At 58.0% G+C, this 54547-nt stretch carries 62 protein-coding genes (1 of these 62 cut by a window edge); 37 read left to right on the plus strand and 25 right to left on the minus strand.

From position 1 onward, the window contains the following. Positions 1 to 87: 87 nt before the first annotated feature. Positions 88 to 1287 (minus strand): cytochrome-c peroxidase, encoded by a 1200-nt coding sequence (locus AC2FH6_RS14190; protein WP_282022004.1) that lies wholly within the window; start codon positions 1285 to 1287, stop codon positions 88 to 90. Positions 1288 to 1371: 84 nt separating this feature from the next. On the opposite strand from AC2FH6_RS14190, the gene AC2FH6_RS14195 reads away from it, so the two are divergent. Further along, a complete protein-coding gene (locus AC2FH6_RS14195; RefSeq protein WP_496703238.1) occupies positions 1372 to 1842 on the plus strand; it encodes a tetratricopeptide repeat protein in 471 nt (156 codons plus the stop codon). A 31-nt stretch (positions 1843 to 1873) separates the two neighbouring features. On the opposite strand, the gene AC2FH6_RS14200 is transcribed toward AC2FH6_RS14195, so the two are convergent. Genes AC2FH6_RS14200 through AC2FH6_RS14225 form a run of 6 tightly spaced genes read right to left on the minus strand, consistent with a single transcriptional unit; the run spans position 1874 to position 7450 of the window. Beyond that, positions 1874 to 2935 carry a TRAP transporter substrate-binding protein gene (locus AC2FH6_RS14200; RefSeq protein WP_496703240.1) on the minus strand — a complete coding sequence of 354 codons (1062 nt, stop codon included), beginning with the start codon at positions 2933 to 2935 and terminating at the stop codon, positions 1874 to 1876. A gap of 24 nt (positions 2936 to 2959) precedes the next feature. After that, a complete protein-coding gene (locus tag AC2FH6_RS14205) occupies positions 2960 to 4249 on the minus strand; it encodes a TRAP transporter large permease (RefSeq protein WP_142637247.1) in 1290 nt (429 codons plus the stop codon). Continuing rightward, positions 4250 to 4837 carry a TRAP transporter small permease gene (locus AC2FH6_RS14210; protein ID WP_496689969.1) on the minus strand — a complete coding sequence of 196 codons (588 nt, stop codon included), beginning with the start codon at positions 4835 to 4837 and terminating at the stop codon, positions 4250 to 4252. 53 nt (positions 4838 to 4890) lie between these two features. Continuing rightward, positions 4891 to 5406 carry a flavin reductase family protein gene (locus tag AC2FH6_RS14215; protein ID WP_496703386.1) on the minus strand — a complete coding sequence of 172 codons (516 nt, stop codon included), beginning with the start codon at positions 5404 to 5406 and terminating at the stop codon, positions 4891 to 4893. Then, positions 5406 to 6296 (minus strand): aldo/keto reductase, encoded by an 891-nt coding sequence (locus AC2FH6_RS14220; RefSeq protein WP_496703242.1) that lies wholly within the window; start codon positions 6294 to 6296, stop codon positions 5406 to 5408. The genes AC2FH6_RS14215 and AC2FH6_RS14220 overlap by 1 nt, the downstream gene beginning before the upstream one ends. Then, positions 6296 to 7450 (minus strand): LLM class flavin-dependent oxidoreductase, encoded by a 1155-nt coding sequence (locus tag AC2FH6_RS14225; RefSeq protein WP_496703244.1) that lies wholly within the window; start codon positions 7448 to 7450, stop codon positions 6296 to 6298. Before AC2FH6_RS14225 ends, AC2FH6_RS14220 begins: the two co-directional genes overlap by 1 nt. A 107-nt stretch (positions 7451 to 7557) precedes the next feature. Here AC2FH6_RS14225 and AC2FH6_RS14230 point away from each other — a divergent pair, with 107 nt between their 5' ends. From AC2FH6_RS14230 to AC2FH6_RS14250, 5 genes are all read left to right on the plus strand, one after another. Next, entirely contained in the window at positions 7558 to 8268 is a 711-nt protein-coding gene (locus tag AC2FH6_RS14230; RefSeq protein WP_496703246.1) for a GntR family transcriptional regulator, read from the plus strand. 12 nt (positions 8269 to 8280) lie between these two features. Then, complete coding sequence (locus tag AC2FH6_RS14235) at positions 8281 to 9375, plus strand: Gfo/Idh/MocA family protein (protein WP_496692569.1); 1095 nt, start codon at positions 8281 to 8283, stop codon at positions 9373 to 9375. 199 nt (positions 9376 to 9574) lie between these two features. Continuing rightward, on the plus strand, positions 9575 to 10756 hold the full coding sequence (locus tag AC2FH6_RS14240) for a phosphoserine transaminase (RefSeq protein ID WP_496703248.1): 1182 nt from the start codon (positions 9575 to 9577) through the stop codon (positions 10754 to 10756). Between the two features lie 65 nt (positions 10757 to 10821). After that, the gene (serA, locus tag AC2FH6_RS14245; RefSeq protein ID WP_282021999.1) at positions 10822 to 12417 is read left to right on the plus strand and encodes a phosphoglycerate dehydrogenase; all 1596 of its coding nucleotides are present in this window, start codon (positions 10822 to 10824) and stop codon (positions 12415 to 12417) included. 118 nt (positions 12418 to 12535) lie between these two features. Beyond that, positions 12536 to 13273 (plus strand): metallophosphoesterase family protein, encoded by a 738-nt coding sequence (locus AC2FH6_RS14250; RefSeq protein ID WP_496703250.1) that lies wholly within the window; start codon positions 12536 to 12538, stop codon positions 13271 to 13273. Here the strand turns inward: AC2FH6_RS14250 and AC2FH6_RS14255 are convergent. Next, positions 13260 to 14777, minus strand: coding sequence for a malonate--CoA ligase (locus AC2FH6_RS14255; RefSeq protein ID WP_496703251.1), 1518 nt, complete (start codon positions 14775 to 14777; stop codon positions 13260 to 13262). The two genes, AC2FH6_RS14250 and AC2FH6_RS14255, sit on opposite strands and share 14 nt — an antisense overlap. Before the next feature lie 187 nt (positions 14778 to 14964). On the opposite strand from AC2FH6_RS14255, the gene serB reads away from it, so the two are divergent. The 4 genes from serB to AC2FH6_RS14275 are packed head-to-tail and all read left to right on the plus strand — an operon-like array spanning position 14965 to position 16977. Next, positions 14965 to 15843, plus strand: coding sequence for a phosphoserine phosphatase SerB (serB, locus tag AC2FH6_RS14260; RefSeq protein WP_282021996.1), 879 nt, complete (start codon positions 14965 to 14967; stop codon positions 15841 to 15843). A gap of 45 nt (positions 15844 to 15888) precedes the next feature. Further along, positions 15889 to 16218, plus strand: coding sequence for an ArsR/SmtB family transcription factor (locus AC2FH6_RS14265; RefSeq protein ID WP_282021995.1), 330 nt, complete (start codon positions 15889 to 15891; stop codon positions 16216 to 16218). Further along, positions 16206 to 16634 carry an SRPBCC family protein gene (locus tag AC2FH6_RS14270; RefSeq protein WP_496703253.1) on the plus strand — a complete coding sequence of 143 codons (429 nt, stop codon included), beginning with the start codon at positions 16206 to 16208 and terminating at the stop codon, positions 16632 to 16634. Before AC2FH6_RS14265 ends, AC2FH6_RS14270 begins: the two co-directional genes overlap by 13 nt. Positions 16635 to 16656: 22 nt before the next feature. Beyond that, positions 16657 to 16977 carry a YciI family protein gene (locus AC2FH6_RS14275; protein WP_496677859.1) on the plus strand — a complete coding sequence of 107 codons (321 nt, stop codon included), beginning with the start codon at positions 16657 to 16659 and terminating at the stop codon, positions 16975 to 16977. A 5-nt stretch (positions 16978 to 16982) separates the two neighbouring features. On the opposite strand, the gene AC2FH6_RS14280 is transcribed toward AC2FH6_RS14275, so the two are convergent. After that, complete coding sequence (locus AC2FH6_RS14280) at positions 16983 to 17981, minus strand: asparaginase (RefSeq protein ID WP_496703255.1); 999 nt, start codon at positions 17979 to 17981, stop codon at positions 16983 to 16985. A 178-nt stretch (positions 17982 to 18159) separates the two neighbouring features. Between AC2FH6_RS14280 and AC2FH6_RS14285 the strand changes: the two genes are divergently transcribed. The 5 genes from AC2FH6_RS14285 to AC2FH6_RS14305 all read left to right on the plus strand — a co-directional run bounded on the left by AC2FH6_RS14285 (position 18160) and on the right by AC2FH6_RS14305 (position 21677). After that, complete coding sequence (locus AC2FH6_RS14285; protein WP_142637215.1) at positions 18160 to 18693, plus strand: invasion associated locus B family protein; 534 nt, start codon at positions 18160 to 18162, stop codon at positions 18691 to 18693. Positions 18694 to 18868: 175 nt separating this feature from the next. Next, positions 18869 to 19036 carry a hypothetical protein gene (locus tag AC2FH6_RS14290; protein WP_185956689.1) on the plus strand — a complete coding sequence of 56 codons (168 nt, stop codon included), beginning with the start codon at positions 18869 to 18871 and terminating at the stop codon, positions 19034 to 19036. A 143-nt stretch (positions 19037 to 19179) separates the two neighbouring features. Further along, the gene (locus tag AC2FH6_RS14295) at positions 19180 to 19557 is read left to right on the plus strand and encodes a lysozyme inhibitor LprI family protein (protein WP_246097235.1); all 378 of its coding nucleotides are present in this window, start codon (positions 19180 to 19182) and stop codon (positions 19555 to 19557) included. 78 nt (positions 19558 to 19635) lie between these two features. Next, positions 19636 to 20826, plus strand: a complete 1191-nt coding sequence (rlmN, locus tag AC2FH6_RS14300; protein WP_142637213.1) for a dual-specificity RNA methyltransferase RlmN — start codon at positions 19636 to 19638, stop codon at positions 20824 to 20826. A gap of 227 nt (positions 20827 to 21053) precedes the next feature. After that, positions 21054 to 21677, plus strand: coding sequence for a cytochrome P460 family protein (locus tag AC2FH6_RS14305; protein ID WP_496703258.1), 624 nt, complete (start codon positions 21054 to 21056; stop codon positions 21675 to 21677). 7 nt (positions 21678 to 21684) lie between these two features. Here the strand turns inward: AC2FH6_RS14305 and AC2FH6_RS14310 are convergent, their stop codons facing one another. Continuing rightward, entirely contained in the window at positions 21685 to 22023 is a 339-nt protein-coding gene (locus tag AC2FH6_RS14310; RefSeq protein ID WP_281973035.1) for a hypothetical protein, read from the minus strand. Beyond that, positions 22020 to 22940 (minus strand): DnaJ C-terminal domain-containing protein, encoded by a 921-nt coding sequence (locus tag AC2FH6_RS14315; RefSeq protein WP_271949567.1) that lies wholly within the window; start codon positions 22938 to 22940, stop codon positions 22020 to 22022. Before AC2FH6_RS14315 ends, AC2FH6_RS14310 begins: the two co-directional genes overlap by 4 nt. A gap of 160 nt (positions 22941 to 23100) precedes the next feature. Between AC2FH6_RS14315 and AC2FH6_RS14320 the strand changes: the two genes are divergently transcribed. Further along, positions 23101 to 23484, plus strand: a complete 384-nt coding sequence (locus AC2FH6_RS14320) for a hypothetical protein (RefSeq protein WP_142637207.1) — start codon at positions 23101 to 23103, stop codon at positions 23482 to 23484. Here the strand turns inward: AC2FH6_RS14320 and AC2FH6_RS14325 are convergent, their stop codons facing one another. Together AC2FH6_RS14325 and AC2FH6_RS14330 are read right to left on the minus strand one after the other, a co-directional pair. After that, positions 23485 to 24582, minus strand: a complete 1098-nt coding sequence (locus AC2FH6_RS14325) for a cystathionine gamma-lyase (RefSeq protein WP_496703260.1) — start codon at positions 24580 to 24582, stop codon at positions 23485 to 23487. A gap of 3 nt (positions 24583 to 24585) precedes the next feature. After that, positions 24586 to 25428 (minus strand): LOG family protein, encoded by an 843-nt coding sequence (locus AC2FH6_RS14330; RefSeq protein WP_142637203.1) that lies wholly within the window; start codon positions 25426 to 25428, stop codon positions 24586 to 24588. Between the two features lie 79 nt (positions 25429 to 25507). On the opposite strand from AC2FH6_RS14330, the gene AC2FH6_RS14335 reads away from it, so the two are divergent. Together AC2FH6_RS14335 and dapD are read left to right on the plus strand one after the other, a co-directional pair. Further along, complete coding sequence (locus AC2FH6_RS14335; RefSeq protein WP_496703262.1) at positions 25508 to 26425, plus strand: serine/threonine dehydratase; 918 nt, start codon at positions 25508 to 25510, stop codon at positions 26423 to 26425. Between the two features lie 108 nt (positions 26426 to 26533). Then, positions 26534 to 27361: a 2,3,4,5-tetrahydropyridine-2,6-dicarboxylate N-succinyltransferase gene (gene dapD / locus AC2FH6_RS14340; protein WP_271949578.1), complete on the plus strand. Its 828-nt coding sequence runs from the start codon at positions 26534 to 26536 to the stop codon at positions 27359 to 27361. Between the two features lie 65 nt (positions 27362 to 27426). Here the strand turns inward: dapD and AC2FH6_RS14345 are convergent, their stop codons facing one another. Continuing rightward, positions 27427 to 27762: a cupin domain-containing protein gene (locus tag AC2FH6_RS14345; protein ID WP_142637196.1), complete on the minus strand. Its 336-nt coding sequence runs from the start codon at positions 27760 to 27762 to the stop codon at positions 27427 to 27429. A gap of 117 nt (positions 27763 to 27879) precedes the next feature. Here AC2FH6_RS14345 and AC2FH6_RS14350 point away from each other — a divergent pair, with 117 nt between their 5' ends. Then, entirely contained in the window at positions 27880 to 28224 is a 345-nt protein-coding gene (locus AC2FH6_RS14350) for a DUF8846 family protein (protein ID WP_039539567.1), read from the plus strand. Here the strand turns inward: AC2FH6_RS14350 and AC2FH6_RS14355 are convergent. Continuing rightward, the gene (locus tag AC2FH6_RS14355) at positions 28221 to 29279 is read right to left on the minus strand and encodes a transporter substrate-binding domain-containing protein (protein WP_496702764.1); all 1059 of its coding nucleotides are present in this window, start codon (positions 29277 to 29279) and stop codon (positions 28221 to 28223) included. The genes AC2FH6_RS14350 and AC2FH6_RS14355 overlap by 4 nt on opposite strands. 208 nt (positions 29280 to 29487) lie before the next feature. Between AC2FH6_RS14355 and dapE the strand changes: the two genes are divergently transcribed. Genes dapE through rnr form a run of 3 tightly spaced genes read left to right on the plus strand, consistent with a single transcriptional unit; the run spans position 29488 to position 33515 of the window. Continuing rightward, entirely contained in the window at positions 29488 to 30627 is a 1140-nt protein-coding gene (gene dapE / locus AC2FH6_RS14360; protein ID WP_496703264.1) for a succinyl-diaminopimelate desuccinylase, read from the plus strand. 3 nt (positions 30628 to 30630) lie between these two features. Further along, positions 30631 to 31206, plus strand: coding sequence for a TIGR04282 family arsenosugar biosynthesis glycosyltransferase (locus AC2FH6_RS14365; protein WP_496703265.1), 576 nt, complete (start codon positions 30631 to 30633; stop codon positions 31204 to 31206). Positions 31207 to 31253: 47 nt separating this feature from the next. Then, positions 31254 to 33515 (plus strand): ribonuclease R, encoded by a 2262-nt coding sequence (rnr, locus tag AC2FH6_RS14370; RefSeq protein ID WP_496703267.1) that lies wholly within the window; start codon positions 31254 to 31256, stop codon positions 33513 to 33515. Positions 33516 to 33546: 31 nt separating this feature from the next. Here the strand turns inward: rnr and AC2FH6_RS14375 are convergent, their stop codons facing one another. Further along, positions 33547 to 33945 (minus strand): DUF1801 domain-containing protein, encoded by a 399-nt coding sequence (locus tag AC2FH6_RS14375; protein WP_496702757.1) that lies wholly within the window; start codon positions 33943 to 33945, stop codon positions 33547 to 33549. Further along, on the minus strand, positions 33942 to 34640 hold the full coding sequence (locus AC2FH6_RS14380; RefSeq protein ID WP_496703269.1) for a glutathione S-transferase family protein: 699 nt from the start codon (positions 34638 to 34640) through the stop codon (positions 33942 to 33944). The genes AC2FH6_RS14375 and AC2FH6_RS14380 overlap by 4 nt, the downstream gene beginning before the upstream one ends. Before the next feature lie 82 nt (positions 34641 to 34722). Between AC2FH6_RS14380 and AC2FH6_RS14385 the strand changes: the two genes are divergently transcribed. After that, positions 34723 to 35436 (plus strand): helix-turn-helix transcriptional regulator, encoded by a 714-nt coding sequence (locus AC2FH6_RS14385; RefSeq protein ID WP_496703271.1) that lies wholly within the window; start codon positions 34723 to 34725, stop codon positions 35434 to 35436. A 62-nt stretch (positions 35437 to 35498) separates the two neighbouring features. After that, on the plus strand, positions 35499 to 36797 hold the full coding sequence (locus AC2FH6_RS14390) for a lytic murein transglycosylase (protein ID WP_496703272.1): 1299 nt from the start codon (positions 35499 to 35501) through the stop codon (positions 36795 to 36797). 73 nt (positions 36798 to 36870) lie between these two features. On the opposite strand, the gene AC2FH6_RS14395 is transcribed toward AC2FH6_RS14390, so the two are convergent. Beyond that, the gene (locus AC2FH6_RS14395; protein ID WP_496703273.1) at positions 36871 to 38268 is read right to left on the minus strand and encodes an aspartate aminotransferase family protein; all 1398 of its coding nucleotides are present in this window, start codon (positions 38266 to 38268) and stop codon (positions 36871 to 36873) included. A 75-nt stretch (positions 38269 to 38343) separates the two neighbouring features. Continuing rightward, complete coding sequence (locus tag AC2FH6_RS14400; protein WP_271949594.1) at positions 38344 to 39027, minus strand: GntR family transcriptional regulator; 684 nt, start codon at positions 39025 to 39027, stop codon at positions 38344 to 38346. Positions 39028 to 39168: 141 nt separating this feature from the next. Between AC2FH6_RS14400 and AC2FH6_RS14405 the strand changes: the two genes are divergently transcribed. The 5 genes from AC2FH6_RS14405 (at position 39169) to AC2FH6_RS14425 (ending at position 44454) form a co-directional block, all read left to right on the plus strand. Further along, positions 39169 to 40254, plus strand: a complete 1086-nt coding sequence (locus tag AC2FH6_RS14405; protein WP_281995445.1) for a polyamine ABC transporter substrate-binding protein — start codon at positions 39169 to 39171, stop codon at positions 40252 to 40254. Positions 40255 to 40323: 69 nt separating this feature from the next. After that, positions 40324 to 41451 (plus strand): ABC transporter ATP-binding protein, encoded by a 1128-nt coding sequence (locus AC2FH6_RS14410; RefSeq protein ID WP_281995444.1) that lies wholly within the window; start codon positions 40324 to 40326, stop codon positions 41449 to 41451. Then, positions 41451 to 42341, plus strand: coding sequence for an ABC transporter permease subunit (locus tag AC2FH6_RS14415; RefSeq protein WP_142637171.1), 891 nt, complete (start codon positions 41451 to 41453; stop codon positions 42339 to 42341). The genes AC2FH6_RS14410 and AC2FH6_RS14415 overlap by 1 nt, the downstream gene beginning before the upstream one ends. Beyond that, on the plus strand, positions 42338 to 43156 hold the full coding sequence (locus AC2FH6_RS14420) for an ABC transporter permease (RefSeq protein ID WP_142637169.1): 819 nt from the start codon (positions 42338 to 42340) through the stop codon (positions 43154 to 43156). Before AC2FH6_RS14415 ends, AC2FH6_RS14420 begins: the two co-directional genes overlap by 4 nt. After that, positions 43153 to 44454 carry an NAD(P)/FAD-dependent oxidoreductase gene (locus tag AC2FH6_RS14425; protein WP_496703275.1) on the plus strand — a complete coding sequence of 434 codons (1302 nt, stop codon included), beginning with the start codon at positions 43153 to 43155 and terminating at the stop codon, positions 44452 to 44454. The genes AC2FH6_RS14420 and AC2FH6_RS14425 overlap by 4 nt, the downstream gene beginning before the upstream one ends. Positions 44455 to 44457: 3 nt before the next feature. On the opposite strand, the gene AC2FH6_RS14430 is transcribed toward AC2FH6_RS14425, so the two are convergent. Genes AC2FH6_RS14430 through AC2FH6_RS14440 form a run of 3 tightly spaced genes read right to left on the minus strand, consistent with a single transcriptional unit; the run spans position 44458 to position 47261 of the window. After that, positions 44458 to 45327: a phosphotransferase family protein gene (locus tag AC2FH6_RS14430; protein ID WP_496703277.1), complete on the minus strand. Its 870-nt coding sequence runs from the start codon at positions 45325 to 45327 to the stop codon at positions 44458 to 44460. 54 nt (positions 45328 to 45381) lie between these two features. Beyond that, complete coding sequence (locus AC2FH6_RS14435) at positions 45382 to 46047, minus strand: flagellar hook capping FlgD N-terminal domain-containing protein (RefSeq protein ID WP_496692545.1); 666 nt, start codon at positions 46045 to 46047, stop codon at positions 45382 to 45384. Positions 46048 to 46049: 2 nt separating this feature from the next. Continuing rightward, positions 46050 to 47261, minus strand: coding sequence for a flagellar hook-length control protein FliK (locus tag AC2FH6_RS14440; RefSeq protein ID WP_496703279.1), 1212 nt, complete (start codon positions 47259 to 47261; stop codon positions 46050 to 46052). 112 nt (positions 47262 to 47373) lie between these two features. Here AC2FH6_RS14440 and AC2FH6_RS14445 point away from each other — a divergent pair, with 112 nt between their 5' ends. From AC2FH6_RS14445 to AC2FH6_RS14470, 6 genes are all read left to right on the plus strand, one after another. Further along, complete coding sequence (locus AC2FH6_RS14445) at positions 47374 to 47646, plus strand: rod-binding protein (RefSeq protein WP_142637161.1); 273 nt, start codon at positions 47374 to 47376, stop codon at positions 47644 to 47646. Beyond that, positions 47639 to 47998, plus strand: coding sequence for a flagellar biosynthesis protein FlgN (locus tag AC2FH6_RS14450; RefSeq protein WP_496692543.1), 360 nt, complete (start codon positions 47639 to 47641; stop codon positions 47996 to 47998). The genes AC2FH6_RS14445 and AC2FH6_RS14450 overlap by 8 nt, the downstream gene beginning before the upstream one ends. 209 nt (positions 47999 to 48207) lie before the next feature. Then, entirely contained in the window at positions 48208 to 49455 is a 1248-nt protein-coding gene (locus AC2FH6_RS14455) for a flagellin N-terminal helical domain-containing protein (protein WP_496692542.1), read from the plus strand. A gap of 77 nt (positions 49456 to 49532) precedes the next feature. Then, positions 49533 to 49907, plus strand: a complete 375-nt coding sequence (gene flaF, locus AC2FH6_RS14460; RefSeq protein ID WP_271949611.1) for a flagellar biosynthesis regulator FlaF — start codon at positions 49533 to 49535, stop codon at positions 49905 to 49907. Then, on the plus strand, positions 49907 to 50308 hold the full coding sequence (flbT, locus tag AC2FH6_RS14465; RefSeq protein WP_271949613.1) for a flagellar biosynthesis repressor FlbT: 402 nt from the start codon (positions 49907 to 49909) through the stop codon (positions 50306 to 50308). Before flaF ends, flbT begins: the two co-directional genes overlap by 1 nt. Then, the gene (locus AC2FH6_RS14470) at positions 50305 to 51096 is read left to right on the plus strand and encodes a DUF1217 domain-containing protein (protein ID WP_496703281.1); all 792 of its coding nucleotides are present in this window, start codon (positions 50305 to 50307) and stop codon (positions 51094 to 51096) included. The genes flbT and AC2FH6_RS14470 overlap by 4 nt, the downstream gene beginning before the upstream one ends. Positions 51097 to 51157: 61 nt before the next feature. On the opposite strand, the gene AC2FH6_RS14475 is transcribed toward AC2FH6_RS14470, so the two are convergent. From AC2FH6_RS14475 to AC2FH6_RS14485, 3 genes are all read right to left on the minus strand, one after another. Next, on the minus strand, positions 51158 to 52729 hold the full coding sequence (locus AC2FH6_RS14475; RefSeq protein ID WP_496703283.1) for a DUF427 domain-containing protein: 1572 nt from the start codon (positions 52727 to 52729) through the stop codon (positions 51158 to 51160). A gap of 82 nt (positions 52730 to 52811) precedes the next feature. Next, entirely contained in the window at positions 52812 to 53513 is a 702-nt protein-coding gene (locus AC2FH6_RS14480) for a winged helix-turn-helix domain-containing protein (RefSeq protein ID WP_496689945.1), read from the minus strand. Then, positions 53485 to 53772 (minus strand): hypothetical protein, encoded by a 288-nt coding sequence (locus AC2FH6_RS14485; protein ID WP_142637145.1) that lies wholly within the window; start codon positions 53770 to 53772, stop codon positions 53485 to 53487. Before AC2FH6_RS14485 ends, AC2FH6_RS14480 begins: the two co-directional genes overlap by 29 nt. Before the next feature lie 175 nt (positions 53773 to 53947). Here AC2FH6_RS14485 and AC2FH6_RS14490 point away from each other — a divergent pair, with 175 nt between their 5' ends. Together AC2FH6_RS14490 and rnhB are read left to right on the plus strand one after the other, a co-directional pair. Further along, complete coding sequence (locus AC2FH6_RS14490) at positions 53948 to 54436, plus strand: hypothetical protein (RefSeq protein ID WP_496689943.1); 489 nt, start codon at positions 53948 to 53950, stop codon at positions 54434 to 54436. A 109-nt stretch (positions 54437 to 54545) separates the two neighbouring features. After that, positions 54546 to 54547, plus strand: a 2-nt sliver of a protein-coding gene (gene rnhB, locus AC2FH6_RS14495; protein ID WP_496692538.1) for a ribonuclease HII. It continues 616 nt past the right edge of the window; only 2 of the gene's 618 nt are visible here; its start codon straddles the right edge of the window (only 2 of its three bases are visible, at positions 54546 to 54547); its stop codon lies off the right edge, out of view.

Raw genomic sequence — 54547 nt, forward strand, 5'->3', positions numbered from 1 at the left:
TCGACAACGCATACGGAGACCGAAACCTCATCTGCACATGCCCACCAATGGACGCTTACGAAGAAGCCGCAGAGTAAGAGGCTGATATCAGGGTTCGAACCCCTTGGGCACGCCAAATGGCGGCGTGTCCACGCTTGTGCCCGTCAGGGCGTTCAGGAAGGCCACTAACTCGCTGATCTCGACGTCTGATAGCTCCATCGGGATGATGTCGACCTGACGACGCTGTCGCGCCAGTTCGAACCGGTCGTTCCACACCGCAAAATCAACCTGTTGCAGCCACGGGACTTTGGGCAAGGCGGCCATCTCGGGAGTCCAATGCGCAAGGCTGTCCTGCGGGTTAAGATGATGGCGAATGATGCTGTCGAGGTCAGGAAAGGCTCCGTTATGGCCATAAGGCGCGGTCAGGGCGACATTGCGCAGCATGGGGGTGCGAAAGCGATACGCATCCTCTAGCTGGTCGCTTTCGCCCATGCGCCCTACGTCCCGCACATTGGGGTCCCATTGCCGGGTGCGACCGGGGCCAAAGGGCGGAAGGGCCAGCGCGTGGAACTTCTGATCCGACAATAGCGGGCCAGAGTGACAGGTGGCACAGCGCGCCTTGCCGTAGAACAGGGCCATCCCGGACTTTTGGGTTGGTGTCAGAGCATCGGTGTTCCCAGCCAGATATTGATCAAACGGGCTGTCGGTGCTGCGCCATTCGATGGCCATGAAAGCGGCCAGAGCATTGGCGATCTGGGTGATGGTGATGTCTTCAGGCGTTTCGATCTCATCAAAAGCGCGGGCCATGGCGGGGCCGTATCGCGGGTCGGTACGGACGCGTTTCGCCAGAATCGGCCAGCCCTTGTCGATCCGGTCATGCACAGCGCCAGTCACCTGGTTTTCGGCAACATTCCCGGCCATCTCAAACTGCGAGGTCAGCGGGAACAGCGCCTGCGCGGCCAGCAGAGAATTCAATCCCGCGGGCAACCATTCCTGCGCCGGAGAGTTGAAGCCGTTGCCATAGACATCCGAGATACTCAGTCGTCCGTCATGGAAAACAGTATGGATGTCCTTCGCCCCGAGGTTCCAAAGGCCGGGCGAATTGCGGGGAATACGCTTGCGGATTTTGTCGGACCCAGTGCCCGGCGTGCGATCGGGGCCTAACCCCTGACCGCCTTCGCCGATGCCCAGCGACAACCCGTCGGAGGTGCCGAAATCCGGGTGGTGGCAATGGGCGCAGGCGATGTTCTGATTGCCCGACAGGATCGGATCGTAAAACAGTTGATGACCAATGGCGGCCTGTTCCATATCAAAGGACAGGAAATCATCATCGGTCAGCGGGCGTGGCAGCTCTTGCGCTGCGGCCGCGCCGGCAAAAAGGAAAGCAATCCCATGCGCCAGATTGTATTTGCCCTGTGTATGCTTGCGACCCCTGCGCTGGCCGAGCTGGAACAGGCGCGTGACATGATGGAGGCCGGCGCGTTCGAGGCCGCGCGCGAGGAACTGCTGCCCGCCGCCCGATCCGGCAATGCCGAGGCCGAGGAATTGATCGGCGTGATGTACGGGTTGGGTCTTGGGGTCGAGCAGGATTATGAACGGGCCTTTGAATGGTATCTGCGCGCATCGATGAAGGGGCATCCGGGCGCACAATCGGGGATCGGCTGGTATTATGAGCTGGGTCTGGGCATGCCCGCGCCCGATCTTGTGCGGGCTTACATGTGGTACACGCTCAGCGCCATTGGCGGCGATCCCGACGCGGCAATCAGCCTTGAGGAAGTGGTCAAGAAAATGTCGCCGGAGCAGATTGAAAGAGCCCATGTTCTGGTCAACGACTATAAAGGGTGGATGTACCCGTTTCGGTGAGGGTCGGGCCAAACGCCCGACCCTAAATGGCTTAGTTCAGGTCTGCGTCACGCGATGCGTTGACGTCTGCCTCGGCCGCTGAAACGGCTTCGGTGAGCGCGGTGAAGACCTCATCACCACGACCGACGTTGGTTTGGAACCACTCGTAGACCGGGGTTGCCGCCTCTTTGAACGCGGCTTTCTGCTCGGGGGTCGGCACGTACAGATCACCGCCACCGGCGACGAAATCCTCGTAGGCCTGGATCGACTTGCGCTTGGGTGAGGCAAAGGTGGCCTGCTGCAGCGCATAGAACCCATCGACCACGACACGGCGCATGTCTTCGGGCATCTCCTGGAACTTGGCGTTATTCATCCACCACAGAGCGCCCATATAGGCATGGCCGTCCAGGGTGACATATTGCAGGCCTGCATCGGGGAATTTCATGCCCATGATGTCGGTGATACCGTTCTTGGACCCTTCAACCACACCGGTTTGAAAGCTGGTGAACAGTTCCGGCCACGGGATCGGGGTGGGCGATGCACCCAATGCTTTAACCAGCTCTTGTGGCAGGTCAGCGACCACGGTGCGGATTTTCAACCCTTCCATATCAGCTGGTTCAGCCACGCGACGCTGGGTGTTGGCAAAGTTGCGCCAGCCACCAGTGTTGCCGATGGTCATCAGACGGATCGCGCCGCCGGAATCCTCAAGCGCCATGTCGCGCATGGTGCGGGTGAAATCGCCGGATAGAACGTGCTCGGCAATCCGGTCATCCGCCATCAGGTAGGGTAGGTCGAGGACCTGGACATAGGGAAAGATGCCTGACGCCCCGCCCGAGGTCGAGATATAGATGTCGATGGTTCCATCGGCCACACCCTGCAGGCATTCCGCGCCGTTCGAACACAGCTGCGTACCGATGAACAGCTCGACCTCGATCGCGCCGTTCGAAGCGGCTTCGACATAGTTCTTGAAAACGATCAGACCGTCATAATCCTCGTCATTTTCGTTCGAGTTGGCCGTGGCGCGCAGCGTATAATCCGCTGCCGTGGCCGCGATGGCTGATGCGGCGACCAGCGACGTGGCCACCGCTGCGGTTTTGATAAAGGTTCTGAGCATGCGTTTCCTCCCTGTGGAACTCAGTTAGTTGGCAAATCCCGTTATCCTCGGGATCGTCATGGATAATGCGGGGATGTAGGTGATCAGAAAGATCACGATGATTTCGACGGCCAGAAACGGCAGGATCGCCTTGGCAATGGTTTCAACCTTTTCGCGCGACACGGCGGCGGCCACGAACAGCACCAGCCCCATGGGCGGTGTGGCCAGACCAACGGTCAGGTTGACGCTCATGATGATGGCAAAGTGGATCGGGTCGACGCCGAGACTGGTAAAGATCGGTCCCAGGATCGGCCCAAGAATGATGATCGCAGGCCCGGCATCCAGAAACATGCCGACAACGAACAAGAGCAGGTTGATCAGAAACAGCAGGATCAGCGGGTTTTCCGACAGGCTGAGGATCAGCGAGGCCAGCTGTTCTGGCGCATGGCTGAGGCTGACCACGGTTTTGAACGCCATCGCCGCCCCCACCAGCAGCAGAACGACGGCGGAGGTCAGGCCGGCATTACTGAGGATCTCGGGCACTTCTTTGAGCGTCAGGGTGCGCAGGATGAAAAAGCCGATCAGAAAGGCATAACCGACGGCCACCGCTGCGGCTTCGGTCGGTGTAAAGATACCGCCCAGAATACCACCCAGAATGATCACCGGAGTCAGCAGTGGAAAGAACGCCTTGAGGCTGGCCTGACCCCGTTCACCCCATGTGTATTTGCGGCTGGCAACGGGAAAATCATACTTGTCGGCCATGAATTTGATCATCAGCATCAGGCCAACGCCAACCATGACGCCCGGCACGATCCCGGCCAGAAACAGCGCCGCAACGCTTTCGCCCATCACATAAGCGTAGATGATCATAATGCCCGAAGGCGGGATGATCGGGCCTATGACGGAACTGGCCGCCGTGATTGCCGCGGCAAATTTGCGGGTATAGCCCTGCTTCTCCATCGCCGGGATCAGCATTGAACCCAGCGCTGATGTATCCGCCACGGCAGAGCCTGAAAGTCCCGCAAACAGGATCGAGCTGAGCACGTTCACATGCGCCAACCCGCCGCGAAAATGGCCCATCAAGGCTTGGCTGAATTCCACCAGACGGATGGTTATCCCGCCGCGGTTCATTAGCTCTCCGGCCAGCATGAAGAAAGGGATTGCCATCAGGGGAAAGCTGTCCATGCCGTTATAGACATTGCGGTACAGCAGGGTGATGTCATTGGATTGGCCATTCAGCCACAGCAGGATACCCGGGGCGGCCAAAAGGGCGAAAAAGACCGGCAGGCCGATCATCAGAAAGACAAGGAAGGTGGGCAGGAACCAAATCAACATCTATTCAGCCCCCACCGGTGCGTCGGCAATTTCAGGCAGCAGGTCTGCGCCCCCCAATAGCGAGACAATCGCGCGCAGGATCAGCTCAACATTTACTACGATCAGAAGGGCCACCCCCACCAGCAGCGAGGCCATCATCCAGCTGCGCGGGACGCGGTACCATTCGTCAAAGCCAAATGAGGTGGGAATATACAATGCGGCGGTTGCGAATTTGCCCCCGAACCCGGTCACTTCGGACCAGCCGATCTTAACCGCCACCAGCAGCACCGCCAGTGACACGAACAGCAGCGCGAGCATCAGTATCTGTCCCAATACGCGCGGAAGCATCAGGGGCACCATGTCGATGGCCACGAACCCGCCGCGGCGAAATGCGGTCGGGGCCATCAGACCCGTCATCCAGAGCATGCAGAACCGGGCGGCCTCATCCGGCCAGGGCAGTGCGTTGCCTAGCACATATCGGAAGAATACCTGAATCAGGATTGCGGTCACCATGAATGCAATCGCAACGACGCCAACCGCGCGGCCCAATCGCAGCACGGTTTCGTTCACGAATGCAATCGGCGCCAGCATCGTTGCCAGTCCGCCCATGCGTTTCCTCCCTATGTCAGCCGCGGGTTTGTCCCGCAGTCGTCAGAGCGCGCTTAGGTCTGCGCGAATTGGCCGAGTTTTCCGGCATAGAAGGTCAGCGCGTCTCCATCGCTTATGCTGGCCTTCAGGACTTTGCCCACCACGATCACATGATCGCCTGCATCGTGATAGGCGTGTTGTTCACATTCAAACCGCGCCAGACAATCCGGCAGCAAAGGCGTGCCGTTCGAGCAATGCCCATGGGCGATGTCCTTCAGGGCAAAGGCGTCTTTCGAGCAGCCAAAGCACAGCTCGGCCTGCTCAGACGACAGCACATGAACGCTGAAATGGCGTGCCTTGTGGAAATAGGGGAAGCGGCGCGAGTTGCGGTCGCCGGCCCACATGATCAGCGGCGGGTCCAGCGACAGGGACGAAAAGCTGTTGGCGGTGATGCAGACCGGGCCGTCGGTGCTGTTGCAGGTGACGATGGTCACGCCGGTGGCAAAGCGGCCAAAGGCGTCGCGCAGGGTTCGTGTATCATCCTTATGCGGGATGAACGTATGGTTCATGTCCTTTGACATTGCATTCATCATGGTACCTCATGGCCCAGCGCCGCCTCATAGAGGCGGTACCAGCTCTCGCGATCCAGATTGACTTTCAAAGCGTCCGAGATCTGTTTGATCCGGCCCAGATTGTTGGTGCCCATCACCGGCAGGATGCCTGCGGGATGGGCCAGAAGGAAGGCCACGGCGACGGCCGCCCGGTCCACTCCGAATTCTTCGGCGATCTCATCCGCGACCACGCCGACCGGAGGGTTCCCGGCCATCAGCAGCCCACCGCCCAGCGGCGACCATGCCATCACCGGCTGCCCATGCTGTTGATGAAACGCCAGATCGCCATTGGTGAAGGGGCGGATTTCGCCCAGCGATACTTCGATCTGGTTGGTAACCAGTTGGGTCTTCATCGCTGATTGCAGCAGGGTCCAATCCCACGGGCGGAAATTCGACACACCAACAGCGCCGACCTTGCCGCTGGCCACGACCTCGTCCAGCGCTGCGCCGGTCTCATGGTGGTCCATGAAGGGATCAGGGCGGTGGATCAGTAGCAGGTCGACATGGTCGATTGCCATCTCGGTCAGCGAGGTTTCAACCGATTTCAGGATATGCGCGCGCGATGTGTCATAATATTTGACCATGGCGTCTGCGTATCGGCCCATCGGCGCAACGATGCCGCATTTGGTGACGATCTCCATCCGCGCGCGCAACGCCGGGTTGGCGCGCAGGGCGTTGCCCAAAACCGCCTCGGCTGCGTAACCGCCATAGATGTCGGCCTGATCGAATGTGGTGATGCCCTGATCCAGACAGGCTTGTATCTTGGCTTCGACATGATCCGCCGAGGTGTCACTATCATCACCCAAGCGCCACATGCCGTATACCAGACGGCTCATTTCCAGCGTGTCTGAAAGCTTTACACGTTGCATTAGCGGCGAACTCCGTTGCCCAGCGGGGTGGCCGGGGTGGTTTTGGGCACGCGTCCGTATTCCTCGGGCAGCGAGCAGGTTTTCAGGTTGGGCATCACGCGGGCACCGAAATGGCGGGCCTCGTCCAGATGTGGATAGCCCGAGAAGATGAAGGCGCGGATGCCCATCTTTTGATAGTCTTCAATCTTGGACATGACCTGATCGGTTGACCCAACCAGCGCCGCGCCACAGCCGGACCGTGCCCGGCCAACGCCGGTCCAAAGACCTGGCTCGACATAGCCGTATTCATCCGCCAAATCGCGGTTTTTGGCCTGATGCGCCACACCCAGCGAGGTGGAATCCAGCGCCCGTTCGCGGATGGCGCGACCGTATTCGTCGTCCAGCTTGGATACGATGTAATCAGCGTATTCCTGCGCTTCGGCCTCGGTATCGCGAACGATCATGTGAACGCGCAAGCCGTAATCCAGTGTCCGGCTGTAATTCTCGGCTACCGCATGAACCGCCTGCATCCGCCCGGCCAGTTGATCCTTGGTTTCTGGCCACATCAGGTAGACATCGCAATGCTCTCCGCACAGTTCGAGCGCAGATGGGGAATAACCGCCGAAATACAACAGCGGTCCGCCGGTCTGATAGGGTTTGGCTGGATCGGTGGTCAGGCCCGAGAAATTATAGACCTCGCCCGCATGGTTGATCTCATCCCGCGTCCAAGCCTGTTTCAGGATTTCGACGACTTCGCGCGAGCGTTGATAACGGAACGCGCTGTCTGCCTTTTCACCAGGGAAATCGGACGAAATGATGTTGACCGTCAAGCGCCCCTGCAACATGTGATCCAGCGTCGCGATGGTGCGGGCCAGCATGATGGGCTGCATTTCACCGCAACGCACCGCGGCCAGCAGGTTGATCTTGTCGGTGATCGGTGCGCATCCAGCAACAAAGCTGAGCGTGTCCTGACCGACCTGATAGGATGACGGGCACAGGATGTTGCGAAACCCCTGTGCCTCGGCCTCTTTCACGATGGTGGAACAGTGGTCCCAGCTGGACCGCAGATCGCCATCGGGCATCCCCAGAAACTGATAGTCATCTGAACACAGAGCCGAAAACCACGAGACCTCGGCCGCGTTCAGATCGGGGGAGGTGATTGGGACGATCGTCATCTGAGTCGGTCTCCGCAATGGATTTGCTTTTTCTCTTGCGTAGCAATCACATTGATGTAGATCAATAGTGTATCAATTTTTCCTGTGACCAATCGAAGCGCCCCGACGTGCCCCCCACAAGCCGAAACCCCAATGCCCTTCCGATATATGTTCAGATTGCAGAACTGCTGATCCGCGATATTGCGGCCGGCCGTCTGATTGACGGTGAGCGCCTGCCGCCGGAACGGGACATGGCGGCGGACCTGAATGTCTCGGTCGGGACCCTGCGAAAATCGCTGTCCGAGCTTGAGAAAAAAGGGATGTTGGAACGCATTCAGGGCTCGGGCAATTACATCCGTGAGACCGGAACGCAGAACAGCGTCTATGCGATGTTCCGGCTTGAGCTGCCCGAAGGGGGCGGTTTGCCAAGTGCGGATATCCTGTCGGTCGATCATCTGGAAAAGCCTGCCAATCTGCCCGGTTTCGGAGCCGCGGCCAAGGGGTCGCGCGTGCGCCGGATGCGCTATTTGAATGACACAATCATCGCGGTCGAAGAGATATGGCTCGACGAATCAGTGGGTTTGATCGACGGCGACCTGCTGTCTGACTCGCTGTATCGCTATTATCAGCAGCAGTTGGGGTTCTGGATCACGCGGGCCGAAGACAGGGTTTCAATCGCGGTGCTGCCCGATTGGACACCGACGGGCTTCACCAAGCCCGCTGGGCAGACCGTCGGGTATATCGAGCGGTTTAGCTGGTCAGAACAGGCCGAACCCGTCGAATTCTCTAAAACTTGGTTCGATCCGGATCGGGCCACCTATGTTCAACGCTTGAAGTAAAAGGAAACGCGCATGACCCGGACCATCAATTACGGGCTGATCGGATGCGGCATGATGGGGCAGGAGCACCTGCACAATATCGCTCTGCTGGATGGCACGCGGGTGGCGGCGATCTATGAGCCCGACCCGCAGATGGCCCGCGCCGCGCACGAGATTGCACCGGAGGCTGTGATGGTGGGATCAGTGGCTGACCTTCTGGCGATCGAGGATCTGGATTGCCTGGTTATCGCCAGCCCGAACCACCTGCATGTAGATCAAATCTGCGACATCGCGGCGATGCGCCCACTGCCCCTGTTGGTGGAAAAGCCGCTTTTTACCGATCCGCAGGATGCGGCGCGGCTGGAAACGGTGCAGCGTGACTATCCCCATCCAATCTGGGTGGCGATGGAATATCGCTATATGCCTCCGATTGCCGCTTTGATCAAAGGGCTCCAATCCACCGGCGGGGTGCAGATGCTGACGATCCGGGAACATCGATTTCCCTTTCTGGAAAAGGTCGGCAACTGGAACCGGTTCAACCGCAATACCGGCGGCACATTTGTCGAGAAATGCTGCCATTTCTTCGACCTGATGCGGCTGATCCTTGGGTCCGATCCGGTGCGGATCACCGCCAGCGGTGGGCAGGCGGTAAACCATCTGGACGAAAGCTATGATGGGGAAATGCCGGATATTCTGGATCACGGTTATGTTCTGGTTGATTTCGCCAACGGCACGCGGGCGATGCTGGAACTGTGCATGTTCGCCGAAGGATCGCGGTACCAAGAGGAAATCTCGGCCACAGGACCGCAGGCCAAGATCGAGGCGCTGGTGCCGGGGCCGGGGCGCTTTTGGCCCGATCATCTGGGTGACCCGCCGGTGCCGCAGGTCATTGTCAGCCCGCGTAATCCAAAAGGGCCGGTGTCACAAGACATCCCCGTTGACCCGCGCTTGCTGGCCGCCGGGGATCACAATGGCTCGACCTATTACCAGCATCAGGGGTTCCTTGCGCTTGTTCGAGGCGAGCGCGCCGCGCCGGATGTGACGCTGCAGGATGGTCTGTGGGCCGTTCGTATGGGGTTGGCGGCACAACAGGCGCTGGCAACGGGTGAAGCCGTTCGGTTGACCTGATAGGCAACAAGGACGATGCGCTGAGCCGGTGACGAAATTGCGCCTATCGGAAACGCGCTCCCCCAACTTGCGCATAAAAACCTGTCGTTTTTGATTTCTAATGAGTCTTTTTCGCTTGTTGATGCTGCGTCTGCACCCTAGCTCTGTCCGTGGGACACCCCTCCCCAACGAGGGGCGTGTATCTGGAAGGGTAATACACATGACTATCGAACAACCGGCATCGAATGACGCCGTGCGCAAACCTGAAACGCGGCCGGCAAATCCGCGCTTTTCCTCGGGGCCCTGCGCCAAACCCCCCACATTTGACCTGACCAAACTGGCTGACGCAGCGCTTGGCCGTTCGCATCGCGCTGCTGTTGGCAAGGACAAGCTGAAAGCGGCCATCGAAGGTACGCGTGAAGTGCTGGGCATTCCAGCAGATTACAAGATCGGCATCGTTCCCGCGTCTGACACCGGCGCGGTTGAGATGGCGCTGTGGTCGCTGTTGGGTGAACGCAAGGTCGAGATGCTGGCCTGGGAAAGCTTTGGCTCGGGATGGATCACGGATGTGGTCAAGCAGCTAAAAATCGACGCCGAAGTGAAAACAGCCGATTATGGGCAGATCATCGATCTGGCCTCGGTCGACTTCTTCCATGACGTGGTCTTTACATGGAACGGCACGACTTCGGGCGTGCGGGTGCCAAACGGTGACTGGATTGCGGATGACCGTCAGGGTTTGACGATCTGCGATGCGACTTCGGCGGCCTTCGCGATGGACCTGCCGTGGGACAAGTTGGATGTGACCACGTTTAGCTGGCAGAAAGTTCTGGGCGGAGAGGCGGCGCATGGGATGCTGATCCTTTCCCCGCGCGCTGTGGAGCGGCTGGAAAGCTATACCCCCGCATGGCCATTGCCCAAGATTTTCCGCCTGACCAAGGGCGGTAAGCTGATCGATGGTATCTTTTCTGGCGCCACGATCAACACCCCGTCGATGCTGGCGGTTGAGGACTATCTGTTCGCATTGGACTGGGCGCGCTCGGTTGGTGGTCTGCAGGGATTGATTGGCCGGGCCGATGCGAATGCCGGTGCGGTGCATGCGTTCTGCGAGCAGAATGACTGGATCGCCAACCTGGCTGACGACCCGGCGACGCAGTCGAATACGTCTGTCTGTCTGAAATTCACCGATGCGCGCATTCGGGACGGCGCAGCCTTCGCCAAGGCCGTTGCAAAGCGGTTGGAGGCCGAGAATATCGCGTTGGATATCGGGGCTTATCGCGACGCACCTGCGGGTCTGCGTATCTGGTGCGGCGGCACGGTCGAAACTTCGGATATCGAAGCGATGTTGCCCTGGCTAGCCTGGGCCTTCGAGGCTGAGCTCGCAGCACAAACTGAAGCCGCCTGATCTTTCCCAATCTTCACCGGGCCGCCTCAGGCCCGGACATCTCATTACATTCAAGGACCACAGACATGGCTCCCAAAGTACTCGTTTCTGACAAACTCAGTGAAACCGCTGTTCAGATTTTCCGCGACCGCGGCATCGACGTGGATTTCATGCCCGATCTGGGCAAGGACAAAGATAAACTGGCCGAAGTGATTGGCCAATATGACGGCCTTGCCATCCGCTCGGCCACCAAGGTTACGCCGACTTTGCTGGAACATGCGGACAAGCTGAAAGTCATAGGTCGCGCCGGCATCGGCACCGACAATGTCGACAAGGATGCCGCCAGCAAGAAGGGCGTCATCGTGATGAACACGCCCTTTGGCAACATGATCACCACAGCCGAGCACGCGATTGCGATGATGTTCGCCGTGGCGCGGCAGATCCCCGAGGCCAGTACTTCGACCCATGCGGGCAAATGGGAAAAGTCCAAGTTCATGGGAATCGAGCTGACCAACAAGACCTTGGGCGTCATTGGTGCGGGCAATATCGGCGGGATCGTCTGCGAACGCGCCCTGGGCCTGAAAATGAAGGTTGTCGCCTATGATCCCTATCTGGGCGAAGAGAAAGCCGCCAAGATGGGTGTTGAAAAAGTTGAACTGGATGAGCTGCTGTCGCGTGCCGATTTTATCACCTTGCATGTGCCGCTGACCGATCAGACTCGCAACATCCTCAGCCGCGAAAATCTGGCCAAGACCAAGCCAGGCGTGCGCATCGTCAACTGTGCCCGCGGCGGTCTGGTCGATGAAGAGGCGCTGGCCGAAGCATTGCAATCCGGTCACGTGGCGGGTGCCGCCTTTGACGTGTTCAGCGAAGAGCCCGCGAAGGACAATGCTCTGTTCAACCTGCCCAACGTCGTCTGCACGCCGCATCTGGGGGCCGCAACGACCGAGGCGCAGGAAAATGTAGCATTGCAGGTGGCCGAGCAAATCTCGAACTACCTGCTGACCGGCGCGGTGGAAAATGCGCTGAACATGCCCAGCGTCACCGCCGAAGAAGCCAAGGTCATGGGTCCGTGGATCAAATTGGCCGGGCATCTGGGCGGTTTCATTGGTCAGATGACAGATGAGCCGATCAAAGCGATCAACATCCTGTATGATGGTGTTGCGTCAGAGATGAATCTTGCCGCTTTGAACTGCTCGGCTGTTGCCGGGATCATGAAGAAGTTCAATCCCGAGGTGAACATGGTTTCGGCCCCGGTTGTGGCCAAGGAACGTGGTATTCAGATTTCGACCACCAATCAGGACAAGTCTGGCGCCTTCGAGGGCTATATCAAGGTGACCGTCGTGACCGAGAAACGCGAGCGTTCGATCGGCGGAACCGTGTTCAGCGATGGCAAGCCGCGCTTCATTCAGATCAAAGGCATCAATATCGACGCCGAGGTGGGCGCGCACATGCTCTATACCACGAACGAAGATGTGCCGGGTATCATCGGTGCGTTAGGTCAGGCCATGGGTGAGCACAGCGTCAATATCGCGAACTTTACCCTCGGACGCGCCGAGGCAGGGGGGGAGGCGATTGCCTTGCTTTATGTTGATGAACCCGTACCAGCCGAGGCGCGGGCAAAGCTGGCCGAAACCGGCCTGTTCACGCAAATCAAACCGCTGGAGTTCGACGTTGCCTGAGGCGGTGTTGAATATCTGAGACACTTCATACCCGCGTCTTCCAAGGCGTGGGTATTTTCTTTTCCCGGCCGCCAAGACGCGTCACAAGCAGGGTGTTCCTGTTGATTTAGGGTTTTCCATGTCCTCGCCAATTTATGCAATCGGTGACATCCACGGCCAGCTCGGCATGCTGCAGGTTGCGCTGTCGCGGATCGAGGCCGATGGCGGGCCAGATGCAAAGATCGTGTTTCTGGGTGACTATGTCGACCGGGGCCCGGACAGCCGCGCCGTGCTGGACCTGCTGATCGAAGGCCAAAAGGCGGGGCGCAACTGGGTCATGGTCAAGGGCAACCACGACCGTATGATGGCTCGCTTCGTGCAAGAGCGCGAAATTGCAGATAAGCAACTGCCCGTCACGCTGAACTGGCTGAACCCACGGCTGGGTGGTCGGGAAACGCTGGCCTCCTACGGGGTTGCAGTCACGGACAATGACCGCATCTATCAGGTCCATGAACGGGCCTGTGCCGCCGTACCGCCAGCACATCTGGATTTCATCAACGCTTTGCCAGTTTACCATCAAGAGGATGAGCTGCTGTTCGTCCACGCTGGCATCAGGCCCGGTCTTCCACTGTCGCAGCAATCCGAAGATGACCTGGTTTGGATACGGCAGGAATTTTTGGTTGAATCTGGCCCGCACCCCTGGCTGATCGTGCATGGTCACACCCCTGTGGATGCGGCGGAACATTGCGGCAATCGGATCAATTTGGATGCGGGCGCGGGCTATGGTCATCCGTTGGCCACTGCCGTGTTCGATGGCCGTGATTGCTGGTTGCTGACCGCACAGGGGCGCGCGCCGCTGAGACCTAGTCTTCGGTAAACAGGTCTTTGTAAGCTTCGCGTAGCGCGTTTTTTTGCACTTTGCCCATCGTATTGCGCGGCAATTCGTTCAGCACTATCAGCTTGCGGGGATGTTTGAATCTCGCCAGTTGGGTCTGTGCGCTTGCCATGATGGCCTCGAGGTCGGGCGACTTGTTTGGTTCGGCTACCAACAGGCCTAACACGGTTTCGCCGAAATCCGGATGGGGCACGCCGATAACTGCGCTTTCCAGAACACCGAGCTGGTCGTCCAGCACCAGTTCGACCTCTTTGGGATAGATGTTGTACCCGCCCGAGATGATCAGGTCCTTGCCGCGTCCGACGATATGGACATAGCCGTCCGCGTCCACACGTCCAAGGTCGCCGGTGATAAAGAACCCGTCCTCGCGCAACTCTGCTGCGGTCTTCTCGGGCATTTCCCAATAGCCCTGAAAGACGTTGGGGCCACGCACCTCGATCATGCCGATTTCGCCCTGTGGCAAGGTTTCACCCGTCTCAGAGTCGGTCACTTTGAGCTCAACGCCCGGCAAGGGGAACCCCACGGATCCGGCGCGGCGTTCACCGTCATAGGGGTTCGAGGTGTTCATGTTGGTCTCGGTCATACCGTAGCGTTCAAGAATGCGGTGCCCGGTGCGGGCCTCAAACTGCTGATGCGTTTCGGCCAGCATTGGGGCCGAGCCCGAGATGAACAGCCGCATATGACGTGCCAGATCGCCGGTGAACCGGTCGTCATCCAACAGACGGGTGTAGAAGGTCGGAACCCCCATCATCGCGGTTGCATCAGGCAAATGCCGCAGTACCTCATCCAGATCGAATTTCGGCAGAAAGATCATCGACCCGCCCGAAGCCAGTACCACGTTGGTTGCCACGAACAGCCCATGAGTGTGAAAGATTGGCAGAGCATGCAGCAACACGTCATCGTCGGTAAACCGCCATTCCCGTACCAATGTTTCGGCATTCGACAGCAGATTGGCCTGTGACAGCATCGCGCCCTTGGATCGGCCGGTCGTGCCGGACGTGTACAGGAAGGCGGCCAGATCATCCTCGGTGCGGTTGACCGGCTCGAGAGCAGGCAGCATACCCAGAGCACGCCGCATCAGGCTGCCGGATCCATCAGCGTTTAGCGTTTCAAGCCGCGCCTTCTGGGCGGCGGCGACGGGTGCCAGACCAGCCTTATTCACATCATCGCAGACCACCAGCGCAGCGCCGCTGTTTTCGATGAAATAGCTCAGTTCGCTGACCGTATAGGCAGTGTTGAGTGGCAGAAAAACCAGACCGGTCTGCACACAAGCAGCAAACAGCGCAAGCGCTTCGGGCGACTTTTCCACCTGAACCGCAACGCGTTGTCCGGGTTCGAGCTCAAAGCCGATTAGGGTATTGGCCAACCGAGATGCCATGTCCAAGAAATCAGAATGGGTCAGCACCTGACCGTTGGGCAGATGCAGGAAAGGCGTCTCTTTGCCCGCGTGAATGCTAAACAAGCGATCGTAAAGCGGGTTGCCCATTTACCGAGTTCCTTTCTGTCCAGTCCTGGCGAATCTGTCTTGGAATGGCGTGCTGGTAAAGCCCTGAATGGCGCAATCGGTCGCCGTTCTGTCCGCATGATGTGCCAGAGGTTGCTGCGGACAAACTGTCTTCTGGCGATCGGGGGCTATCTGCGTTAATCGCAGGTGAATTCGCCGGAGATAGACTATGTATGTTGCCACCCTGTTGACCAATCCCGAAACGCGCGCGCTGGATTTGGCGCTGGTCGAGTCGCTGCGGAATGCCTGGGGCGGGGCCGAGATCATCTGGCTCAGCCCGGATGAGGCGGCAGAGTTCGCGCTGCAGGACCTTCCGGGCAACCAGTGGGATGTCTGGGGTGATTTGCAGAAGCTTGGCGTTGACCTGATCGTGCAGCCTGCCGAGGGGCGGCGCAAAAAGATGCTGTTGGCGGATATGGATAGCACCATGATCCAGCAGGAATGCATCGACGAATTGGCGGATGAGGCCGGTGTCGGCGACCGCGTCAAGGACATTACGGCCCGCGCAATGAATGGCGAATTGGATTTCGAAGGCGCGCTGACCGAACGGGTCGGGTTGCTGAAAGGGTTGGATGAGGCTGTGATCGGCAAGGTTCTGGCCGAACGCATCACCCTGATGCCCGGCGGCAAGGTGCTGGTCGCGACGATGCGCGCCAATGGCGGCTATGCGGCGCTGGTCTCAGGCGGGTTCACGGCGTTTACTGCCAAGGTGGGCAGTGAATTGGGGTTTGACGAAAACCGTGCCAACACTCTGCTGGCCGAAAACGGCAAGCTGACCGGCGATGTGCAGCGACCGATTTTGGGACGACAGGCCAAAGTCGACGCGCTGGAACAGATTACCAAGCGTCTGGGCCTGTCCGAAAACGATGTGATCGCTGTGGGTGACGGGGCAAATGATCTGGGTATGTTGGGCCGGGCCGGAACCGGGGTTGCGCTGCATGCAAAGCCTTCGGTCGCGGAACAATGCGAAGTGCGCGTCAACCATGGCGATTTGACCGCGCTTTTGTATCTGCAGGGCTATGCGCGGCAGGAATTTGCCCAAGCCTGAAAGCCGGGGCTTCCCTTTATTTAACAAAAATGTTAAACAGCGGTCATGAGTACGCTTCTGACCACATTCTCCGCCTTGTCCGACGCCACGCGGTTTTCCATCGTTGAACAGTTGATGCAGGACGGAGAGCAGCCCGCGGGCGACCTAATCGAAGGGCGCGGTATGTCAGGTGCTGCGGTCTCGCGTCACCTGAAGGTTTTGCGTGAGGCCGGGCTGGTTCGGCAACGGGTGCAGGGCACCCAGCGGATGTATTCGATCCGCCCCGAAGGTCTGTACGCGATCGCGGAGTGGACCATTTCGAAACGACAATTCTGGGAAAGCAGTCTGGATCGTCTGGGCGATGCTATTGAAAGGGATACCTCATGGCCGATCTAAAGCTGGAACGCACGTATCCGATACCGCCAGAGGATCTGTTTGCGTGGATCAGTGTCGCAGAACGGCTGTTGCAGTGGTGGGGTCCCGAAGGGGTGCACGTGCCCGAACATACTCTCGATTTTTCGCGCGTTGGTCCGTGGTATTCGGTCATGGAGAATGGCGAGGGCCAGCGCTTTAAGGTCTCGGGCCATGTGACCCATGTCGATCCGCCCAATTCGGTTGGCTTCACCTGGGGCTGGCATGACGATCAGGATCAGCGTGGGGCCGAGAGCCATGTAACGCTGCGGATCGAAGTCGCAGGCGATGGCGCGCGGCTGGTCGTCGATCACCGCGACCTGGGCGATGACGAGATCGCTGCAAATCACGAGAAAGGCTGGACCTCGACGCTGAACAAGCTGGCCGGTCTGGCGCAATAAGTTTTCATCTGGGAGGAAAGAAATGCCACAGTTTCTGTTTGTCTATCACGGCGGCACCACGCCATCGGACCCCGCCGAGGTCGAAGCGACCATGGCCGCCTGGGGCGCCTGGTTTCAGAATATGGGCCCGGCGCTGGAGATCCCCGGAAACCCCGTGGGCCAGTCCTATACCGTCAGTTCGGGCGGTGTGGTCGACAATGGCGGTGCCAACCCGGTCTCCGGCTTTACGGTGATCAAAGCCGACAGCATCGACGCCGCCAACGAGATGGCCAAGGGATGCCCCATGGTCGTGAACGGGTCAGGCTCGGTCGAGGTGGCCGAGATTCACGAGATTGAGATGTAGCCGCCCTAGCCGGGGAATCCCGGCGCGGGTCGGATCACGCCACATTCAAGCCCGCGACGGCTATATTGCGTGGCGTTCATAAAGGTGCGGGTGGCCGGGTGATCGGCCTCCAGTACGCCGAGGCTGACCAGAATGGCAGCAATGGCGCATTCGCTGGCACGGGTAGCGCCATCGGTGATCTTCAGCGCGACGCCCATGCGTTTTTCAGGGATGATGGCGATGAATACGGCCTCGGCCCCGGTCTTGATCGCGGCGCGCCCGTTCATGGCGCGCATCAGCTCGGTACAGGCGCGCGTCTCTCCGGCCACCAGCTCGGGATGTTTGATCATCGTCGCGGTCAGGTGTTGTGCCGCATCGCTGGCCCGGTCCGACCGGTCCGCCGCCGAGGCAAACCACGCCATCGACCGTGCCATCCCTACCAGCGAGGTGGCAAAGTTCGGGGCGGAACAGCCATCGATGCCATAGCCAGGGCTGGTTTCGCCGGTGGTTTCTTCCAGCGCGGACAAACAGGCCTGTTGAACCGGGTGGTCGATTTCAAGATATTCCGGCCCGGCGCCCATATGCTGTGCTACCGTCAAAAACCCGCAATGTTTGCCCGAGCAGTTGTTGTGGATCTGACAGGGCGTGTCGTCGGCAAGTATCAGCCCGTCGCGCGCCGCCATATCCTGAGGCTCTTGCGGCCCACAGCGCAAATCGGGTTCTGCCAGGCCCAGATGGTCCAGCCAGGACGTTACCCTGTCTGTGTGAATATGCGCGCCGTTATGCGAGGCACAGGCCAATGCCAGATGCTCGCTGTTCAGCCCGTATTTCGCGGCCGCCCCCGATGTAATCAACGGCAGGGCCTGTATCATCTTGGCCGAAGACCGGGGGTAGATTATCGCCTCCGGGTCGCCCCAGCTGCGCACGATTTGCCCCGTGTCATCACAGATAACCGCATGTCCCAGATGCAGACTTTCCAGTAAAGGCCCCCGCCATAGTTCGGTCATTGCTACAGGCTGCGTCATCGGGACCCTCCTAAACATGCGCAAAAAACTGCCAACCGCCCTTTCGCCTATGGCGAAACTTGCGATAGTGTGTGTATGTCGGCAATCACCGGAAGACGCAACTTACAGACGAACCGTCAGGGTTCGCGAGCCATTCCGGTGGGTATGAGGTATTAGGTCGAGCTAGGAGGCTGGACAGATGGGATCAAAGCTCGTCCGCGTAATCGCGGGCCTGTGCGTGGCAGGGATGACAACGGCTGCAACCGCTCAGCAGGCAGACAGCACCAATAGAGTATCCGTAAACACCGACTGGAGTGTGTTTGTGGAAGAGGACCCAACCGAATGCTGGAGCGTTGCAACGCCGGATGAAACCGTCAACACGCGCGGCGGGCGCGTTGTTTCGGTGAGGCGCAGCGACATCCTGCTGTTTGTCGTGTTCAGACCTGATCCCGATGTGAAGGGGCGCGTCTCATTCACCGGGGGCTATCCGTTTGCCGCGGGATCGACCGTATCTGTATCCATCGACGGAAACAGCTTCGAATTCAGCACCGAAGGCGAATGGGCCTGGCCCGCGTCAGAGGGTGATGACCAAAAAGTAATCGCTGCCATGAAAAGCGGTACCGAAGCAGTGCTGACCGCCCGGTCCGAGCGCGGCACTCAGACCAAAGATACTTTCTCATTGCTGGGCTTCACAGCCGCTTTAGACGACGCCGAGAAACGCTGTACCAACTGAGCGCGCCAGCGCTCGGGCAGTGGCCCGGCTTGCAAAGTGGTGCCAGTTTCGCAGGATAGGACCGCCCTCCTTCATAGCTTAACTTAACGTCATCTATAAATTTGATCTGCGTCAATGCTCCGCGCTCTGAAATACTGAACTAATCGGTTCAAGCAGAGAGAAAAGGAGAGCATCGATGCAGAAGAAAGTTTTGGGCCTGTTTGTGCTGACCGCCGTCGTATTGCTGAGCGCTTGTGATAAATCCGCTGAGACATACCCGGTTTCGGGAGAGCAATGTGGGCCAAACGATCCGGTCAAAACGCTGGACGCCGAGGATTGCTTTATTCCACCAGCAGGTGCGTGATCCAATACGGCTGGCCTGGAAACGTCCGGGCGGCATAGAAGTTCGAATGACCGCGGGGTTGATCCCCCGCGGTTTTTTGTAACCTCTGGCGTCGCTGTGCTAAGCTGAACGCGTTAGTCTAACGACCCTTCGAGGAGTATGTCATGCGTTTGGTGATAATGGCTGTTTTAACCCCCACGTTGGCTGTGGCGGATCCTGCAATGGAATGCACGAACGCAAGTTCACAAGTCGAAATCGGATCTTGCGTTGCCAGTATGGAAGCGGGGGTTGAGGCTGCGCTGACCGATAGTTTTGGCTTTGCCATGGATGCAGCCAACGCGTTGGACGAGGTGACCGGACGGACAAGCGCGGCGCCTGCGATGGAGGCGGCGCAAAGCGCCTGGGTCGGGTATCGTGATGCGCAGTGCGAGGCGGTCGGCGCGTCTTTTGGTGGTGGGTCGGGAACCGGCATTGGTATCACCTCTTGCCGGATTGAATTGGGGCGCCTGCGGATTGACGAATTGCTGCGTTTTGTAAATTAGGCGCGACGAATTCTTTTGATCTTTGCGCGCAGTCCTATATAGAGGCGCATTCCAAGCCAGAATCTTCGAGACCCACCTATGTCGCCCAAAGCGCCGATCACTCAAGACGTCATGACCATCCCCCGCAAATTGCCGGAGGGGAAGGTGAACCTTGTCGGGTTGACCCGGGATCGCCTGCGCGAAACCCTGATCGAACACGGCACGCCTGAAAAACAGGCCAAGATGCGCACGGGCCAGATCTGGCAGTGGATTTACCAATGGGGTGTGCGCGACTTTGCCGAGATGACCAATCTGGCCAAAGCCTATCGCACCCAGCTGGCCGAGCATTTCGTGATCGAAATCCCCGAGGTTGTGACCCGACAAGTGTCCGAGGATGGCACACGCAAGTATTTGGTCCGTATTGCTGGCGGGCATGAGGTCGAGGTGGTCTATATTCCCGAGGACGATCGCGGCACGCTGTGTATCTCGTCTCAGGTCGGTTGCACGTTGACTTGTTCCTTCTGCCATACAGGCACGCAGAAACTGGTGCGCAACCTGACGGCGGCGGAAATTGTCGGTCAGGTGATGATGGCGCGGGATGATCTTGACGAGTGGCCGGTACCGGGTGCGCCCAAGGACGAAACCCGCCTGCTGTCGAACATCGTTCTGATGGGTATGGGCGAGCCTCTTTACAATTTTGAGAACGTCCGCGACGCGATGAAAATCGCGATGGACCCCGAAGGTATCTCGCTGTCTCGCCGCCGGATTACCCTGTCGACATCGGGCGTGGTGCCCGAGATCGCGCGTACCGCGCAGGAAATTGGCTGCCTGCTGGCAATTTCGTTCCACGCGACGACCAATGAAGTCCGCGATGTGCTGGTGCCGATCAACAAACGCTGGAATATCGAAGAGTTGCTGCAGGCTTTGGCCAGCTATCCCAAGGTTTCCAATTCGGAACGGATTACGTTTGAATACGTGATGCTTGATGGTGTGAATGACAGCGATGAGGATGCGCATCGTCTGATCGAGCATATCAAGCGCCACAAAATCCCGGCCAAGATCAATCTGATCCCGTTCAACGAATGGCCCGGCGCGCCGTATAAGCGCAGCTCGAACAATCGTATTCGGGCTTTTGCCAATATCATCTATCAGGCCGGGTATGCCTCGCCCATCCGCAAGACGCGGGGCGAGGACATTATGGCGGCCTGCGGTCAGCTGAAATCGGCCACCGAACGCGCCCGTAAATCGCGCAAGCAGATTGAGGCCGAGGCCGGTCTCGACCGCGGATAAGCGGCTGAATAGAAGGGCGTCGCAAAATTAATTTTTGGGGCGCTGTCTATCGAATGCAAAATTTGATATGTTTCATTGGCTAGGTGTGGATGCACCAGGCTCACTTGCGCACAATAGGGTGAGTTCGGTGGCTGGCATGTGGCAAATTCGTTCACGGCGGCTACCTTGTATTTCAGCTCCGTGTGCCGATTGCGGCATAACAGGTTACGAGTTGGGTTATCTTTATGATGTTTCGATTGAAAATCCCGTACTTTAATTTTGTTTTAGTTTTGGCTTGTGCGGCCGTAGCCGTAACTGATGCTGTTGCGCAGTCAAATGATGAGGATGCTCATCTGGCTATCGAAAATCCGGCTGATCTGACCAAGGACGACGCGCGTGAAATTTATGACTCGTTGCAGCGCCGGATGGCACGCGGCTATGCCGCAGCGCAGTTGGATCTGCTTCTGAATTACCAAAACTGGCCGCTGTACAACGATGCGCCGTATATATCTGAAACCCATGGTCGACGATTTGTGAACAGCTATGCAAACCGGATGGCGTATAATTATGCAACCCTGACGGATGGCGAAAAGCTCCCGGTGGGGTCTGTGCTGGCCAAGGACAGCGTGACCGTTACGGATGAGGGGAAAAGCCATCCCGGCGCGATGTTCGTCATGCAGAAACTGGCCGAGGGCGCCAACCCTGCTACGGCTGACTGGCGCTATATCATGGTCATGCCGGACGGGTCATTGTTTGGGGACACGATGGGGGATCGCGCCAACGCAGTTGCGTATTGCCACGATTGCCACGAGGCGGTTGCCGACCGAGATTACACATTCTTTGTTCCCGAAGAATATCTAGTCGACAATTAGGCCGCTCTCACCCGAATCTCGCGGTGCCGATCACTTTGATCAGCTGCTGACGAACCGGATCTGGCTGCGCTGCGACGGCGTTCAGGACCTCTCGAAGTTCTGCGCGCAGCCCATGCATCTGGTCGATCAGGGAAATCATCATCGACACTGCGTCTGCCTCCATTTCGTATTGGTCGTGCAACTCGCAGGCCAACTCCAGCCGGGCAACGTCGAGGCTGTGATAGACCAATCCGCGATCTGTTTGTTCGGGGATCACGATTTCGGCGGCCAGATATTCTGTCAATCGGGTCGAAGTCAGCCGGGCTACGGCAGTGATCAGTTCCTCTTCGGTCAGGGTGCGGGTCATGACGGCATTCCTTTGCGTGGGTCATAGCGGTGGGTTTCTCGCCATGAATCCATAAATTGCCTCAACTCATCATCGATTTGATCGGGCATTGAAATGGTCAGCTCGATCAACTGGTCGCCCCGTTCGGCCGAGCCGCGCTTCTTGACGCCCTTACCCCGCAGGCGCAGGGTTCTGCCGCTGCTGGTTCCGGCCGGAACGGTCACGTTTACGCCCCCATCGATCGTGGGCGCCGCCACTTTGCCGCCCAGCACCGCCTCATCAATCGTGATGGGCAGCGTGATGTGAATGTCATTTCCCTGACGGTCGAATACCGGATGATCCGCGACTGATACTGTCACCAGCGCATCGCCGCGCGGCCCCTCACCATAGCCAGCGGCACCCTTGCCCCGCAGGCGAATGGTCTGACCGCTTGTGATCCCTGCGGGTATCTTGACTTCGATCCGGTCCCCATCCGGCAGGGTCAGCTTCTGGCTGGCGCCGAATACCGCATCCAGAAAGCTGATCTGAAGCGTGAAGTTCAGATTGTGGCCGGGCGCGTGAAACTCGCGGCCGCCTTGCCCACCAAATCCGCCGCGACCCCGCATGAATTCGGCAAATATATCCGACATGTCGTCCGGGTCCGTCGCCTGCCCGCGATAGGGGTTGCCGGCGGCTTCGGCGTAATCGCGATAGTATTGCTGTTGCGGGCGTTCCTGTCCCGAGGCATCAATCTCACCATTGTCATAGCGTTTGCGCGTCTCAGGATCTTTCAACAGATCATAGGCCGCGGCGGCGGCCTTGAACTTGGCTTCGGCCTCGGCGTCCCCGGGTTTCAAGTCCGGATGGCATTCCTTGGCAATACGCCGATACGCTTTTTTGATTTCAGCGTCGCTGGCATCTTTGGCCACGCCAAGTGCGGCATAGGGATCGTCGCTCATCTCACCTCTCATGGATGGGGGAAGGGCTGATCATGATGAAGGTATTTTATCACGTGATTTCAACAGGTCAAAAAGAACCGGTGGCTAAATTGGTTCGCAAGTTTCGCAATCTCTGATACTATCAGGCTGTTTCATATTATTCATTGACGGAGATCAGCCGATGACGCGCAGACTTAAATCGGTTCTGGCCCTGCTGGCGGGCAATGCCATTGGGTTAATGTTGGCCGCTTTGCTACTGACCGGTTTTGCAATCAAGCCGATTTCATTCATCGTTGTGGTGATCGTCTTCACGCTGGTGCAGGTGGTGGCCGAGCCGCTGATCCTGAAGTTGGGTGAGAAAAGGGCGCCTTCGTTGAAAGGCGGGATCGCGTTGATCGTGACCTTTGTCGGCCTGCTTGTGACCGATCTGGTGACCAATGGGCTGACGGTTGGCGGAATTTCCAACCTGCTGGCTGCGACACTGCTGGTCTGGCTGGGCGCGCTGATTGCCAGCGTCGTGCTGCCGATCTACGTGTTCACCGAGCTGCGCACGCCCAAAAAGTAATTACAGTGCGTTCAGGCTGGCATCGATTGCCTGCCAAAGCTCAACCACCGGCTCGCATCCCACCGACAGACGGACAAAAGCGGGGTCAACGTCGTCGCCCCAACGGGCGCGGCGCTCGGCCGAGCTATGGACGCCGCCAAAAGACGTCGCAGGGCGCAGCATTGGACAGGTGTTGATGAAGGTTTCGGCCTTGGCCTGGGTTTCCAACGTGATCGAAAGCAGGAATCCGAACCGCGTGGTCTGAGCCTGTGCCAAGGTGTAGGATGGGTCGCCCGGCAGGCCGGGATAGCGGATGTCTTTCACAGCCAGATGCGCCGCCAACCGTTCTGCCAACACCTGGGCCGAGCTGCACATCCGGTCGAACCGAACATCCAGTGTTTCCAGCCCACGATGCAGCAACCAAGCCTCGTGCGGACCGGGGATCGCGCCAGAGACACGCCGCCATTCCTCGACCCGCTCCATGACATCTGTATTGCGGCTGGCCACATGGCCCATCAGCAGATCGGAATGCCCACCCATGGCCTTGGTGTCCGAGGACACGACGATATCTACGCCCATATCCAAAGGACGCTGGCCCAGTGGTGTCATGGTTGTGTTGTCAGCAATGGTGATCCCACCAGCTGCGCGCACGGACGACGCGATGGCTGGCAGGTCCATCATATCCAGACCAGGGTTCGAGGGGCTTTCGACAAAGACCACATCGATGCCGTCGAACCCGCCTTCGGAAAAGGCGGTTGTCGGGCGTTCTGTCACGATGACACCCAGACCAGACAGAAATCGGTCGGCCAGCACGCGGGTGACGTAATAGCCATCCGACGGGATTAGGATGCGCGACCCGGCTTTGACCGTGGCAAACAACGCGGCCGAGATCGCCGCCATGCCCGACGGGAAAGCCAGGCAGGGGGCGTCTTCAAGATGGGCGAGAACCTGTTCCAGATGTTCCCAGGTTGGGTTGTTGACGCGACCGTAGAAATCATGCCCGTCCGGTGCGCCGGGCAGGTGAAACATACTGCTTTGGGTCAGGGGCAGGGCCACGGGCTCGCCCTTGGTCAGTGCGTTGCCCCGCAGATGCAGCATCTCGCCGGTCTTGCGCCCCATCGTTTAGCGCCCCGGTATTTCGTCACGGGGCGGGGTGGGTTCCCATTTCTCGATTATGTCGACCGCCTCTTGCGCGGTATCGACGAACCGGAACAGGTCTAGATCCTCGTCCGAGATGGTGCCGGCGTCGGCCAGCGCCTCCCAGTTGATGACCTTTTCCCAGAACGCGCGACCGAATAGCAGGAAGGGCACACGCTCCATACGGCCGGTTTGAATCAGGGTCAGGGACTCGAACAGCTCATCCATGGTGCCAAAGCCGCCGGGGAAGATGGTGATGGCGCGGGCGCGCATCAGGAAATGCATCTTGCGGATGGCGAAATAGTGGAAGTTAAAGCTGAGCTCGGGCGTAACGTACAGGTTCGGTGCCTGCTCATGCGGCAGCACAATGTTCAGGCCGATGGAACAGCCGTTCGCATCCTGCGCGCCGCGGTTGCCAGCCTCCATCACGCCGGGGCCACCGCCGGTGACGATTACATTCTCTCGCCCGCCGGTTTCGTTCGACTTCTCGGTCATCAACCGGGCAAACTCGCGCGCTTCGTCGTAATACTCCGACAGCCCGGCCAGCGTTTCCGTCCGCGCGGTGTGTTTCTGTGATGGCTCAGGGATACGCGCGCCGCCGAACATGACGATGGTCGAGGTGATCTCACGCTCGGTCATGATCATCTCGGGCTTGAGCAGTTCCAGCTGCAAGCGCACCGGGCGCAGCTCATCCCGGCACAGGAAATCCTCATCGGCAAAGGCAAGGCGATAGGCGGGTGAGCGGGTTTGCGGGGTGTCGGGTACCTCGCTTGCGGTCGAACGGTCGGTCTGCGCGTCGCGAAACGGGCTGAGGCGGTCTTCTCTCATGGGGTAACGATCCCTGCTTGCGTGTTTTCCAAACAGCTATAGGGTTCGGGCGCAGAGTGCCAGTCACGGAAAGATGAGAATGAATTGGAAGAGCGAAATACTGGCGGCACAGCACCGCATAACCGGCTATGCACAAGTGACGCCAGTCACGGAAAGCCGTGCCTTGGGTCTGGAATATTCGGTGGAAATGAAGCTGGAGCATATGCAGCACACCGGCAGTTTCAAGGCGCGCGGGGCGTTTAACACTCTGATCAGCACGGATGTGCCTGAGGCTGGTGTTGTGGCCGCATCGGGCGGCAATCATGGCGCAGCCGCAGCCTATGCGGCACAGGCGCTGGGCTATCCGGCCAAGATTTTTGTCCCGGAACTGGCAGGGCCGTCCAAGATTGCGCTGATTGAACAGGCAGGCGCAGATCTGAGCGTGGTGCCGGGAGAATATGCCAACGCTCTTGCTGCGGCGCAGGCGTATGAGGATGCGTCGGGCGCGATGCAGATTCACGCCTATGACGCCCCCGCTACGGTCGCCGGGCAGGGAACCTGCTTTGCCGAATGGGAGGCACAGGGCCTGAAAGCGGATACCGTATTGATCGCGGTGGGCGGTGGCGGTCTGATCGCCGGGGCGCTGGCCTGGCTGCAAGGCACGCGCAAGGTCGTGGCGGTTGAGCCGGAAACCTCCTGCGCGCTGAATGCAGCCCTGCAGGCGGGAGAACCGGTGGATGTGTCCGTCTCGGGCATTGCGGCAAATGCGCTGGGCGCGCGGCGGATCGGCTCGATTTGTTTCGATCTGGCACAGGGCGTGCAATCAGTTCTGGTCAGTGATGAGGCCATCGCGCAGGCGCAGAAGGTCCTGTGGCGGGCGCATCGGATTCTGGTGGAACCGGCAGGCGCAACCGCCTTGGCTGCGCTGCTATCGGGGGCTTACACGCCAGAGCCGGGCGAACGGGTGGCGGTGCTGATCTGTGGTGGAAACATCTCACCGGACCCTCTGAACGGCTGAAACCGGAACAAACAGCCGCAAAGCGCGCGCTCAGCGTCGCATTGCAGCCAGTCCGTCGCTTGCGTATAGGCAACACAAGCGTGAACAGAATCTGCAGGGAGCCGCCAAATGTCCAACGCGCAACTGGAAGCCGCCATCGAAGCCGCCTGGGAGGCGCGAGATGCCATCACCCCCGCCACCACCGGCGAGACACGCGAAGCGATCGAAGATACGCTGAATGCGCTGGACAGCGGGTCGCTGCGGGTCGCGGAAAAGCAAGACAGCGGCGACTGGCATGTGAACCAGTGGGCGAAAAAAGCGGTTCTGCTGGGCTTTCGCATCAAGGATATGGAAATCCAGACCGGCGGCGCTCAGGACGGCGGCTGGTGGGACAAGGTGGACAGCAAGTTCGCGGGTTGGGGTGAAAACCAATGGCGGGCCGCTGGCTTTCGCGCGGTGCCGAATTGCGTCGTTCGCAAATCCGCCTTTATTGCGCCCGGCGTGGTTCTGATGCCGTCATTTGTGAACCTGGGTGCCTATGTGGACGAGGGCACAATGGTTGATACTTGGGCCACCGTCGGTTCATGCGCGCAGATCGGCAAGAACGTCCATCTGTCGGGCGGTGTTGGGATCGGCGGCGTTCTGGAACCGATGCAGGCGGGTCCGACGATCATCGAAGACAACTGCTTTATCGGCGCCCGGTCCGAAGTGGTCGAAGGCTGCATCGTGCGCGAAGGCTCGGTTCTGGGCATGGGCGTGTTCATCGGCAAATCGACCAAGATCGTCGACCGCGAAACCGGCGAGGTCACCTATGGTGAAGTTCCGCCCTATTCGGTGGTTGTTGCGGGCTCGATGCCGTCCAAGAACAACATCAACCTCTACTGCGCCGTGATCGTGAAACGGGTGGATGAAAAGACCCGCTCGAAAACCGGGATCAACGAGCTGCTGCGCGACTAATACTGGGCGCGGATCAAACAAGGGGGCTGCAGCGCGATCCGCTGCGGCCCTTTTTTTGTTATCGCTTACCCTTTGACCGGATAGCGGTCCGGTTCTTCGAACACATCAATGACGCGCGACCCGGCTTTGATCTTGCCGCCATGCTCCACTCCTGCGGGGATCGAATAGCTGTCACCGGGGCCATAGCTCTTGGTTTCATCGCCAATGGTCAGCTCAATCTCACCTTCGACCACAGTTCCCCATTGTGCCAGATGGGAATGAAGGGGCAGTTCGAAATCCTGAAGAAAGGTAAAAAACGCCACCAGCCCCGCGTCTGATCTGATCACGGCCGTTTGCACCACATCTTCGGGGAAGGGCACGTCGAGGCTTGGGAATCCTGTGATGAAATCCGGATAAGTCATGGCAACGTCCTTTTGTGATCGGTGTCAGGTTACTGCGGGCACTATGGCGGCACAGGCGATCCACTGCAATTCCCCGGCTGCTTGACCGCAGGCAGGTGCGCGGCTATGGCCCCTTGCATGGAAAAGCAAAAGAAACCTTCGCGTCAGCAGGTCTATACCCTGCTTGTGCAGATCGGTCGCAAGGATGGCGATGGCCTGCCCGACGGCGCAACCGGGGCGGCATTGATGTGTTTTGCCAGCGGCGTCGACGAGGCCGAGGCCGTGCGCGAAACGGTGGCGATCCTGAAACAGGCAGATACCGCGCCTTTGGATGTCACAGGCTATGGCACTTTGGCCGAACGTGAGGCGCAAGGTCACGAGATCGACCCGGATGAACGGGCCCTAATGCAGCGCGCATTGGATGAAAATGCAGTGATCGTGGCGCAGATGACCCCGTTTTTCGGGGATGAAGAGACGGCTTAGTTCCGCGCCCCAAACCACTTGCGATAAATCTCGTCATAGGTGCCGTCTTCGCGCAGCGCCAGCAGCGCCTGGTTGACGTCTTCGACCAGCGGGGACCCGGTAGGGAAGGCAATACCGTAATTCTCGCGCAGGAATATACCGCCTGTCATCGAGGCGATCCGGCGTCCTTCATGGGCGGCGAAATAGGACAGGATCGGCGCGTCGAACACTATGGCGTCCAGTTCCTCGTTGCGAAAGGCTTCAAGCATGGGGTCGAGCCCATCATAGTTGGTAAACTCGATCTCGCGGCGGTTCAGAAAGTTAGCAGCGGTTGAATTCGAGATTGTTCCGACCTCTTTGCCATAAAGGTCATTTATCGAATTCACGCTGCCACTGATTGCATCCACTGTCATGACCGAGGTGATCCGCGCAGTGAAGACCGAGACGATAAACAGCGAAGATACAACCAGCACTACACCCAGAATTCGACCAAATGGCGTGCGCGGCATTCGTTCCTCAAACCCGCCATTGACCACCAGATTCAAGGCCCACCAGAATGAGGGGAACCAGGCCTCGTCTAGCTTGCGGTCGAAATAGGGCTGCGAGCGGCGCTCGAACACCCACATCAGCATGCCGCCGCCAAGAAGGATAGCAAAGGCAAGCCCGATAGCAATGAACAATTCGCGCGACAGTAACGCATGTAGCAGTGACGGGCGGCGCACCGCGTCCGATGGCACCATGATCTGCAAACCAGCCTCGAAAATCGGCTGGCTGAAGTCCATCTGCGTTTCTCGCGAGGCAGTGATCGAGATATTGGCTATGGCCAGATCGGCGGATCTGCCCTGCACTGCGCCCAGCATGTCACCAAAGGCGTCGGAACGTTGGATGGAATAGTCCCAATTCAGGGATTCAGCCAACGCCTCAAGCAGGTCCATCGAGAATCCGGTTTGGGCTCCATCTTCGACAAAAGAAAACGGAGGCCGTGTCACGGTCGAAACCGTCAGCGTCTGGGCCTGGCTTTGCTGGCCGAGAACGGCGAAAGTCAGGCAGATCAATGCGAAAAGAGCACGTGTCATCGTAAAATCACCTGTTTCGCGGCCCTCTAGCGCATATTCGAACCGGCAGACAAGGCAATCGCAGCGTAAGGCCCCATGTTTTCCGGGGGTGTCAGTTCGATACAAGGTGGAAAAAGCCCGCGGTTTCTGGCCTGTTGGGGTTGGCAATCGGGCCAATTCGTTGAATCTGTGCACGAACCTGAAAGAAATTTTATGGAAAGGGCCCACCATGACAGATCCGATTGCGTTGACGGCCGACCTGATCCGTTGCCCATCGGTCACACCTGAAGAAGGTGGTGCCCTTGTCCTGCTGCAGGATGTCCTGTCACAGGCGGGGTTTGATTGTACCCGTGTTGATCGCGCCGGCATCAGCAATCTGTTTGCGCGATGGGGTGCAAAAGGTCACGCCCGAAGCTTTGGTTTCAACGGTCACACCGATGTTGTTCCAGTGGGCGACGAGGCCGCTTGGACCACACCGCCTTTCGGGGCAGAAATCCGGGAAGGGTTCATGTATGGGCGCGGGACCACTGACATGAAATCGGGTGTGGCGGCCTTTGCAGCGGCGGCAGTGGATTTTGTACGCGACACGCCACCCGACGGGGCCATCATCCTGACGATCACGGGTGACGAAGAGGCTGATGCGCTGCATGGCACCACCGCCCTGCTTGACCATATGGATCAATGCGGCGAGCGGATGAGCGTCTGCCTGGTCGGTGAACCCACCTGCCCGAACAGGATGGGTGAAATGATGAAGATTGGCCGTCGCGGCTCGATGACCGCCTGGTTTACCGTAACAGGTGTGCAGGGCCATTCGGCCTATCCGCACCGGGCAAAGAACCCACTACCCGCCATGGCCCGGCTGATGGACAGGCTGGCCAGTCACGAGTTGGACCAGGGCACCGACCATTTCGATGCCTCGACGCTGGCGGTTGTGGCGATCGACACCGGCAATTCCGCCACAAACGTCATCCCGGCACAGTGCAGCGGGGCGGTGAACATCCGGTTCAACGACCTGCATTCCGGCGCCAACCTCAGCGATTGGCTGCAAGCGCAGGCGCGCGATGTGGCCACCGCGTTTGGTGTCGAAATTGACGTGCGTATCAAGATATCGGGCGAAAGCTTTCTGACCCCTCCTGGCCCTCTGTCGGAATTGGTGGCCAAAGCGGTTGCGGCTGAAACCGGGGTCACGCCCGAGATGTCGACAACCGGGGGTACTTCGGACGCGCGTTTCGTCAAGGATCATTGTCCGGTTGTCGAATTTGGTTTGGTCGGCAAAACCATGCATCAGGTGGATGAATGCGTTGAGGTGGCGCAGATTGAACAGCTCAAGGCGGTCTATACCCGTATCCTGACCGACTATTTTTCCTGATTCATGCAGCGCACCCTAGTGATCATGGTGAAAGAACCGCGCCCGGGCCGTGTCAAGACCCGGTTGGGGCGCGATATCGGTATGGTCGGCGCGGCATGGTGGTTTCGCCATCAGACCCGGTCGCTGATCCGGCGTCTGCGCGATCCGCGCTGGCAGATCGTGCTGGCGGTTTCGCCGGACCGCGAAGGGCTGACCAGTCGCATCTGGCCCGCCGACCTGCCCCGAGCACCGCAGGGACAAGGGAACCTCGGCGACCGTATGGGCCGGATACTGCGGGACATGCCAACAGGGCCAGTTTGTTTGATCGGTGCGGATATCCCGGGGGTTACACGGGGGCATATCGCGCGCGCGTTCCGGGCATTGGGGCGCAACCAGATGGTGTTTGGTCCGGCCCCGGATGGCGGATATTGGCTGGTCGGGGCGCAGCGCGTTGGTGCCTTGCCGCACGGCTTGTTTCAAAACGTGCGCTGGTCTACGGAACATGCGCTGGCCGACACGCTGGCCTCGATCCCCGGATGCCGGGTGGCGATGCTGGATCAGCTGCGCGATGTCGATACGGTTGCCGATCTGCGAGGCTGACCCTTTTTGGTCATGACGCCGCCGCATCTCCGTGTTAGGCCGATCTCATGACACGTATTCCGACCAAGCAAGAGGTCCTCGACTGGATCTCGGCAAACCCCACCCTGACCTCGAAACGCGATATCGCCAAAGCCTTTGGCATCAAGGGCGCGGATCGGATTGATCTGAAGCGTATTCTGAAAGAGCTTGAGGCCGAAGGGCATCTGGAAAAGCGCAATCGCAGTTATCGTGACCCCGACCGCCTGCCGCCGGTCAGTGTGTTGCAGGTGAAGGCTCCGAATGCCGATGGTGACCTGTTCGCGAGACCGTTGGAATGGCATGGCGAAGGTGTTGAACCCATTGTGCTGATGGTTGCGCGGGCCAGTGATCCGGCGCTGGGCGAGGGCGACCGCATTCTGGCCCGTCTGACCGTGGTGCAGGAGGGAGACCATAATTACGAGGCCCGTCTGATCCGCCGGATCGGAACCAACCCGCGCAAGATCGTCGGTATCTTCCGCAAAGGGACCGAGGGCGGACGGATCGTGCCTATCGACAAGGCCGGACAGAACGAGTGGCTGGTCAATGAAGGTGCCGTACTGGGTGCAAAAGACGGTGAGTTGGTCGAGGCCGAACAGGCCGGACCCAAAACCCGCATGGGCCTGCCACGTGCGCGCATTGTCGAACGACTGGGCGACCCGTCGGCCCCCAAGGCCGTGTCGCTGATCGCCATTCATCAGCATGGCATTCCCGATGACTTCCCCGACACAGTGATTGCAGAGGCCGACAAGGCCAAACCCGCTGGCCTGAAAGGGCGCGAAGATCTTCGGGATATGCCGCTGCTGACCATCGACCCCTCAGACGCGCGGGATCATGATGATGCCTGTTTCGCTCATGCTGACGATGATCCTAAGAACCCCGGGGGGCATGTTGTTTGGGTCGCCATTGCTGATGTCGCCGCCTATGTGCAGCCCGGTACGGCGCTGGATCGCGAGGCGCGCAAGCGGGGCAACTCCAGCTACTTCCCCGACCGCGTGGTTCCGATGCTGCCGGATCGGCTGTCCGGTGATTTGTGTTCGTTGCACGAAGGCGTCCCGCGCGCGTGTATCGCCGTGCGGATGCAGATCGACGCCGAGGGCTACAAGATCGGCCACCGATTCGTGCGAGGGCTTATGCGCTCCGCCGCCTCGCTGCATTATGCCGAGGTGCAGGAGGCCATCGATGGCGCCCCCAATGACCGCACCGGGCCGCTGTTAGAGACCGTACTGAAGCCGCTCTATGCTGCTTATGCTGCACTGAAAAAGGCGCGGGCTGTGCGGCAACCGCTGGAACTGGACCTGCCGGAACGCAAGATTATCCTGAGCGATACGGGCGACGTTCAAAGCGTGGCGTTCCGCGACCGTCTGGACGCGCATAAGCTGATCGAAGAGTTCATGATCCTCGCCAATGTCGCTGCGGCTGAAACCCTGATCGCTAAGCGCCGCCCGCTGCTGTTCCGTGTCCACGAAGAACCGGCACCTGAGAAGCTGGAAAGCCTGCGGGAAACGGCTCAGGCGGCGGGGTTGAATTTGGCCAAGGGGCAGGTGTTGCAGACCCGCCACCTGAACGCACTGCTGAATGCGGCTGCGGGCACCGAGGATGCAGAGTTGATCAACCTGACCACCCTGCGGTCGATGGCGCAGGCCTATTACAACGCTGAGAATTTCGGCCATTTCGGGCTGGCGCTGCGGAATTATGCACATTTCACCTCGCCCATCCGGCGCTATGCCGACCTGATCGTGCACCGCGCGCTGATCTCGGCCCATGGCTGGGGCACGGATGGCCTGACCGAGGATGAGATCGCCCGGCTGGACGAAACTGCCACTCATATCTCGGATACTGAACGCCGCTCGATGATGGCGGAACGAGATACGACCGACCGGTATCTGGCGGCTTATCTGAGCGAGCGTGTTGGGACTGAGTTCTCGGGTCGGATCAGCGGTATTGCCCGGTTTGGGGCTTTCGTGAAAATGGACGAGACCGGCGCGGACGGTCTGGTACCGGTGCGATCCTTGGGGCGCGAGTTCTTCCATTTCGACCGCGAGGCCGGAACCCTGATGGGGTCGGACACCGGGCTGATCATAGCCATCGGCCAACGCGTCACCGTGCGTCTGACCGAGGCGACACCTGTGACGGGCGGGCTGGAGTTGGAGCTGTTGTCGATCGACGATCAGGCCCTGCCGACGGGGCGCGGAGGGGCATCCAAGCGCCCAACGCGACGCAAGGCAGTCAGCACCAAGCGCAAGAAGGACAAGATCAAACGCAAGGTGGAACGCAAACGCCGTCAGAAGTGAGTTCGCATCTCGGGAACAAGGCGCATGTAAGTCAGCCTTTTGCGGGAAGGTGATAGGTCAACGCGCGGGCTATCAGCCAGCCATGGCGGGTGGCGTCGATCTGATCCGGATCATCAAACAGAACTGCCCGGTTGCCGTCTATCCGATCTTCGCCCGGAAAGGCCGAGGTGAAATCGCCCATCAACCGGCTTTGGCAATGCACGAACAGGGCAAAGCGGGCCACTTTGTGCCCGCCCAATCGGATCGTGGATCCCTTGGGCGCCAGATAGGCGGGCTGCCCCCAGCGCAATGCCTCTTGCAACGGCTGCGCGCGGGGCAACGAAGTGGCGGTTTCCAGGATCAACTGACGCAGCGCAAGAGCCCCGGCACGTGTGCCTTCGGGCAGGGCTTGATAGGCCGCTGCCACTGCGGGATCGTCAAATTGTGTCATGACAGCGGTATCGCCTGCTCCATCCGGTCTATGTAGTCGCTCAACAGCTTATCCTGTTTGATCCGCTGGGTCAGCGGTGTATTGGCTGGCGTCGCGCGCATCGCGGCAAGCATGGGGGCCACGCTCATATCCACTGCGGTCGGGGTTTCTCCCATCAAATAGGTCGACTGCCATAGATAGGCCGAGATCGCCTCAAGATCGCGTTCCAGCCTGTCCTGACGTTCCGCATCTGAGAATCGAGAGACGCCCTGAAACCCCAATCCTTTAACAACGGTCTTGCGGATAGAATTGGCAACCGGTTTGCGGATCAGGGTGGGGATGCCTGTGAAAAAGGTCTTGTACAGGGTTGGCCAGACTTCGTCATTCGCCCAACGGTCCTGAACGATCTGAAAATACAAATGTTCCTCAGCCAGGCGGATCAGAGCACGAGATTGGGCTTTTTGCAGATCGCTCAGCCCGTGATCAAAATCGGTGCCTTGTGTCTCAAGCCAGTCGCGGATCAGGTCGCTGTCGGGGATCAGACGCTGGGGCGTGCGCAGAACCGGCAGCTTTTGATGCGGCATCTTGCGCGGGTCAAGGAGGTCAGATCGCTGCCAGCGTTGGCCCGATGTTTGCAGCATTAGTGCGGTTTTCACGCAAAACGGGCTGGCGCTGAACAGGCCAAAGGCAGAGGGGTAGGTCAAAAGGGTCAGCATCTTGGGCTCCATCATGGGGATATGTGATGGGTACGCCGGCCTAATGACAATTTCTGTCATTAGAGATAAAGTAACCTGCATTATGACCCGCACCGCCCGTTTGTTCCAATTAATGCAATCCTTGCGCTCTGGCCCGTCGCCAAGAACGTCGATTGAGCTGGCTCAGGATCTGGGCGTTTCGCCGCGCACGATTCACCGAGACATCGATTCATTGCGCAGCCTCGGCGCTGTGATCGACGGAGAGGCGGGGTTCGGGTTCACCCTGATCGAGGACGCCACCCTGCCACCGCTTGGCTTCACCGATGATGAGCTTGAGGCCCTGGTGCTTGGCCTGCGCGAGGTACAATCCATTGGTGATCCCGGCCTCTCTGAGGCTGCCAGCGAAGTTCTGCGCAAGCTGCAGGGTCGTTTGCCACCGCGCCAGTCCCAACGCCTCAGCCATGCGGTGCTGACCGCCACACGGTTTGACCGGCCGGCGAAACCAACGGTGGATGTCGCTGAACTGCGGCGGGCCACCTGGGACGAACAGACGATCGAATTTTCCTATTGGGATGCCAAAGGCGACGAGACCCATCGCTGCGTAAATCCGTTGAGCATCGTTTACATGGACCGCGCCAGCGTGCTGATCAGCTGGTGCCTGTTGCGGCAGGATTTCCGCGTGTTTCGGTTGGATCGCATGCAAGAGATGCAGATTACCGGGGCCTCGTTCCGACCCAACCGGGTCCCCCTGCTGCGCGAAGCCCTGGATCGGCTGCGGTCTGAGCGGGAGGCGAGAGACCGCGACTCGGAAAGCTGAGCGCTTTGAGATTTGCCGTTTTTGCGCTATCCTGTGGTTGAGCAGTTATCAGGAAATTCGGAATGCGTAGATGCGTAAGCGGCGTTATGACCGCAGCATTATGGGCATCCATCGTACAGGCGGAGTCCATCAAAAGCCCGGAAGGGCCACAGCCGATACAATTGGCGTCGGCTGATCTTACAGTCTCAATCCGACCGGTCGTCCGACCATCGGAGGAGATGTATCGCGTGTCAGAAGAAAGAAGCGCCCGGTTTCAGGCGTGGCTTGGCGATTTTCGGACGCGGGCACAGGCCCAGGGTATCTTGCCCGGCACTCTGGATCACGCGCTAGCGGGGCTGGCCTATGACAAGGATATCATCAAGCGCGATCGCAATCAGGCCGAGTTCACCAAGCCGATCTGGGACTATCTGGATGCGGCCGTTTCTGATCGGCGCGTCGCAGACGGACGCGCGGGGTTGGAACGCCATGCCGCGGTGCTGACCCGGATTGAGGCGCAATATGGCGTCGAAAAAGAGGTCGTGACCGCGATTTGGGGGCTCGAGACGTCTTTCGGCACATTTCGGGGGTCGGATCAGACGATCCGTTCGCTTGCGACGCTGGCCTTTGATGCCCGACGGGCTGAGTTCTTTGAAACGCAACTGATCGCCGCCTTGCGGATCATTCAGGCAGGCGATGTCAGCCCCGCAACGATGGTCGGAAGTTGGGCCGGAGCAATGGGGCATACGCAATTCATGCCGACCTCGTTTCTGGATCACGCCGTGGATTTCGACGGTGACGGGCGGCGGGATATATGGACGGATGACCCGACCGATGCGCTGGCCTCGGCAGCGGCCTATCTGGCGCGTCATGGGTGGACCAAGGGACAGCCATGGGGTGTTGAAGTGCGCCTGCCCGCCGGGTTCGATTTTGCAGCCGCGAGACGCGATTACACACTGCTGCCGTCAGACTGGGCGGCGCTGGGCGTGGTTGCGTGGGATGGGCGGCCCATTGCGGATCATGGTCAGGCAGCGATTTTGTTGCCAGCAGGCGGTGAAGGCGTCGCATTGATGATCTTCGACAATTTCCGCGTGATCGAGCAATACAACGGTGCAGATGCCTATGTGATCGGCATTGGGCATTTGTCCGACCGTCTGGCGGGCCGCGCGGCGTTTCAGGCCGAGTGGCCTCGGGGTGATCGGGCGTTGAGCTTTGCTGAGAAGAAAGAATTGCAGCTCCGGCTGACCGAGGCCGGGTTTGACACGCAGGGGATCGACGGGCGCACCGGCCCGAATACCACTGAGGCGGTTCGGGCCTATCAACTGGCGCAGGGGCTTTTGCCGGACGGCTATGCCTCCGCGCCGCTGTTAGAGCGGTTGAGGTAGGGGAGGGGGCTCTGCCCCCGTCGCCTGACGGCGCCTCCCCCGAGGTATTTTCAGCCAGATGAAGCTGCGCGGGTCAGGAAGCCGCTTTCATCAGGCCCTGTGCGATGATCTCGACCTGTGCCTCGTCCAGCGATTTGAGGATGCGTACGAGCATCTCATCAATTTCCGCGGGTGTCAGAACCAGCGGAGGAGAGATGATCATCCGATCGCCCACATGGCGCATCACCAGGTTGTTGGCAAAGCACCGATCGCGACAGATATAGCCGACAGTGCCCGGATCGGACGCGAATTTGGCACGGCTGGCCTTGTCCGGTGTCAATGCGATTGACGCCATCATGCCGACAATCTTGGCTTCGCCCACTAGCGGGTGATCGGCCAGCGCCTCCCATTTTTTCTTCAGATAGGGGGCGGCTACGTCGCGGACATGCTCGACGATCTTTTCTTCTTCAAGGATGCGCAGGTTTTCCAGTGCCACGGCTGCAGCAACCGGATGGCCGGAATAGGTGTAGCCGTGATTGAACTCGGTTCCGCCAATGACCTCGGCAATCTCGTCACTCACGATGGACCCGCCAATAGGCGCATAGCCCGAGCTGAGCCCCTTTGCGATGGTCATGATATCGGGGCGAATGCCAACGGTTTGAGATCCAAACCAGTTGCCTGTGCGACCAAAACCGCAGATGACCTCATCCGCAATCAGCAGGATATCGTATTTGTCACAGATGCGCTGAATTTCAGGCCAGTAGGTATCCGGTGCAACAATCACGCCACCTGCGCCCTGTACGGGTTCGGCGATAAAGGCTGCGACGCGGTTTTCACCCAGTTCCTCAATCGCCTCTTCCAACTCACGCGCGCGGGCCAGGCCGAATTCTTCGGGAGACATGCTACCACCTTCAGCCCACCAGTTTGGTTGGTTGATATGGTGGATATTCGGGATCGGGATTCCACCCTGCGCGTGCATCCCTGCCATGCCGCCCAACGACGCCGAGCCGACCGAAGAGCCATGATAGGCGTTATGTCGGCTGATGATGATGTTCTTGTCGGGCTGGCCTTTTTCGGCCCAATAGGTCCGAACCAGACGGATGTTTGTGTCATTCGCCTCAGACCCGCCGGCTGCAAAGAACACATGGTTCAGATCGCCTGGCGCAAGTTCCGCGATCTTCGCGGCCAGCGCGATGGCAGGGACGTGGGTCGTTTTGAAAAAGGTATTGTAATACGGCAGTTCGCGCATCTGGCGGGCTGCGACCTCGGCCAGTTCATCGCGACCATAGCCGATATTGACACACCACAGGCCCGCCATTGCATCGAGTATTTCTTCACCCTCGCTGTCCGTCAGGTAGACGCCCTTCGCACGGGTGATCACACGCGCGCCTTCTTTCCCTAGGGCGCCATTGGCCGAAAAAGGGTGCATGTGGTGGGCGGCGTCCAAGGCCTGCAGCTGGGCCGTGGGCAAATGGTTTGTGATGGTCGACATCGGAAAATCTCCTGCAAGAGCGATTGGCAGCTACAATATGATCAAATTTTTTCCTGTCAATCGAATCGGACAGATCTAAGCGTTGACTAAGGCGTCTGCCATCAGCTCCATGCCCTGTTCGATATCTTGTGCGGTTGCTTTTGCTGCCATATCCGCGTCCTGATTGCGCAACGCCGAAATGATATCCTTGTGGCGGTCCGGCAGGCTCTGAGTGCCGAATCTACCACATACAACGCGTAAAGACGGCCCGAATCTAAGCCACAGGCGCTCGGCCAGATCATTGAGAATCGGGGCATTTGCATGGCCGTAAAGCGTTTCGTGAAACCGGTGGTTGAGGCGCAGATAGCCGCTGACGTCTCCGTCGCTGATAGTGCGATCCAGACGTTGGTCGATCTGCTCAAGATGATCAATGTCCTGAGGTGTCACATTCGCAGTTGCACGCCTCGAAAGCTCTGATTCTATTTTGATTCTTGAATAAATCATCTGTTCGACGTCGCCGTCGGTCAGAAGAGGAACACTCACTCGGCGGTTGCCCTGAAACACCAGAGCACCATCGGATATCAGGCGTCTGATAGCCTCCCGCACAGGGGTCATTCCAACACCCAGCGAATCAGTGAGACCCTGGATCGTGACGGGCTGCCCCGGCACCAATTCGCCGTACATGATTTGTGATCTGAGGGTATTATAGACCTGTTCATGCGCAGGTCGTTTTTCACGCGCACCGTCAGTGCTGGATGCCTTATTTTTGATCAAATCCAAGTGGTTTGCCCTGTTTCCCGCTATGTTGACTTGTCAGGTTTCTGACCTCGTGAAACCATACGACGGATCGTGCGAAAACGCAAAACTTGATCAAATCCAAAAAAACGGGAAAATAGCGCGTACACTTGCAGGGAGAATAATATGACAATCAAAACGCTGACCATGACAGCGGTCATCGCATTGGGGACTTCGGCGGCCTTCGCTGAAGAGGTGCGTGTTTACAACTGGTCCGACTATATCGACGAAGAGCTTCTGACAAAGTTCGAGGAAGATACCGGTCTGACTCTGATTTATGATGTTTTTGACAGCAACGAGGTATTGGAGACCAAGATGCTGGCCGGTGGATCAGGCTATGACGTGGTGGTGCCTTCGGGTACTTTCCTTCAGCGTCAGATCCAGGCTGGAGCCTTTCAGGCACTTGACGCTGCACAGCTGTCGAATTCAGGCAATCTGTGGGATGTGATTCAGGAACGTACTGCCGGGTATGATCCGGACAACGCCTATTCTATCAACTACATGTGGGGCACAACCGGGCTTGGTGTAAATGTTGGAAAAGTGCAGGAAGCGTTGGGCGAGGATGTTGCGCTGAACAGCATGGATCTGGTTCTGAAACCCGAGAATATGGAGAAACTTGCATCCTGCGGCGTTCATTTCCTGGATGCTCCGGCAGAAATCATTCCGATGGTTCTGCAATATTTGGGTGAAGACCCGGACAGCCATGACAAAGATGTTATTGGCAAGGCCGAGGCGGTTTTGACCAGCGTTCGACCGCACATTCAGAAGTTCCACAGCTCGGAATATATCAACGCATTGGCCAATGGCGACATCTGTGTCGCCGTGGGGTGGTCGGGTGATATCCTGCAGGCCCGCGATCGTGCGGCCGAAGCCGATAATGGTGTTGAAATTGAGTACCATCCCTTTGCTGAAGGGTCGTTGATGTGGTTCGACCAGATGGCGATTCCGGCTGATGCTCCGAACCCGGAGGGTGCGCATAAATTCCTGAATTTCATTCTGGATGCCAACAATATGGCGGCGGCCTCGAACTATGTTTACTACGCCAATGGCAACAAGGCTTCGCAAGAACTTCTTGAGGAAGACGTGATCGGTGATCCGGCCATCTATCCGGATGATGCGACCATGCAAAACCTCTATATCACGACGCCTTACCCGTCGAAGATACAGCGGGTCGTGACCCGTTTGTGGACCAAGATCAAATCGGGCACCTGATCCGGCTTGTTTCAGCAGGGCGGACCAACCGCCCTGCCATTCTTTTCAGATTGCCGAACGGGGGCCGTTTTGAACTCTACTGTTTTTGTGCCGTGGGAAGACCCACAGGCGAAACCTCTGATCCAGTTCCAGAATGTCACCAAACGGTTTGGTGAGTTCACGGCCATCGACAATCTGTCCTTGGATATATTTGAGAAAGAATTCTTTGCTCTGCTAGGGCCCTCGGGCTGCGGCAAGACCACGATGATGCGAATGTTGGCCGGGTTTGAAAAACCGACCGAAGGGCATATTCTGCTGGGCGGGCAGGATATAGATCCCATTCCGCCGAACAAACGGGCTGTGAACATGATGTTCCAATCCTACGCACTGTTTCCGCATCTTTCTATCTGGGAAAATATCGCCTTTGGTCTGCGTCGGGACAACATGCCAAAGCATGATCTTATGGATCGTGTCGAAGAGATGTTGCGCCTGACCCGGCTTGAACAATTCGCCCGTCGCAAACCGCACCAGATCTCGGGTGGTCAGCGTCAGCGCGTGGCGCTTGCGCGATCCCTGGCAAAAGCGCCGAAGCTGCTGTTGCTGGACGAACCTTTGGGGGCGCTGGATAAGAAACTGCGACAGGATACGCAGTTCGAGCTGATGGATATTCAGGAAAAGACCGGCACCACCTTTGTGATCGTGACCCATGATCAGGAAGAGGCGATGACCGTGGCCAGCCGGGTTGCGGTAATGGATCAGGGTAATCTGATACAAGTGGCGACACCCGACCGGATTTATGAGAATCCCAGTTCGGTCTATGTGGCCGATTTCATTGGCGACGTGAACATCATCCAGGGCCGAGCCACGGCAAGCGCCGATGAGACCTATCAGATTGACTGGGCTGAAGGTCAGGCACCTTTGACTGCGTCCTCGACCACAGAGTTTTCGAGCGGCCAGCTATGTCATCTGGCGATCCGCCCCGAGAAGGTGACGATCTCGGTTGATCGTCCTGCGGATGCAATCAACGCAGTGCAGGGCAAGGTGCTTGACATTGCCTATCTGGGCAATCTGTCCACTTATCACGTCGAACTGAATAACGGCACGATTATCAAGGCGCAGACGGCAAATACCCGTCGCATTTCGCGTCGTTCCTTTACATGGGAAGACCCGGTCTGGCTGTCCTGGACAGCCACCGCCGCGGTTCTGTTGGCGGATTGATGCGCCGCGCCCTTCTGATCGCCGTCCCGTATGTCTGGCTTTTGGCGCTGTTTCTGGTGCCATTTTTCATCGTTCTGAAAATCTCGCTTTCGGACACGGAACTGGCCATCCCGCCTTACACGCCGACACTGGATTTATCTCAGGGCTGGGCCGGGCTCAGGGATTTCTTCAGCCAGCTGGATTTTGAGAATTTCGTCTGGCTAACCGAAGATGACCTGTATTGGAAAGCTTACCTGTCCAGCGTCAAAATCGCGTTGATTTCAACCATACTGACTTTGCTGGTGGGGTATCCTATCGCGTATGGCATGGCCCGCGCACCGGCTGAGTGGCGCCCGACGTTGATGATGTTGGTAATTCTGCCGTTCTGGACGTCGTTCCTGATCCGGGTCTATGCTTGGATGGGTATTCTCAGCAACGAAGGTTACCTGAACCAACTGCTGCTGTGGACGGGCATCATCTCGACCCCGCTGACCATTCTAAACACCAACACTGCTGTCTATATCGGTATCGTCTATACCTATCTGCCCTTCATGATTCTGCCGATCTATTCCGCGCTTGAACGAATGGACGAGTCGCTGATCGAGGCCGCAGAGGATTTGGGCTGTTCGCGTATTCAGGCCTTCTGGCTGATAACGATCCCCTTGTCACGCCCGGGTATCATCGCGGGTTGTTTCCTGGTGATGATTCCGGTGATCGGCGAATTTGTGATCCCATCATTGCTCGGAGGATCCGGGACATTGATGATCGGCAAAGTGTTGTGGGAGGAGTTCTTCTCGAACCGCGACTGGCCGGTGGCCGGTGCCGTGGCAGTTGTGCTGTTGCTGATCCTTGTGATTCCCATCGTGCTGTTCCAGCGCAACCAGCAGAAACAGACGGAGGCTGAGCAATGAACAGGTTAAGCTGGTTCAACGTCGTCTCGTTGACGCTTGGTTTCGCGTTTCTCTATATCCCGATGCTCATTTTGATCATCTTCTCTTTTAACGAAAGCAAACTGGTCACGGTTTGGGCTGGGTTTTCGACCAAATGGTATGGTGAGTTGGTCCAGAACGAAGCGTTTCTTGATGCTGCCTGGGTCACCTTGCGGGTTGCAGTATTCTCGTCGACCCTGGCCACCATTCTGGGTACGGCGGCGGCTTATGTGCTGGTACGCGGTGGGCGGTTCTTTGGCCGGACTCTGTTTTCGGGCATGATCTATGCGCCTCTTGTGATGCCCGAAGTGATCACTGGCCTGTCGCTTTTGCTGCTGTTCATCGGAATTGGACTGGACCGGGGTATTTTGACCATCGTGCTGGCACATACGACCTTTTCAATGTGCTTCGTGTCGGTTGTTGTATCCTCACGTCTGGTCACGTTTGATCAGTCTCTGGAAGAGGCAGCGTTGGATCTTGGGTGCTCACCCGCACAAGCCTTCCGTCTTGTCACCCTGCCGATCATCGCCCCGGCGGTGATCTCAGGCTGGCTATTGGCTTTTACGCTGTCGCTGGATGATCTGGTGATCGCATCATTCACATCGGGCCCGTCAGCCACGACTCTGCCGATCAAGATTTTCTCAGCTGTGCGGTTGGGCGTCAGCCCTGAAATCAATGCGCTATCCACGATCATGATTGCGGTCGTGACGGTCGGTGTCATAGCAGCATCTTTGGTCACCAAGCGCGCGATGGTCCGGCAGAAACAGGATGAGATGGCGGCAGTGCGTGCGGAATGAAACGTCTGTTCCCTGAGTATACCTATGGATCTGGACCGCGATCAGGGTGCTGGTGGGATGAAACTATCGCAGCACCAGACTGGCCGGTGTTGCAGGATGATCTGAGCGTGGATGTCGCCATCATCGGCGGCGGGTTCACAGGTGTTACAGCCGCGCTTTTCCTGGGGCAGGCAGGCCTATCCGTCGCAGTTCTCGAGGCGGAGACGCCGGGGTGGGGTGCCTCGGGTCGCAATGGTGGGTTTTGCTGCCGAGGTGGGTCAAAGCTGAGCGATCGTGGCATGGCTCGGCGATATGGGGTCGAGGGGGCCGAAAGCTTTGCCCAGGCCGAAGTGGATGCGGTCAATCTTGTCGCCGACCTGCTTGAGGCGCATCAGATCGAAGCGGACGTTCATTCCAAGGGCGAAACCGCCCTGGCCCACACCGCCCGCGCCATGGAGAAATTGCGACGCTCGGCGGATGACGGGGGCTGCTTGCATGAGGCGGCCGACCTGCCCGGGCTCGGGTTGGGAGGGGATTTTTTCGGGGGCTATAGCGTGCCGGTCGGATTTGGTCTGAACCCCCGGAAATACCTGTTCGGCATTGCAAATGCGGCCGCTTCCGTTGGGGTCCGATTTTTTCAGAAAACCATGGCCAGAGACATCACCAAAACCAGCGCGAGCTTTGATGTTCGAACCGGGTCAGGGCGGATCAAAGCGTCGAATGTACTGATCTGCACCAACGGATATTCCAGTGAAAATATGCCTGAATGGCTGTCTGGGCGCTATATGCCAGCGCAATCAACCGTTCTGGTGACCCGCCCATTGACCGAGGCTGAGGTGTCGGCGCAGGGCTGGACCTCGGATCAGATGTCTTACGATACACGAAATCTTCTGCACTATTTTCGTCTTATGCCGGATCGACGGTTTCTGTTTGGGATGCGCGGTGGCCTGCGCTCATCACCTAAGGCCGAGGCTGCGATCCGGCAAAAGGTGCAGCGTGATTTCAAGGCCATGTTTCCGGTATGGGCCGATGTGGACGTGACCAACATGTGGTCAGGGATGGTGTGTCTTACCCAGGATCTGACGCCGTTCGCAGGGCCCGTTCCGGGTCAGAATGGGATGTTTGCCGGGCTGGCCTATCATGGGAACGGTGTCGCGATGGGTACCTATTGTGGGCGGGCGCTTAGTCGCATGGTGCTTGGACAGGATGCGGAATTGCCTGAGCCAATGGCCCGACCCCCGCGGCGTTTTCCACTTGGGTCCTGGCGGCGGGCTCTGATGCCGCCAGCCTATGCGCTAATGGCACTGGCCGACCTCTGACATTCACAAAGCGGCCAGTTCCAGCTCGAGCCCTTGTTCATAATCCGGTGCCCCATGTTCTGCGCGCCATAGGCAGTAGGCCGCCATCCTCCACCCGTACCAGCGGCGTAAAGACCGGTAGCGGTTTACGGTTTCCTGCCGGTCATAGGCCGAAAGAAAGGACTGTTGCTCGTCGACGGTCAAAACCGCACCTCTGTAAAGATATTGCATGGCGGGTGACAGGAACAGCGCAAGGTCCTCGCAAGGATCACCAACGGCTGGGCATTGCCAGTCAATCAGCGTCAGACCAGAGGATGCGACGAGGATGTTTCCCGCCACCGGGTCGCCGTGAATCAGGCAAGTGTGATCCGACCGCAAAATATGATGCTGTGGTTGCATCTTTTCCAGCTGAGCCCGTCGATCCGATGTGCACATCGCCAGAATGCTTTGACCATGTTCGGCCAGATCTGCGCTACCGTTTTTACCGGTGGGTGCGTTCTCTATGTTTAGGTTGAGCGAATGCAGGCGGTGCAGCAACCGGGCCACTGGGGCCGGGTCAGACCGCCAGGGGGTGCCCTGTGCGTGGTCGTAGAACACCCAATATCCGTTGTCATGTTGTCCTGTTGCCCGCAATCGCGGCACAACCCCAGAAGAAGCCAGTGCCCGCAGACAGGCGGCTTCCAATGCGGGATCGTTGCGAAACAATGGGTTTTCTAGGTCCGAGCGGTACAGCTTCAATACTTGATCACTGTCGTCGCCCAGCACCTTCCACACCCGGTTTGTCCTCCCACCATACAGCGTTTCGAACTGTGCCCCAGCGCTGGCAAATCCGAGCCTGACAAGTTGAGCAACAAGGTCGCGCGGTGGGGACAGTATTTGAGGCAGGGAGATCACCAATCAGTCAACGAGTCGGGCATTGCCTTGGTTTCGCCTGTCGTTAACCGTAGATCAAGCTCCTGTTCGCACCGCAGTGACTATTCCTGCTGGCACCACCTCTCCGCCAGCGAGCGTCAGCAAAACGGCATCCGTGCCCACCTGCGCCTCGAGCACCTGATTATAGGCTGAGGCGAGACGTTCAGACAGCAGCTCATCGCCGTCATAACTTTCCATCGTTGCAGTGTAATTTCCTGCCGGTAACGGGGCGCCATCGTCATCGGTTCCGGCCCAGACAAACTCGGATTCCGTCGTTGAAACAGCGATGCGTTCAACGACCTCGTCCGAGTCGTTGCGGATCACCATAAAGGCGCTGTCCGCCCCGGGGTCGGCCTGCGCATACAGCGTTTCTGGTGAACCGTCGAAATGAAAGGCCGAGGCGGTTCGCACATCCATCCCGACCCAGCTGGCAAGCTCTTCAAGGTTGACGCTACCAAGTGAATAGGCAAGCGCAGTAAGCAGATCGTTGGTTTGAACCTGCTGCTCGACCATCGAGAATTGAGCCAGTTGCGAGGCGTATTCCGATGAATCCAGCGGCTCCAGCGGGTCTTGGTTGCGGGCCTGGGCGGTCAGCATCAGAAGGAAGGTTTCAAAATCCGAGGCCAGGCCGGATGTTCCAGATTTCGCCGAAGACTGTGCCTGCGCGGCGGTAGAGCTTGTATTCTGTGCGGGTGTGATCATGCTCAAAGCCTCATATCAACGCGGCCACTATGGCCGATCCGGGTTAAGACCGGCTCGCTGGCCTGATCCATTTCGGTCTGGGTTGTAGTCAGTCCGGATTCTGTGCGCTTGTCCGCGCTTTCGGGCTGGTCGTCCGACGACGCGCCCAGATTGAAGGACAGATCGCCCAGGCCTAGGTTTTTGAACTCAGCCTCAAGAACCGAAAGATGTCGCCTCATCATTTCCAGAGTTTCCGGCCGCTCGGCTGCGATGGTCATCTGCAACCCGTCATCCCGGCCATTCATGACGATTGAGATCTTGCCCAGCTCTTCCGGATTCAAGGTCAGTTGAATCGTGCTGGATTGTGGTCTTGCATGTATCGCAGCGGCCATCTGCCCCGCGATTGCCCGCGTCGTTTCTGCCCGTGCTGAGGTTAAAAAGTGCTGATGGCTTGCTGACGTATCTCGTGCCGTTGAAAATGGCTGGCTTTCGCGCGCGGTCAGAATCCCCTCGGCGTCGGGGTCTGATACCAAATCAACGTCCTGCACCTTGGCAGACGTCATCAGTTGCATTTGAACAAGTGTCGGAACGGATTGTGTTGTCGGCGGTGAACCGGTGGCTTTGGGAGCCTGAGCCGCATCGGGTGTATCTCGCGAAACCAGCTTTGGTTCTGGCACTTCGGGTTTTCCGGGCGCAGAATCCGAGGGTATCGACGCCTTGGTCCGATAGCCCTTTGCAATAGTGGTTTGCGGCAGATTGTGTTCCGGTTTTTGCTGTGCGGTTTTCGCCTGCAACAAAGCCGGAACCTCAGATCGGGCGCGCTGCGCCGCGTTTCCAAGCGCATCACCCCGAGGATCGGGGGCCGCATTGTTTGGCGCTGCGAGTATTACGGCCTTGTCAGGTTCGGGCAGCGATGCCGGCGTTTCCTCAGGTGCCATCTCTTCGTCCTGCGCCGGCGGGCGGGCGGGCGGGTCAGTTACAGGTTTTCCCGACAGGCTGGTGGCAAGATCAACAGAGTCTTCTTCGACCACATCCTCTTCAACCTGCACCTCGGCATTAATGGTCAGTTCGGGCACGTTCTCATTCAAGCTGTCACCTTCGGAACGCTGCAATTCCTGCTCCATTACCTCAGCAAAGGTGTCAGCCCCTTCCGAGATTGGGTGTCCCTTGGCGGCAGTTTCAGATTTTGCGGCGCTGGCGGTCGAGGATGTGGACAATATAAGAGGGTTGGGCATTTTGCTCCGGCTCCGGTTTGCGTAACCAGGAATTTGCCCGCAGGAAGTTACGTTTATTTTAACCGCTTTCATCTTTGATCCAGAAAGTTCGATGCAATTTTTGGAGAAAGCTATGAAGCTATCTGGTATTCCAGCGGCGCCGCAGCCCTTGTCTGTTGAGCAAAAGCTGAAAGATGCTGCGGTAGAGCTTGAGGCGGCGTTCCTGTCTGAAATGCTTAAGTCCGCAGGTCTGGGCGAATCCCGAGATTCGTTCGGCGGCGGTGCGGGTGAAGACCAGTTTTCATCGTTTCTTGTTCAGCAGCAGGCACTGCAGCTTGCCAGGTCCGGCGGTGTTGGCCTGTCCGAAATCCTGTTTCAGTCCATGATGGAGAATACCAATGCCTAACAAGTCTGAACATGACCTGATCAAATCTCTTGAAGAAGTTCTGGACCTTGAACGCAACGCCTTGGTGACCGGGGATCTGGATCGGTTGAATCACATGGCCCCGGAAAAGGAAAAGCTGATCGGTGCGATCAATGATCTTGAGGTGATTGATAGTGATGAACTGATCGGGGTTCAAAAGAAAGTCGACCGGAATCAGGCTCTGCTGAACAGTGCGGCCGAAGGGATTCGGGCGGTTGCCGGGCGCATGGCTGAACTGCGCCGAGTGCGTCAGGAATTCAGTACTTATGGAGCGGATGGGCAACGCAGCGATTTTGCCGTTCGCAGTCACGCAAAGCTGGAAAAGCGGGCCTAGCACGAGGATTGAATCAAATCCGAACTTTCGGATTTTCGAGTCTTAGCACTCCGTTAGGGGATCGGCGTCAAAGGTGATCCTGCATCTGGAAAACTCAGGTGGCGCGAACAGCCCGTCGGCGGGTCGCAGTGATCAGAAAGACGTCAAAGCCCGCACATGTTGCGGGGTAAGCAAGGGCGAAAAGGCCCGAACGGAAAAGGAAGAAAGCTATGTCCAGCATTCTGACCAACAATGGCGCCATGGTTGCGCTGCAAACTCTGAAATCGGTCAACAAGAACCTGGCGCAGACCCAGAACGCGATTTCAACTGGTAAGGACGTCGCCACAGCCAAGGACAATTCAGCCGTCTGGGCGATTTCCAAAGTCATGGAGTCGGACGTTAAGGGGTTCAACGCCATCAAAGACAGTTTGGCACTGGGTGAATCGACCGTTGCGGTGGCCCGGAATGCGTCCGAGACAGTCACTGACTTGCTGTCCCAGATGAAAGAGAAGATCGTTGCGGCACAGGAAGACAACGTTGACCGCGGCAAAATCAATGACGACGTGACTGCTCTTAAAGATCAGATCGCATCGGTGGTTGGAGCGGCGCAGTTTAACGGGCTTAACCTGGTTGACGGTTCGGCGGGTACAGCCTCGATCCTGTCGTCTCTGGATCGTGACTCCAGTGGCAACGTAACCGCATCTTCGATTTCGGTGGCCTCGCAGAACCTGTCCACAGGTGGGTATGCCAGCAAAGGTGTTCTGGCCGGCTCGGACAACGTCACAACCGACAATGACGCCGCGGGCTTCACGATGGACAAAGCTGGTGGAACCGGCGACATCGTGGTGGACAGTTCAACGGACAACTTTGCTGCTGGTGACAAGATCTCGATCACTATTGGTGACAAGGTTGCGTCCTACACGGTGCAAGCTGCTGATCTGGACCCATCTGGAACATATGATGCCGCTTATACGGATGCCATTGTTGCCGTTGGCCTGAAAAATCAGATCGATTCCCTGGGGATCACGGGCGTCGCAATCGACTATGACTCGGCCAACCCGGGCACTTTGACATTTGTAACCGGTGCTGCGACGGCTGGCGCCGACGCTGATCGGGACGTTACTGTCTCGGCGCAGTTCACCAATGCCAATGCAGGTGGCCTGGGGGCGTTGGCTTCGATTGATGTATCGACAGATGCTGGTGCTCAGGCGGCGCTGGGTACTATCGAGACCTTGATCGACACGTCCATTGATGCATCTGCGGCGTTTGGTTCGTCTCAGGGCCGGATCGAAACGCAGAAAGAATTCATCTCGAATCTTTCTGACTCGTTCAAGTCCGGTATCGGAGCGCTGGTTGACGCCGATATGGAAGAAACCTCGGCCCGTCTGCAGGCCCTGCAGGTACAGCAGCAACTGGCAACGCAGTCGTTGTCGATTGCCAACCAGGCGCCGCAGTCGATCCTGTCGCTGTTCCGCTAAGTTCAGGACCCTGGCCGGGGCGTGGAAACGCGCCCCGGCTTTGACCGCCGTAAGACGGCCTTTTGGAAGGATTTCAAGTGACACCGCAAACTCTTGCACAACGCGCCTATGCGCAGACCGCTGCTCCGACGCGCACACCGCGTGATACGGAATATGAGGCGATTTCCAAGATCACGCATCGGTTGAAGGCTGCGGCCGCGCGGCACAAAACCGACTTTGGAGCGTTTGTTCAGGCTTTGCATGAAAACCGGAGGCTTTGGTCTGTGTTGGCAAACGGGGTTGCCGATTCCGATAACGCCTTGCCGAATGACCTTCGCGCCCGGATTTTCTATCTAGCTGAGTTCACCGAACAGCACAGCAGCCAGATACTCAGCAATAAGGCTTCGGTAGAGCCCCTTCTGGAAATAAACATGGCCGTTCTTAAAGGCCTTCGGCAAATGGGTGCGAATTGATGGCGGGTTTGGTATTGAAGCTAGCACCAAAAGAACGCGTGCTGATTAATGGTGTAGTTGTGGAAAACGGCGATCGTAGAAGTCGGTTTTCAATCATGACACCACAGGCAAATGTCCTGCGTTTGCGCGATGCGATACATCCTGACGAGGTGAACACACCCGTTCGCAGAGTGTGCTATGCGACGCAACTGGTTCTGTCTGGAGACATGGAAGCTGAAAGCGCCCGCCAACAACTGCTACGTCGGGTGGAAGAGTTGAGCCAAGTGTTTACGGATGCGGACAGCCGCAGAGTTTTGGCCGAGGCAACCGAAGCTTTGTTGGCCGAGCAATATTACAAATGCCTCAAATCCCTGCGTGCTTTGCTACCGCGAGAAGAGCGCCTCATGGCTTACCAGCAATGACCTTTCAGCCGGTCATACCCTCAGGTGGCATTGTTGGCTGGCGGTTCATTCAGCGCACCTACGAAGGCCAGTTGAACAGCTTTTCCTCTTCGACGGTCAATGAGCGTGAGGCGACGTATTTCCGGGAAAACATCGGCAAGGTTCAGACGGCTGAAGATCTGGTTTCTGACCGGCTGCTGCTACAGGTTGCCTTGGGCGCATTTGGTCTGGAGGGCGACATCGACAACCGCTATTTCATCCAGAAAATCCTGTCAGATGGAACGAGCGCAGATGATGCTTTGTCCAATCGCCTATCTGACAAAAGATACCGTGAATTCTCTGAGGCATTTGGACTGGGCCCTGGCGAAATTCGAAGAACCATTCTTTCGACATTTATGGAGGATATTGCCCGGGACAACGTGACCTCGCGCTTTGAGGTCGCCGTGGGTGAACAGGACGAGTCAATGCGCATATCTCTCTATGCACAACATGCGCTGGCTGAGTTGGCATCGCAAGACAGCAGTGGTGACACGAAATGGTTCGACTTGATGGGTCTACCGCCGTTGCGAAAGATGATGGAGACGGCGCTTGGGTTGCCCTCAAGCTTTGGTCAGTTGGACATCGACAAGCAGCTTGAGGTGTTCAAGGATAGGTTGTCGAACCTGACTGGATCTGACGATTTAGCGCAGTTCGCGGATGAAGAGGCGATCGGGGATTTGACCGACAGATACCTTGCGCGCAGTCAGATCGCGCAGCTTCAAAGCACAATTTCCCCGGCCCAAACCGCGTTGCTTCTGCTGGGCGGATAGTCCTACGTCAATCGCAAGATGCCTCTATATCAAGCGCTGGCGCTCTAAATTTCTACCACAACTAGCTATTCAGGATCGCGTCCGCTGAGGTTTTGAGCGCGTATGAGCACACGGGTTGTGACACGTTGTGCAGCTTGACCTCTCCAAGTGGCAAAGCGTCAGTGCAGGCCGGCACGATGTCTTTGGTCACAACAATCCTGTGATTCACGATCTTGCTGTATTCCCCAAGTCGGGCGGCGACGTTCGCAGCTTGTCCGATTACGGTGAAGTCTAACCGTTCGCGCGACCCGATATTGCCGTAGGTTACGCGCCCATAGGCGACGCCAATCGAACAATCGCAATGCATGTCGGACCCAGACTTGCGCAGCTCTCCTAACCTTTCAACGATTCCAACTGCTGATCGCTGCGCGTTTTCGCGGGCTAAGGCAGAATCTTCGCCTGCCGGGAATACAGCAAGAACAGCGTCCCCGATGAATTTCAGAACTTCACCACCGTTTTCGTCGACGATGTCCGAGACCGTTTCAAAGAAGTCATTCAGCAGATTGATATAGGCGGCGCGGCCCAGCTTTTCTTCTAACAGGGTAGAATTGCGCAGGTCGCAGAACATGATGGCGGCATCAATCTCATCCCCGTCGCCACGACGGATTTCTCCGCCCAGGACACGCGCGCCGGTCCGCTTTCCGACATAGGTTTCCAGCAATACCTGGGCGTTTTCGCGCTGCATGAAGACTTCGTAGAACCGGGCAATCACCGAGGAGCATTCGAACACCAGCCCAAGATTGGCCGTTGTGAACCCGTCGGGGTGATCGCAAGTCAGCGTCAAGACATTGGTGCGCCCGTCGGAAAATGGCAGGGGCATCGCGACATAGTCAGTCGCCCCTTTGGCGCGCAGGTCTTCCATGATTGGAAAGCTGTGCTGAGGGTTCTCGTCATTCAGCCTTTGGCGCACGCCGCCCATACCGTTGGACACGTGGCGCAGAGGGCTGTTGATATAGGCGGGGTGGTCGTGGATTTCATAGGTGGGCACATTGGTCGAAATCTCGGCCTCACCCTTTTCCCAAATATAGTGTTTGCCCGCGATCAACGGATGTAAGGACCAGGCAAGGATACTGAGGCGCTGAATGGCAATTCCATGTTCCAGCATCTTCTCGGCCAGCGCTTTGGTGAATGCTTCGGGCGTGCTGAGATCACTGGCCCCCCGCATCAGCCAATCAATCAGCGGCCCGCTGATATTGCCGTCTTCCGGGTTGCGCAGGTTGTTTTCACCCAGCTCAATCCGCGTATATGCGGTGGGCATAAAGCCGATATGGCCCTGGATCGCGGCGCTTTCGGGCAGGGCGTTCTCGTAAGCCCAGACGGAGTTGGCCAATCGTTGACCCGCCAGAACGACATCGTGGTAAGTGGCGGTGCCCTTGAACGGGCAGAATGTCTGAAGTTCGGTCTCATCGCTGAGATCGACATGTACATCCTGACGGGGGATGTAGATCATCGGCGGCAACCGAGTTTCGTACATTACCTTGGCATCAAAGCTTTCAGCCAGAAGGATCTCATCCCGGTAGATTGCGATACGGCCGACAAGTGGTTCGACCGAGATCCCATAGCCTTTGATATTTGGAGTCACGTGAACGTTCATAATCATCCTCCCTGGCACGGGTCTTTATAGGATGGGCGTTTGATCCGTGTTTTCCAAGGGGCAGAGCAGGATTTTCCCTATATCAAATCATCTGAATGACGTCTTTTTCGATCGACAACATATAGCCTTTTTTAGCGATGTTCTTGACCAGCAACTCGCTGACCATCTGATTGCCCAAAGCATCGCGCAGGCGCTTGATCCGCGTCGCGCCAGCAGCCTCGTCACAATCAGCGGTGCTTTTGCCGGAAATCATCGCCTCGATCTGAATGCCGGATAGAACCTCGTCATCCAACCGGGATTCGGCAAGAACTGACAGGGTTTCCATCGCCGACGCAGTCAGTTTGAAATCCATGTTATTGAGATAGACGGTATTCTCTTCCCGGCTGATCAAAAGTGAAGTGACCTGAATCCCAGTGCGCTCAATCTGTGCCATGCGTCGGTTCAACAGCACCAGCATGACCAGAAACACCAGCGCAGCAATCAGCATTGCAGTGGCGAAAACCAGCAAAACAAAGATAACCATGCGGTAACTGGACAATGTATCGGCAAAGGCAGTGCCGGACTGGGCCAGAATCTCGAGTAGGCGAATCTCGGTCTGCGAGGTCAGATCACTCTCGACGAACAGACGTTCGACGCGGGCATTGAACGCGTTTGCATCTGGCAATGTCCACAACAGAAAGGCGGCAGAGGCCACAAGTATGACAACGATTACCGTGATGCCCGCGCCAACCAACCTGACGCCCGAGCGCCGTGCCTCAGTAACGGAGATAGAATTTTCCGGCATTGGCCTTCCTTTTATCCAACCCTTCAGGCCCAAAAACGGACATGACGTTCAGCAGGGTCCAGCCCGAGCCGCGCAGCCGTTGTGCGACCTCTTTTTTGGCTTTTCCTTTGCCGCAGGATGAAACCTGCATGACGCCATAATGCAGACGCAACGGATTGTCCTGCTTGGCCTTGTAATCGGCATAGCAATCCGCCGCTGACGCCATGGAACCAAGCGATATCAGGGCCCCGATGGCCAGAGAAGAGAGGATCTGTTTCATAGGCCGCATCCTGCGCATGGCTTTGGTTGATATTCAATAACGCAAAGGGGTTTCGCGGTCTGATATCGGATAACAAAACGGCGTTATTGCTTGTCTGAAGGGGACACCCCCAATGTCGGGTTATCGAATTTACGGACTGTCATCACGTCCACCGAGTACCCGAAAGGACAGCACCATGCATAAGAAATTCATCGCTCTGATCATCGCCTCTGCAGTCGCAATCACCGGCGTTTCTGCATCCCAGGCCCGTGCCGCTGATGCAGAAGATATTCTTGGCGGGCTGGCGGCGATTGCCTTGATTGGCGCTGCCATCCATCATTTTGACAAGCAAGGCGACAGCAAAAAGGTTACCCGCAACTACAACCACGTGTATCAGGCCCCCAAACAGCACATCCAGAGGACCCCCAGGCATCGGCCGAACCATATCCGTCCCTTGCCCGAGCGCGTTGCGCGCTATAGTCTGCCGCAACGGTGCATGGAAACCTTCAAGGGCTATGGCAAAAAGCGCCCGCTTCTGGGGACGCGCTGCCTGGATAAGCACTACAAATACGCCAATAGCCTGCCCAAAAAGTGCAAGGTCGGTTTCTGGAATGGCAATAAGGTCAAGCGGGCCTATGAACCCGCCTGCCTGCGCCAACAGGGATACCGCGTCGTTTACAAGTAATACGGTTCGAGCAGGAGTGGTGCCTTAGAAGCATCACGTCGGAGAGGGCAGCGATTGCTGTCCTCTCTTTTTTCTTGCGCAATGGGGGAAAACAGGATTTTCCCAAAACAT

It is taken from the genome of Ruegeria sp. CDSC045, from assembly GCF_059610725.1.

Coding starts and splice junctions, on each gene's coding strand:
- AC2FH6_RS14190 (WP_282022004.1), bottom strand. CDS start 1,287: ATGGAACAGGCCGCCATTGGTCATCAACTGTTTTACGATCCGATCCTG.
- AC2FH6_RS14195 (WP_496703238.1), top strand. CDS start 1,372: ATGCGCCAGATTGTATTTGCCCTGTGTATGCTTGCGACCCCTGCGCTG.
- AC2FH6_RS14200 (WP_496703240.1), bottom strand. CDS start 2,935: ATGCTCAGAACCTTTATCAAAACCGCAGCGGTGGCCACGTCGCTGGTC.
- AC2FH6_RS14205 (WP_142637247.1), bottom strand. CDS start 4,249: ATGTTGATTTGGTTCCTGCCCACCTTCCTTGTCTTTCTGATGATCGGC.
- AC2FH6_RS14210 (WP_496689969.1), bottom strand. CDS start 4,837: ATGGGCGGACTGGCAACGATGCTGGCGCCGATTGCATTCGTGAACGAA.
- AC2FH6_RS14215 (WP_496703386.1), bottom strand. CDS start 5,406: ATGAATGCAATGTCAAAGGACATGAACCATACGTTCATCCCGCATAAG.
- AC2FH6_RS14220 (WP_496703242.1), bottom strand. CDS start 6,296: ATGCAACGTGTAAAGCTTTCAGACACGCTGGAAATGAGCCGTCTGGTA.
- AC2FH6_RS14225 (WP_496703244.1), bottom strand. CDS start 7,450: ATGACGATCGTCCCAATCACCTCCCCCGATCTGAACGCGGCCGAGGTC.
- AC2FH6_RS14235 (WP_496692569.1), top strand. CDS start 8,281: ATGACCCGGACCATCAATTACGGGCTGATCGGATGCGGCATGATGGGG.
- AC2FH6_RS14240 (WP_496703248.1), top strand. CDS start 9,575: ATGACTATCGAACAACCGGCATCGAATGACGCCGTGCGCAAACCTGAA.
- serA (WP_282021999.1), top strand. CDS start 10,822: ATGGCTCCCAAAGTACTCGTTTCTGACAAACTCAGTGAAACCGCTGTT.
- AC2FH6_RS14250 (WP_496703250.1), top strand. CDS start 12,536: ATGTCCTCGCCAATTTATGCAATCGGTGACATCCACGGCCAGCTCGGC.
- AC2FH6_RS14255 (WP_496703251.1), bottom strand. CDS start 14,777: ATGGGCAACCCGCTTTACGATCGCTTGTTTAGCATTCACGCGGGCAAA.
- serB (WP_282021996.1), top strand. CDS start 14,965: ATGTATGTTGCCACCCTGTTGACCAATCCCGAAACGCGCGCGCTGGAT.
- AC2FH6_RS14265 (WP_282021995.1), top strand. CDS start 15,889: ATGAGTACGCTTCTGACCACATTCTCCGCCTTGTCCGACGCCACGCGG.
- AC2FH6_RS14270 (WP_496703253.1), top strand. CDS start 16,206: ATGGCCGATCTAAAGCTGGAACGCACGTATCCGATACCGCCAGAGGAT.
- AC2FH6_RS14275 (WP_496677859.1), top strand. CDS start 16,657: ATGCCACAGTTTCTGTTTGTCTATCACGGCGGCACCACGCCATCGGAC.
- AC2FH6_RS14280 (WP_496703255.1), bottom strand. CDS start 17,981: ATGACGCAGCCTGTAGCAATGACCGAACTATGGCGGGGGCCTTTACTG.
- AC2FH6_RS14285 (WP_142637215.1), top strand. CDS start 18,160: ATGGGATCAAAGCTCGTCCGCGTAATCGCGGGCCTGTGCGTGGCAGGG.
- AC2FH6_RS14290 (WP_185956689.1), top strand. CDS start 18,869: ATGCAGAAGAAAGTTTTGGGCCTGTTTGTGCTGACCGCCGTCGTATTG.
- AC2FH6_RS14295 (WP_246097235.1), top strand. CDS start 19,180: ATGCGTTTGGTGATAATGGCTGTTTTAACCCCCACGTTGGCTGTGGCG.
- rlmN (WP_142637213.1), top strand. CDS start 19,636: ATGTCGCCCAAAGCGCCGATCACTCAAGACGTCATGACCATCCCCCGC.
- AC2FH6_RS14305 (WP_496703258.1), top strand. CDS start 21,054: ATGTTTCGATTGAAAATCCCGTACTTTAATTTTGTTTTAGTTTTGGCT.
- AC2FH6_RS14310 (WP_281973035.1), bottom strand. CDS start 22,023: ATGACCCGCACCCTGACCGAAGAGGAACTGATCACTGCCGTAGCCCGG.
- AC2FH6_RS14315 (WP_271949567.1), bottom strand. CDS start 22,940: ATGAGCGACGATCCCTATGCCGCACTTGGCGTGGCCAAAGATGCCAGC.
- AC2FH6_RS14320 (WP_142637207.1), top strand. CDS start 23,101: ATGACGCGCAGACTTAAATCGGTTCTGGCCCTGCTGGCGGGCAATGCC.
- AC2FH6_RS14325 (WP_496703260.1), bottom strand. CDS start 24,582: ATGGGGCGCAAGACCGGCGAGATGCTGCATCTGCGGGGCAACGCACTG.
- AC2FH6_RS14330 (WP_142637203.1), bottom strand. CDS start 25,428: ATGAGAGAAGACCGCCTCAGCCCGTTTCGCGACGCGCAGACCGACCGT.
- AC2FH6_RS14335 (WP_496703262.1), top strand. CDS start 25,508: ATGAATTGGAAGAGCGAAATACTGGCGGCACAGCACCGCATAACCGGC.
- dapD (WP_271949578.1), top strand. CDS start 26,534: ATGTCCAACGCGCAACTGGAAGCCGCCATCGAAGCCGCCTGGGAGGCG.
- AC2FH6_RS14345 (WP_142637196.1), bottom strand. CDS start 27,762: ATGACTTATCCGGATTTCATCACAGGATTCCCAAGCCTCGACGTGCCC.
- AC2FH6_RS14350 (WP_039539567.1), top strand. CDS start 27,880: ATGGAAAAGCAAAAGAAACCTTCGCGTCAGCAGGTCTATACCCTGCTT.
- AC2FH6_RS14355 (WP_496702764.1), bottom strand. CDS start 29,279: ATGACACGTGCTCTTTTCGCATTGATCTGCCTGACTTTCGCCGTTCTC.
- dapE (WP_496703264.1), top strand. CDS start 29,488: ATGACAGATCCGATTGCGTTGACGGCCGACCTGATCCGTTGCCCATCG.
- AC2FH6_RS14365 (WP_496703265.1), top strand. CDS start 30,631: ATGCAGCGCACCCTAGTGATCATGGTGAAAGAACCGCGCCCGGGCCGT.
- rnr (WP_496703267.1), top strand. CDS start 31,254: ATGACACGTATTCCGACCAAGCAAGAGGTCCTCGACTGGATCTCGGCA.
- AC2FH6_RS14375 (WP_496702757.1), bottom strand. CDS start 33,945: ATGACACAATTTGACGATCCCGCAGTGGCAGCGGCCTATCAAGCCCTG.
- AC2FH6_RS14380 (WP_496703269.1), bottom strand. CDS start 34,640: ATGCTGACCCTTTTGACCTACCCCTCTGCCTTTGGCCTGTTCAGCGCC.
- AC2FH6_RS14385 (WP_496703271.1), top strand. CDS start 34,723: ATGACCCGCACCGCCCGTTTGTTCCAATTAATGCAATCCTTGCGCTCT.
- AC2FH6_RS14390 (WP_496703272.1), top strand. CDS start 35,499: ATGCGTAGATGCGTAAGCGGCGTTATGACCGCAGCATTATGGGCATCC.
- AC2FH6_RS14395 (WP_496703273.1), bottom strand. CDS start 38,268: ATGTCGACCATCACAAACCATTTGCCCACGGCCCAGCTGCAGGCCTTG.
- AC2FH6_RS14405 (WP_281995445.1), top strand. CDS start 39,169: ATGACAATCAAAACGCTGACCATGACAGCGGTCATCGCATTGGGGACT.
- AC2FH6_RS14415 (WP_142637171.1), top strand. CDS start 41,451: ATGCGCCGCGCCCTTCTGATCGCCGTCCCGTATGTCTGGCTTTTGGCG.
- AC2FH6_RS14420 (WP_142637169.1), top strand. CDS start 42,338: ATGAACAGGTTAAGCTGGTTCAACGTCGTCTCGTTGACGCTTGGTTTC.
- AC2FH6_RS14425 (WP_496703275.1), top strand. CDS start 43,153: ATGAAACGTCTGTTCCCTGAGTATACCTATGGATCTGGACCGCGATCA.
- AC2FH6_RS14435 (WP_496692545.1), bottom strand. CDS start 46,047: ATGATCACACCCGCACAGAATACAAGCTCTACCGCCGCGCAGGCACAG.
- AC2FH6_RS14440 (WP_496703279.1), bottom strand. CDS start 47,261: ATGCCCAACCCTCTTATATTGTCCACATCCTCGACCGCCAGCGCCGCA.
- AC2FH6_RS14445 (WP_142637161.1), top strand. CDS start 47,374: ATGAAGCTATCTGGTATTCCAGCGGCGCCGCAGCCCTTGTCTGTTGAG.
- AC2FH6_RS14450 (WP_496692543.1), top strand. CDS start 47,639: ATGCCTAACAAGTCTGAACATGACCTGATCAAATCTCTTGAAGAAGTT.
- AC2FH6_RS14455 (WP_496692542.1), top strand. CDS start 48,208: ATGTCCAGCATTCTGACCAACAATGGCGCCATGGTTGCGCTGCAAACT.
- flbT (WP_271949613.1), top strand. CDS start 49,907: ATGGCGGGTTTGGTATTGAAGCTAGCACCAAAAGAACGCGTGCTGATT.
- AC2FH6_RS14470 (WP_496703281.1), top strand. CDS start 50,305: ATGACCTTTCAGCCGGTCATACCCTCAGGTGGCATTGTTGGCTGGCGG.
- AC2FH6_RS14475 (WP_496703283.1), bottom strand. CDS start 52,729: ATGAACGTTCACGTGACTCCAAATATCAAAGGCTATGGGATCTCGGTC.
- AC2FH6_RS14480 (WP_496689945.1), bottom strand. CDS start 53,513: ATGCCGGAAAATTCTATCTCCGTTACTGAGGCACGGCGCTCGGGCGTC.
- AC2FH6_RS14485 (WP_142637145.1), bottom strand. CDS start 53,772: ATGAAACAGATCCTCTCTTCTCTGGCCATCGGGGCCCTGATATCGCTT.
- AC2FH6_RS14490 (WP_496689943.1), top strand. CDS start 53,948: ATGCATAAGAAATTCATCGCTCTGATCATCGCCTCTGCAGTCGCAATC.